The 55,019-nt window shown below is 68.3% G+C and carries 60 protein-coding genes and 1 riboswitch (1 of these 61 only partly in view); of the genes, 20 read left to right on the top strand and 40 right to left on the bottom strand.

Features of this window, described 5'->3' with window-relative positions; translation table 11 throughout:
• From ftsH to tolB, 6 genes are all read right to left on the bottom strand, one after another.
• Positions 1-952, bottom strand: partial view of an ATP-dependent zinc metalloprotease FtsH gene (ftsH, locus tag BSP_RS04940; RefSeq protein ID WP_054764722.1) — the beginning only. Its footprint begins 1,013 nt before the window's first position; 952 of the gene's 1,965 nt are visible here — the first part of the coding sequence; it begins with the start codon at positions 950-952; its stop codon lies off the left edge, out of view.
• Between the two features lie 49 nt (positions 953-1,001).
• A complete protein-coding gene (gene tilS, locus BSP_RS04935; protein ID WP_152949502.1) occupies positions 1,002-2,318 on the bottom strand; it encodes a tRNA lysidine(34) synthetase TilS in 1,317 nt (438 codons plus the stop codon).
• Positions 2,309-3,151, bottom strand: coding sequence for a tol-pal system protein (locus BSP_RS04930; protein ID WP_152949501.1), 843 nt, complete (start codon positions 3,149-3,151; stop codon positions 2,309-2,311). The genes tilS and BSP_RS04930 overlap by 10 nt, the downstream gene beginning before the upstream one ends.
• 42 nt (positions 3,152-3,193) lie before the next feature.
• Positions 3,194-4,303: a DUF3667 domain-containing protein gene (locus BSP_RS04925; protein WP_152949500.1), complete on the bottom strand. Its 1,110-nt coding sequence runs from the start codon at positions 4,301-4,303 to the stop codon at positions 3,194-3,196.
• A gap of 113 nt (positions 4,304-4,416) precedes the next feature.
• Positions 4,417-4,974 (bottom strand): peptidoglycan-associated lipoprotein Pal, encoded by a 558-nt coding sequence (pal, locus tag BSP_RS04920; RefSeq protein WP_152949499.1) that lies wholly within the window; start codon positions 4,972-4,974, stop codon positions 4,417-4,419.
• Between the two features lie 153 nt (positions 4,975-5,127).
• Positions 5,128-6,501: a Tol-Pal system beta propeller repeat protein TolB gene (gene tolB, locus BSP_RS04915; protein ID WP_152949498.1), complete on the bottom strand. Its 1,374-nt coding sequence runs from the start codon at positions 6,499-6,501 to the stop codon at positions 5,128-5,130.
• Positions 6,502-6,645: 144 nt separating this feature from the next.
• Here tolB and BSP_RS16175 point away from each other — a divergent pair, with 144 nt between their 5' ends.
• Positions 6,646-6,873 (top strand): hypothetical protein, encoded by a 228-nt coding sequence (locus BSP_RS16175; protein WP_054764717.1) that lies wholly within the window; start codon positions 6,646-6,648, stop codon positions 6,871-6,873.
• Positions 6,870-7,307 (top strand): TA system VapC family ribonuclease toxin, encoded by a 438-nt coding sequence (locus BSP_RS04910; RefSeq protein WP_054764716.1) that lies wholly within the window; start codon positions 6,870-6,872, stop codon positions 7,305-7,307. Before BSP_RS16175 ends, BSP_RS04910 begins: the two co-directional genes overlap by 4 nt.
• A gap of 3 nt (positions 7,308-7,310) precedes the next feature.
• On the opposite strand, the gene BSP_RS04905 is transcribed toward BSP_RS04910, so the two are convergent.
• The 18 genes from BSP_RS04905 to BSP_RS04820 all read right to left on the bottom strand — a co-directional run bounded on the left by BSP_RS04905 (position 7,311) and on the right by BSP_RS04820 (position 21,057).
• On the bottom strand, positions 7,311-8,141 hold the full coding sequence (locus BSP_RS04905) for a hypothetical protein (protein WP_152949497.1): 831 nt from the start codon (positions 8,139-8,141) through the stop codon (positions 7,311-7,313).
• Complete coding sequence (tolR, locus tag BSP_RS04900; protein WP_152949496.1) at positions 8,142-8,597, bottom strand: protein TolR; 456 nt, start codon at positions 8,595-8,597, stop codon at positions 8,142-8,144.
• Between the two features lie 3 nt (positions 8,598-8,600).
• Positions 8,601-9,356 (bottom strand): protein TolQ, encoded by a 756-nt coding sequence (gene tolQ, locus BSP_RS04895; RefSeq protein WP_152949495.1) that lies wholly within the window; start codon positions 9,354-9,356, stop codon positions 8,601-8,603.
• 126 nt (positions 9,357-9,482) lie between these two features.
• Entirely contained in the window at positions 9,483-10,196 is a 714-nt protein-coding gene (locus tag BSP_RS04890) for a CPBP family intramembrane glutamic endopeptidase (RefSeq protein ID WP_152949494.1), read from the bottom strand.
• A gap of 58 nt (positions 10,197-10,254) precedes the next feature.
• The gene (locus BSP_RS04885; protein ID WP_152949493.1) at positions 10,255-11,352 is read right to left on the bottom strand and encodes an AraC family transcriptional regulator; all 1,098 of its coding nucleotides are present in this window, start codon (positions 11,350-11,352) and stop codon (positions 10,255-10,257) included.
• A gap of 35 nt (positions 11,353-11,387) precedes the next feature.
• Positions 11,388-11,819: a hypothetical protein gene (locus BSP_RS04880; RefSeq protein WP_152949492.1), complete on the bottom strand. Its 432-nt coding sequence runs from the start codon at positions 11,817-11,819 to the stop codon at positions 11,388-11,390.
• Between the two features lie 156 nt (positions 11,820-11,975).
• Positions 11,976-12,437: a tol-pal system-associated acyl-CoA thioesterase gene (ybgC, locus tag BSP_RS04875; RefSeq protein WP_152949491.1), complete on the bottom strand. Its 462-nt coding sequence runs from the start codon at positions 12,435-12,437 to the stop codon at positions 11,976-11,978.
• Positions 12,434-12,823, bottom strand: a complete 390-nt coding sequence (locus BSP_RS16305) for a hypothetical protein (protein WP_227976043.1) — start codon at positions 12,821-12,823, stop codon at positions 12,434-12,436. Before BSP_RS16305 ends, ybgC begins: the two co-directional genes overlap by 4 nt.
• A 3-nt stretch (positions 12,824-12,826) precedes the next feature.
• Positions 12,827-14,302: an alpha/beta hydrolase gene (locus BSP_RS04865; RefSeq protein ID WP_152949490.1), complete on the bottom strand. Its 1,476-nt coding sequence runs from the start codon at positions 14,300-14,302 to the stop codon at positions 12,827-12,829.
• A 66-nt stretch (positions 14,303-14,368) separates the two neighbouring features.
• Positions 14,369-14,620: a BrnA antitoxin family protein gene (locus tag BSP_RS04860; protein WP_152949489.1), complete on the bottom strand. Its 252-nt coding sequence runs from the start codon at positions 14,618-14,620 to the stop codon at positions 14,369-14,371.
• Positions 14,598-14,873 carry a BrnT family toxin gene (locus tag BSP_RS04855; protein WP_152949488.1) on the bottom strand — a complete coding sequence of 92 codons (276 nt, stop codon included), beginning with the start codon at positions 14,871-14,873 and terminating at the stop codon, positions 14,598-14,600. The genes BSP_RS04860 and BSP_RS04855 overlap by 23 nt, the downstream gene beginning before the upstream one ends.
• Positions 14,870-15,901 carry a Holliday junction branch migration DNA helicase RuvB gene (gene ruvB, locus BSP_RS04850; RefSeq protein ID WP_152949487.1) on the bottom strand — a complete coding sequence of 344 codons (1,032 nt, stop codon included), beginning with the start codon at positions 15,899-15,901 and terminating at the stop codon, positions 14,870-14,872. Before ruvB ends, BSP_RS04855 begins: the two co-directional genes overlap by 4 nt.
• A 166-nt stretch (positions 15,902-16,067) precedes the next feature.
• Complete coding sequence (ruvA, locus tag BSP_RS04845; protein WP_152949486.1) at positions 16,068-16,697, bottom strand: Holliday junction branch migration protein RuvA; 630 nt, start codon at positions 16,695-16,697, stop codon at positions 16,068-16,070.
• 143 nt (positions 16,698-16,840) lie between these two features.
• A complete protein-coding gene (gene ruvC / locus BSP_RS04840) occupies positions 16,841-17,359 on the bottom strand; it encodes a crossover junction endodeoxyribonuclease RuvC (RefSeq protein ID WP_152949485.1) in 519 nt (172 codons plus the stop codon).
• An 80-nt stretch (positions 17,360-17,439) separates the two neighbouring features.
• Positions 17,440-17,970 (bottom strand): hemerythrin domain-containing protein, encoded by a 531-nt coding sequence (locus BSP_RS04835; protein WP_227976042.1) that lies wholly within the window; start codon positions 17,968-17,970, stop codon positions 17,440-17,442.
• 83 nt (positions 17,971-18,053) lie between these two features.
• A complete protein-coding gene (locus BSP_RS04830) occupies positions 18,054-18,737 on the bottom strand; it encodes an MgtC/SapB family protein (RefSeq protein WP_370513373.1) in 684 nt (227 codons plus the stop codon).
• A gap of 70 nt (positions 18,738-18,807) precedes the next feature.
• A complete protein-coding gene (locus BSP_RS04825; protein WP_152949482.1) occupies positions 18,808-20,160 on the bottom strand; it encodes a hypothetical protein in 1,353 nt (450 codons plus the stop codon).
• Between the two features lie 123 nt (positions 20,161-20,283).
• Positions 20,284-21,057 (bottom strand): YebC/PmpR family DNA-binding transcriptional regulator, encoded by a 774-nt coding sequence (locus tag BSP_RS04820; RefSeq protein WP_152949481.1) that lies wholly within the window; start codon positions 21,055-21,057, stop codon positions 20,284-20,286.
• Between the two features lie 147 nt (positions 21,058-21,204).
• Between BSP_RS04820 and BSP_RS04815 the strand changes: the two genes are divergently transcribed.
• Positions 21,205-21,402 carry a hypothetical protein gene (locus BSP_RS04815; RefSeq protein ID WP_152949480.1) on the top strand — a complete coding sequence of 66 codons (198 nt, stop codon included), beginning with the start codon at positions 21,205-21,207 and terminating at the stop codon, positions 21,400-21,402.
• 331 nt (positions 21,403-21,733) lie between these two features.
• On the opposite strand, the gene BSP_RS04810 is transcribed toward BSP_RS04815, so the two are convergent.
• Positions 21,734-23,488 carry a cellulase family glycosylhydrolase gene (locus BSP_RS04810; RefSeq protein WP_152949479.1) on the bottom strand — a complete coding sequence of 585 codons (1,755 nt, stop codon included), beginning with the start codon at positions 23,486-23,488 and terminating at the stop codon, positions 21,734-21,736.
• A 97-nt stretch (positions 23,489-23,585) separates the two neighbouring features.
• The gene (locus tag BSP_RS04805) at positions 23,586-23,909 is read right to left on the bottom strand and encodes a helix-turn-helix domain-containing protein (RefSeq protein ID WP_197273343.1); all 324 of its coding nucleotides are present in this window, start codon (positions 23,907-23,909) and stop codon (positions 23,586-23,588) included.
• Between the two features lie 139 nt (positions 23,910-24,048).
• Here BSP_RS04805 and BSP_RS04800 point away from each other — a divergent pair, with 139 nt between their 5' ends.
• Together BSP_RS04800 and BSP_RS04795 are read left to right on the top strand one after the other, a co-directional pair.
• Positions 24,049-24,669 carry an FMN-dependent NADH-azoreductase gene (locus BSP_RS04800; protein WP_054764696.1) on the top strand — a complete coding sequence of 207 codons (621 nt, stop codon included), beginning with the start codon at positions 24,049-24,051 and terminating at the stop codon, positions 24,667-24,669.
• Positions 24,670-24,695: 26 nt separating this feature from the next.
• Entirely contained in the window at positions 24,696-25,325 is a 630-nt protein-coding gene (locus BSP_RS04795; RefSeq protein ID WP_054764695.1) for a DsbA family oxidoreductase, read from the top strand.
• A 36-nt stretch (positions 25,326-25,361) separates the two neighbouring features.
• Here the strand turns inward: BSP_RS04795 and BSP_RS04790 are convergent, their stop codons facing one another.
• Positions 25,362-26,510, bottom strand: a complete 1,149-nt coding sequence (locus BSP_RS04790; protein ID WP_054764694.1) for a serine hydrolase — start codon at positions 26,508-26,510, stop codon at positions 25,362-25,364.
• A gap of 87 nt (positions 26,511-26,597) precedes the next feature.
• Positions 26,598-27,032, bottom strand: a complete 435-nt coding sequence (locus BSP_RS04785; RefSeq protein ID WP_152949478.1) for a thioesterase family protein — start codon at positions 27,030-27,032, stop codon at positions 26,598-26,600.
• A gap of 157 nt (positions 27,033-27,189) precedes the next feature.
• Here BSP_RS04785 and BSP_RS04780 point away from each other — a divergent pair, with 157 nt between their 5' ends.
• Complete coding sequence (locus tag BSP_RS04780; RefSeq protein WP_152949477.1) at positions 27,190-28,320, top strand: zinc-dependent alcohol dehydrogenase family protein; 1,131 nt, start codon at positions 27,190-27,192, stop codon at positions 28,318-28,320.
• Between the two features lie 78 nt (positions 28,321-28,398).
• Positions 28,399-29,019, top strand: coding sequence for a hypothetical protein (locus BSP_RS04775; protein WP_054764692.1), 621 nt, complete (start codon positions 28,399-28,401; stop codon positions 29,017-29,019).
• Between the two features lie 4 nt (positions 29,020-29,023).
• On the opposite strand, the gene BSP_RS04770 is transcribed toward BSP_RS04775, so the two are convergent.
• From BSP_RS04770 to BSP_RS04760, 3 genes are all read right to left on the bottom strand, one after another.
• Positions 29,024-31,486, bottom strand: a complete 2,463-nt coding sequence (locus BSP_RS04770) for a prolyl oligopeptidase family serine peptidase (RefSeq protein ID WP_152949476.1) — start codon at positions 31,484-31,486, stop codon at positions 29,024-29,026.
• Positions 31,487-31,613: 127 nt separating this feature from the next.
• Entirely contained in the window at positions 31,614-32,459 is an 846-nt protein-coding gene (locus BSP_RS04765) for a ribokinase (RefSeq protein WP_152949475.1), read from the bottom strand.
• Positions 32,456-33,421 carry a nucleoside hydrolase gene (locus BSP_RS04760; RefSeq protein ID WP_152949474.1) on the bottom strand — a complete coding sequence of 322 codons (966 nt, stop codon included), beginning with the start codon at positions 33,419-33,421 and terminating at the stop codon, positions 32,456-32,458. Before BSP_RS04760 ends, BSP_RS04765 begins: the two co-directional genes overlap by 4 nt.
• 126 nt (positions 33,422-33,547) lie before the next feature.
• Positions 33,548-33,657: riboswitch (TPP riboswitch) on the top strand.
• Positions 33,658-33,715: 58 nt separating this feature from the next.
• On the opposite strand from BSP_RS04760, the gene thiC reads away from it, so the two are divergent.
• The 10 genes from thiC to BSP_RS04710 all read left to right on the top strand — a co-directional run bounded on the left by thiC (position 33,716) and on the right by BSP_RS04710 (position 41,948).
• On the top strand, positions 33,716-35,734 hold the full coding sequence (thiC, locus tag BSP_RS04755) for a phosphomethylpyrimidine synthase ThiC (RefSeq protein WP_227976041.1): 2,019 nt from the start codon (positions 33,716-33,718) through the stop codon (positions 35,732-35,734).
• A gap of 127 nt (positions 35,735-35,861) precedes the next feature.
• The gene (locus tag BSP_RS04750) at positions 35,862-36,491 is read left to right on the top strand and encodes a TIR domain-containing protein (protein WP_227976040.1); all 630 of its coding nucleotides are present in this window, start codon (positions 35,862-35,864) and stop codon (positions 36,489-36,491) included.
• Between the two features lie 54 nt (positions 36,492-36,545).
• Entirely contained in the window at positions 36,546-37,046 is a 501-nt protein-coding gene (locus tag BSP_RS04745) for a Panacea domain-containing protein (protein WP_152949472.1), read from the top strand.
• Positions 37,047-37,053: 7 nt separating this feature from the next.
• On the top strand, positions 37,054-37,770 hold the full coding sequence (locus BSP_RS04740) for a hypothetical protein (protein ID WP_152949471.1): 717 nt from the start codon (positions 37,054-37,056) through the stop codon (positions 37,768-37,770).
• Positions 37,739-38,284, top strand: coding sequence for an AAA family ATPase (locus BSP_RS04735; protein WP_194167002.1), 546 nt, complete (start codon positions 37,739-37,741; stop codon positions 38,282-38,284). Before BSP_RS04740 ends, BSP_RS04735 begins: the two co-directional genes overlap by 32 nt.
• A complete protein-coding gene (locus BSP_RS04730; protein WP_152949469.1) occupies positions 38,281-38,457 on the top strand; it encodes a hypothetical protein in 177 nt (58 codons plus the stop codon). The genes BSP_RS04735 and BSP_RS04730 overlap by 4 nt, the downstream gene beginning before the upstream one ends.
• Positions 38,458-38,461: 4 nt before the next feature.
• Positions 38,462-38,971, top strand: a complete 510-nt coding sequence (locus tag BSP_RS04725) for a hypothetical protein (RefSeq protein ID WP_152949468.1) — start codon at positions 38,462-38,464, stop codon at positions 38,969-38,971.
• A 230-nt stretch (positions 38,972-39,201) separates the two neighbouring features.
• Complete coding sequence (locus BSP_RS04720; protein WP_152949467.1) at positions 39,202-40,095, top strand: hypothetical protein; 894 nt, start codon at positions 39,202-39,204, stop codon at positions 40,093-40,095.
• Between the two features lie 59 nt (positions 40,096-40,154).
• Positions 40,155-41,585 (top strand): metalloprotease TldD, encoded by a 1,431-nt coding sequence (gene tldD / locus BSP_RS04715; protein ID WP_152949466.1) that lies wholly within the window; start codon positions 40,155-40,157, stop codon positions 41,583-41,585.
• 60 nt (positions 41,586-41,645) lie between these two features.
• A complete protein-coding gene (locus tag BSP_RS04710; RefSeq protein WP_054764686.1) occupies positions 41,646-41,948 on the top strand; it encodes a hypothetical protein in 303 nt (100 codons plus the stop codon).
• A gap of 14 nt (positions 41,949-41,962) precedes the next feature.
• Here BSP_RS04710 and BSP_RS04705 read toward each other — a convergent pair whose 3' ends face one another.
• Positions 41,963-42,934 (bottom strand): TraB/GumN family protein, encoded by a 972-nt coding sequence (locus tag BSP_RS04705; protein WP_152949465.1) that lies wholly within the window; start codon positions 42,932-42,934, stop codon positions 41,963-41,965.
• A 144-nt stretch (positions 42,935-43,078) separates the two neighbouring features.
• Here BSP_RS04705 and BSP_RS04700 point away from each other — a divergent pair, with 144 nt between their 5' ends.
• Positions 43,079-45,151: a TonB-dependent siderophore receptor gene (locus BSP_RS04700; RefSeq protein ID WP_152949464.1), complete on the top strand. Its 2,073-nt coding sequence runs from the start codon at positions 43,079-43,081 to the stop codon at positions 45,149-45,151.
• 70 nt (positions 45,152-45,221) lie between these two features.
• Here BSP_RS04700 and BSP_RS04695 read toward each other — a convergent pair whose 3' ends face one another.
• The gene (locus tag BSP_RS04695) at positions 45,222-46,985 is read right to left on the bottom strand and encodes a peptide MFS transporter (protein WP_054764683.1); all 1,764 of its coding nucleotides are present in this window, start codon (positions 46,983-46,985) and stop codon (positions 45,222-45,224) included.
• A 271-nt stretch (positions 46,986-47,256) separates the two neighbouring features.
• Here BSP_RS04695 and BSP_RS04690 point away from each other — a divergent pair, with 271 nt between their 5' ends.
• Complete coding sequence (locus BSP_RS04690) at positions 47,257-48,393, top strand: N-acetyltransferase (RefSeq protein WP_152949463.1); 1,137 nt, start codon at positions 47,257-47,259, stop codon at positions 48,391-48,393.
• Positions 48,394-48,850: 457 nt separating this feature from the next.
• Here BSP_RS04690 and mscL read toward each other — a convergent pair whose 3' ends face one another.
• The 7 genes from mscL to aroA form a co-directional block, all read right to left on the bottom strand.
• Positions 48,851-49,267, bottom strand: coding sequence for a large-conductance mechanosensitive channel protein MscL (mscL, locus tag BSP_RS04685; RefSeq protein WP_152949462.1), 417 nt, complete (start codon positions 49,265-49,267; stop codon positions 48,851-48,853).
• 25 nt (positions 49,268-49,292) lie between these two features.
• Positions 49,293-49,583, bottom strand: coding sequence for an integration host factor subunit beta (locus tag BSP_RS04680; protein WP_152949461.1), 291 nt, complete (start codon positions 49,581-49,583; stop codon positions 49,293-49,295).
• A gap of 316 nt (positions 49,584-49,899) precedes the next feature.
• Entirely contained in the window at positions 49,900-51,603 is a 1,704-nt protein-coding gene (gene rpsA / locus BSP_RS04675) for a 30S ribosomal protein S1 (protein WP_152949460.1), read from the bottom strand.
• Between the two features lie 157 nt (positions 51,604-51,760).
• Positions 51,761-52,405 carry a (d)CMP kinase gene (gene cmk, locus BSP_RS04670; RefSeq protein WP_152949459.1) on the bottom strand — a complete coding sequence of 215 codons (645 nt, stop codon included), beginning with the start codon at positions 52,403-52,405 and terminating at the stop codon, positions 51,761-51,763.
• Positions 52,405-52,713, bottom strand: a complete 309-nt coding sequence (locus BSP_RS04665; protein WP_152949458.1) for an addiction module antidote protein — start codon at positions 52,711-52,713, stop codon at positions 52,405-52,407. The genes cmk and BSP_RS04665 overlap by 1 nt, the downstream gene beginning before the upstream one ends.
• Positions 52,706-53,029: a type II toxin-antitoxin system RelE/ParE family toxin gene (locus BSP_RS04660; protein WP_152949457.1), complete on the bottom strand. Its 324-nt coding sequence runs from the start codon at positions 53,027-53,029 to the stop codon at positions 52,706-52,708. Before BSP_RS04660 ends, BSP_RS04665 begins: the two co-directional genes overlap by 8 nt.
• 4 nt (positions 53,030-53,033) lie before the next feature.
• The gene (aroA, locus tag BSP_RS04655; RefSeq protein ID WP_152949456.1) at positions 53,034-54,344 is read right to left on the bottom strand and encodes a 3-phosphoshikimate 1-carboxyvinyltransferase; all 1,311 of its coding nucleotides are present in this window, start codon (positions 54,342-54,344) and stop codon (positions 53,034-53,036) included.
• A 124-nt stretch (positions 54,345-54,468) separates the two neighbouring features.
• Between aroA and BSP_RS04650 the strand changes: the two genes are divergently transcribed.
• Positions 54,469-54,930, top strand: coding sequence for a TIGR02300 family protein (locus BSP_RS04650; RefSeq protein WP_054766821.1), 462 nt, complete (start codon positions 54,469-54,471; stop codon positions 54,928-54,930).
• Positions 54,931-55,019 lie beyond the last annotated feature (89 nt).

The raw sequence follows: 55,019 nt of genomic DNA, 5'->3' as shown, positions 1-55,019 counted from the left end.
CCGGGTCCAACACGTCGGGACGGTTGGTGGCGGCGATCAGGATGATGTTCTCGGAGGCTTCAAAGCCGTCCATCTCGACCAGCAGCTGGTTCAGCGTCTGTTCGCGCTCGTCATTGCCGCCGCCCAGGCCGGCGCCGCGATGGCGACCGACGGCGTCGATCTCATCGATGAAGATGATGCAGGGGGCGTTCTTCTTGGCCTGTTCGAACATGTCGCGGACCCGCGACGCGCCGACGCCGACGAACATCTCGACGAAGTCGGAGCCCGAGATGGAGAAGAAGGGCACGCCCGCCTCGCCCGCGACCGCGCGGGCCAACAGCGTCTTGCCGGTGCCGGGAGGGCCGACCAGCAGGGCGCCCTTGGGGATCTTGCCGCCCAGGCGCTGGAACTTGCCCGGATCCTTCAGGAATTCGACCACCTCGGTCAGTTCTTCCTTGGCCTCGTCCACGCCGGCGACGTCGTCGAAGGTCTTGCGGCCCTTGTGCTCGGTCAGCAGCTTGGCCTTGGACTTGCCGAAGCCCATGGCGCCGCGCGCCCCGCCCTGCATCTGGCGCATGAAGAAGATCCAAACCCCGACCAGCAGGGCGATGGGCAGAATCCCCATCAGCAGGCTCATCCAGATCGACTGGCGCGTGGTCTTGGCGTCGACGTTGACGCCGTTGGCCAGCATGGAGTTGACCAGCTGCTCGTTCGGATAGGGGGTGGTGGCGGAGAAGCGGCCGTCGTTCTTATAGACGCCGGTCACCTGGTCGCCGCGCACGGTGGCTTCCTTGATGTCGCCGGCCTCGACCCGCTGCACCAGCTGGGAATAGGTGATGGTCTCGGGCCGGCCGGCGCCGGGGCCGCCCTGGGCCGCCATGCCGGTCATGGCGCCGCCCTGCGACACCGCCGCATAGACCGCCAGCAGGGCCAGGATGATGACGCCCGTGATCGCCAGATTACGCAGGTTCATTGAGGTCCTCGGTCGTCCGCCGGCGCCCTCTGGCCCGACGGCTGGATTGTCAGTCTCGGAAAATAGGCGCTTCCGCCGCGTTACGCCATGGCGGCGCGATCAGATCGTCCTCATGCGTCGTTTCGCCCAGCGCCAGTCTGAGCCGTTCGGGCGCCAGATCGCGCCACCGCACGGCCGGGCTTGCAAGAACCGGGGCGCCTTCATCGTCCCGGATCAGCACGGGCTCGGCGCCCCGCGCCGCCGACGGCAGCCGCCCCAGGGCCGCGCGGTCCGACGGGGCCAACTGGGCCAGACGGCCTCGCGCCGCGCCGACGCGCCAGCCCGCTTCGTCGGCTTCAAACACGAACCGGCCGTCCCAGACCGTCTCCACCCCAGGGATCAGGTCCAGATCGGGCCGCGCCGCCCGGGCCAGCTCTCCGGCTTCCCGCATCATCAGGACCGCCTGCCCCTCGGCCTCGATCCGCGCCCCGCACAGGACGACGGCGAAATCCTCGCCCGCGCGCAATCGCCTGATCAGCCGCGCCAGCCGCTCGCCCCGCGGCGGGGTCGATCCGCCCCCGATACAGACCAGGGCCGTGGCCAGGACGCGAGGCTCGATGTCGCGCGAGGTCTGGATCAAGCCCTCCGAAGAAAAACGCACAGGCTGGACGGCGCCGGACTTTCTGGGAGCTGTGGCCGGGGGGGCTTCGGCAGGGAGGTCCGCTGCGGCCCGATCGGCCAAGGCTTGCCGCGCCCGGCTGCGGCCGAAACGCGGGTCGGCGTTGGCGGGGTCTTCGATCCAGTCGGCGCCCTGATCTCTCAGCCAGGCCCGAAGGGTCTCGCGCCGTTCGCCCAGCAGGGGCCGCAGCAGCATCAGCCCCCGCCCCTCGGGCCAGGCCGGCGAGGGCGCCCATTCGCGCACCCGCCCCAGGGTCGAACCCTCGGCCCGCATCAGATCGGCCTCGGCTGCGTCGTCGGCGGTGTGGGCCATCAGCACGACCCGCGCCCCGGCGGCCCGCGCGGCCTCGGCGATCAGCCGGTGCCGGGCGCCCCGCGCCGCCGCCGTCAGGCCCGCAACAGGCTTGTCCCCGGTCCAGACCAGACCCCGCCAGGCGCAGCCCGCAGCCTGGGCCGCCTCGCCCGCGAACCGGGTCCAGGCGGGGCTGTCGGGGTTCAGTCCGTGATCCACCGTCAGGGCCAGAACCGGCCGGCCCCGCTTCTGGGCCCAGGCCGCCGTCATCCGCATCAGGGCGATGGAATCCCCGCCCCCGGACAGGGCCAGGGCGACGGGTCGGTCGTCATCGACCGTCAGCCGATCGTCCAGCCGCGCGAACAGCCGGGACTGGAGCCCCCCAGTCCGGCCGCCCGGCGCGACCGTCAGCTGCACCCGCCGGCGGTCTTCATCTGGGCGGCGCGGGCCTTCTGCGGGTCAGAGGCCGAGGGGGCGTAGCGGCGTGTGAACTCCGCCAGGGCCGCGCAGCCTTGCGTCTTGCGGTCGGTGGCGAACAGGGCGTCGGCCAGTTTCAGCGTCGTATCGGCCGCCCAGCCGATGCGCGGCCAGTCCTTCAGGGCCGCCGCGTAGAAGGCCACGGCCCCCGCCTTGTCATTGGCCGAGACGCGGATGTCGCCCAGGCGGGAGTTGGCCTCGCGCGCCTGGGGGGTGTCGGGCCAGGTCACGACCACCGTCTCCAGCGCCCGCGCGCCGCGCGCCCGGTCCTCGCCCATCAGCCGCACGGCCGCCGCCAGGTCCTGCCCGGCGTCGCCGGTCGGGGAATTGGCCTCGATCGGGGCGTTCAGCTCGGCCGCCCGCTCCAGCTTCTCGATCCGGCCCTCGGCGTCCAGGATGCGGGTTCTCAGCGCCGCATTGTCGCGCTGGGCCTCGTCCAGCTGGAAGGTCAGCCGTTCGTTGTCGCCGTTGATCCGGCGCACCGTGGCCTCCAGGTCCTCCAGCCTCTGGCTCAACAGGCCGAACTGGCCCTGGAGGGTGACCACCTCGGGGTCGGGCTCGACCAGCACCGGCTGACCGGCGGCGTTCCTCTGGGTCAGGGCGCGTTCCAGCCGACGCACATTGCGGTCCAGCTGGTCCAGCCGGCGTTTGTCCCATTCGATGGGCTGCATGATGTTGGGCGCGGCCTGCTGGGCGACGGCGACGCCGCCCCCGGCCAGAACCAGGCCGACGGCCGTCAGGGCCAGGAGACGGGGGAAGGACAGCTTGATCATGGCTTCTAGCTTTCACCGATTTGGGGCCGCCGCAAGGCGGACCTAATGACCCAGACCCAGATAGACGATGGCCGTGACGAACAGGCCGATGACGATGTTGCAGAAGAACAGCAGGGCCGCCGTCCGCCACAGGGCCGAAAAGATCGACAGACCATAGGCGCCCTTCAACTGGGCGAACATATGCGCCGGTATGACCGCCAGCCCGATCAGGCCGACGAAGCCGCCCAGGACGCCGTTGATCGTCCCGGCCAGGACCATGACCATCAGCAGCAGGGCCATGAAGGTCAGGGAATACAGGATGAAGACGCCGTGGTCGTACAGGGTGAAGCCCCGTTTCCACAGGAACAGCAGGGCCACGAACGGCAGGGAGAAGGGCACCAGCAGGAAGGCGAACTTATAGAGGGTCTGCTGCAGCTTATAGAGGGCCAGGTCCGGGTTCTGGAGCTTCTTCAGCAGCACGGCGCCCAGGCCGTGGCCCTTGACCTTGCCGTCGGCGGCCAAGTCCTTGACCTGGGCCTGCCAGGTGCCGGGGGCCAGGCCGTCGGACCGGCCGTCGCGCAGCTCGGTCTCCAGCCGGTTCAGCGACTGGCGGCGGTTCTCCACCACCCCCTCGGCGGTCTTCAGGGTCTGGGCGGCGATCGGACTGTCGTTCACTTCGGGGTCGGCGCGCAGTTCGGCGACGGTCTTTTCCGCCTCGACCAGACCCAGCCGCTGTTCGGCGACCTCGGCCTGGAGACGGGCGGTGCGTTCCGCCTCACCCTCATGCGCCCCCGGCTGGGGCATGAAGCTGAGGGCGAAGAACATGATGAAGAGGGTGCACAGAAAGATCGCCAGGGGCGAGACATAGCGGGTGCGTTTGCCCTGAACCCATTCGCGCGTGAGACGGCCGGGGTTCAAGGCCAACAGCGGCAGGGTGCGCCAGACCCGGGCGTCGAAATGCATGACTCCGTGCAGCAGCTCCTCGCCCAGATGCAGCAAGGTGCGGTGGACATGGGTCGGCTGGCCGCAGTGGGCGCAGAAGTTTCCGCTGGTCTCGGCCCCGCAGTCCGAACAGACGCCGTGGCCGGCCTCGCCCGCCTGGCCCGCCGGTTTCTCGATCGCCCCCGCGATCAGCCCGCCGGTGATGGCCCCGCCGGCTCCTTCGATATCCACGCCCTTGATCCCCCGTCGTCTTGCGAAGGCCACCTTGCGGAGGGCGGGCGGAAAAGAAAAGAGGCGCCGGCCTTCGCCGACGCCTCTCCGGTCTCGATTTCGGCTCTCGCCCCTTAGCGCGCGGCGCCCGAGACGATGGCGGTGTGGGCGTTGCGGTTGCGGGCCCAGGCCTCTTCGTTCGAGCCTTCGGCGATCGGGCGCTCCTTGCCGAAGCTGATGGTGTCGATCCGGCCGGCGGGCACGCCGCGATTGATCAGATAGGTGCGGACGGCCTCGGCGCGGCGGGCGCCCAGGGCCAGGTTGTATTCGCGGGTGCCGCGTTCGTCGGCGTTGCCCTCGATCCGCACCGTGACCGACGGATAGCGTTGCAGCCACTGGGCCTGGGCGTCCAGGCGCGGCATGGCCTCGGGCCGGACCTCATAGGAATCCAGGTCGAAATAGATCCGGTCGCCGACATTGACGACGAAGTCCTGTTCCGTGCCGGGGGCGGCGGCGCCCATATTGCCGCCGGACACCGGGCCGGTCGGGGCGGTCGGATAGGCCGGGCCGGTCGGGGCGGTGGTCGCGGGTTCGGTCGGCACGACGCCCTCGACCGGCTTGCGGGCGCAGGCGGCCATGGCGGCGACGGCGCAGCCGACCATGGCCACGGTCATGATGCGGGATTTTTTCATCGGGTCGTCTCCTGAAGGATTATGAGGACGGCGGCCTCAAGCTTGGCCTTAAGTTCTGCCCTTGGCGGATTTTGGGCGCCAGGGGCGATAACGCAGTGTTGAGCCGAATGGCTCCGTCTGACGGCGAACAGCGTCACGCGACGGCGCCCGACCTCAGGCTGGGCAGCTGTCGGGGCCCTGGCCGAAGCCCAGGTTCGACGGCGGCGCGTCCAGCAGCGGCGACCAGGCCGGGTCGGTGCCGCGGCCGTTGTAGCCCGCCTGGGCCACCACCCGGCCCGACAGGTCCACCGTCCACAACCGGGTGTCCCCGCCCCGCGTCTGGCGGGCGAACATCACATAGCGGCCGTTGGGCGCCCAGTTGGGGCCTTCTTCGAAATAGCTGGACGACAGGATGCGCTCGCCCGAGCCGTCAGAATTCATCACCCCGGTGGAGAACCGGCCGCCCGACTGTTTGGTGAAGGCGATCAGGTCGCCGGTGGGGCTCCAGGACGGCGCCGTATAGACGCCGCCGCCGCGCGAGATCGGCCGCTGGCCCGAGCCGTCGGCCCGCATGACATAGAGGCGCGCCGTCCCCGACCGGTCCGAGTTGAACACGATCTGGCTGCCGTCCGGGCTGAAGGAGGGCGAGGTGTCGATGCCGGGGTCCGACGTCAGCCGCGACAGCTGGCGGCTGCGCAGGTCCATCACATAGATGTCGGTATTGCCGCCCCGGATGATCGAAAAGGCGATCTTGTTGCCGTCGTTGGAGAAGCGCGGCGCCAGCACCTGGCCGTCGAACTGACCCAGGCTTTCGCGCCGGCCCGTGGTCAGATTGTACAGATAGATCCGGCTGTAATCCTTGCCCAGCGCCACATAGGTGATCTCGTCCGGCTGGGAGGCCGAAAAGCGCGGCGACATGATCACCTCGTCGCCCTGGGTCAGATAGACGGGGTTGAACCCGTCCTGGTCGGCGATGGTCAGGCGGTTGATCCGGTTCAGCTGCGTCCCCTCTTCGGAGACGAAGATGACGCGGGAATCGAAGAAGCCGGCCTCGCCGGTCATCCGCTGATAGATGACGTCGGAAATCTTGTGCGCGATCCGGCGCCACTGCTCGGCCGTGGCGGTGAACTGATAGCTGACCAGCTGGCACTGACGGTACGGATCATAGAGGCGGAAGCCCACGTCCACCCGATTGTCGGCCCGCGGCGTCACCGCCCCGTACAGCACCGCCTGGGCGCCGATCTGGGTCCACTGGGGGAAGTTGGGCGCATTGGCCAGGGTCAGGCCGGTCTCGATGAAGCCGGCCGGGTTCAGCGGTTCGAAGAAGCCCGACCGTTTCAGATTGCCGCTGATCACGCTGGAGATGTCGGCCCCATGATCGCCGCTGAAGGGCACTATGGCGATCTGGAGCGGGCGCAGCACCCCCTGGTCGATCTCGACCTCGACCGGCTGGCTCTGCTGGGGCGCGGCTGCGACGTTCTGGGCCTGGGCGGAAGAGACGGTCGTCGCCACGGCGGCGACCGAGGCCAGAAGGAGGTTCAGACGCATCAAATGCTCCCGTAAATCTCGAAAGATCGCCGACCTTATCGCCGGTTCGTATGACAATCGCCAGCTTCTCACGGCGAATGGGGCGACTTTGAGGAGGCGCGCCTCACATTGATGCGTGATGCGTGATGCATTATCTTCGGCGGCATGCGCACCACCCTCGCCATAGACGACGACGTGCTGAATGCGGCTCGCGCCCTTGCCGCCCACCAGGACCGCACGGTGGGTGAGGTGATGTCTGAACTCGCTCGTCAGGCGCTGCAAAAGCGTGAGAGCACAGTGCGCTTCCGCAACGGGGTTCCTCTTCTGCCAGATCGGCCTGGGCCCATGGTCACGCTGGAAGACGTCAACGCCCTGCGTGACGAGCTGCCTTGACCTATCTGTTGGACGTGAACGTGCTGATCGCTCTCGTCGATCCCCGCCACGTCTTTCACCATCCTGCCAATACCTGGTTCCAACGCGAAGCCGCTCCGTCCTGGGCCACCTGTCCGATAACCGAGAACGGTTTGGTCCGCATCGTCGGCAGCAGCCGCTATCGCAATCCGGTCGGCCCGCCTTCCGATGTCGTTCGGATTCTCGCTCTGCTGCGAGACATGGCTGGTCACGTCTTTTGGCCGGATGCCGTCAGCCTGGCCGACGAACGCCTGTTCGAGCCCTCGGCCCTGACCAAGCCGGAACAGATCACCGACGCCTATCTCCTGGCTCTGGCGGTCTCGAACGGGGGCCGGCTTGCGACCTTCGATCGCCGACTGTCCCCAGACGCCGTCAAAGGCGGACGATCGGCCCTTCACCTGATCACGGACACCTGAGCCTCACCGGTTCCGGCAGGCCCGTTCGGTGTTGAAGGTCGGGCGATAGGCGCCGCCGGGAAAGCCCTGGGGCACGTCGAAGGGGGCGGTCTGGCGCAGGGCCCGCAGCGCCCCGTCCGCCGCCGCCCGATAGACCGAGGACGACTGCGGATTGACCAGGGTCGGGCCGCGCGTGATCCGCCCGTCGGCCGACAGGGTCAGTTCGACCTGAATGCGCAGCTGGTCCGCGCCGGGGATGTCGCAGGGCAGAATCCAGTTTGGATAGACCTGGTTGAAGATGGCCGTGACCTGCGGCCCCGTGGCCTGGGAGGCGGTTCCCGACCCTTGCTGGCCGGTCGCCGGGCGGCCGCGATTGTTGGTCGGGCGCGTCGGTCCCGCCAGGGCGTCCAGGTCCAGGCTCGGCTCGTCGCGTTTCGGCGCCGGGCGGGTCGGGGTCGGCGGGGTCGGACGCGGCGGCGTGGGCCGGGCCTTTTCCGGCGTCGGGGGCGCAGGCCGCGGCGGGGTCGGCCGGGGCGTCGGGGTCGGCGTGGGCTTGGGCGCGGGCCTCAACGCGGGCGCAGGCGTCGGCGGCGGCGGGGTCGGTTCAGGGACCGGCGGCGTCGGCTCTTCCGGGGCGCTGACCGGGGCGGTCGCGGCGTCGTCGGGCGAGGACTCGGGCTGCGGATTGTCGGCGGCGGCCGCCGCAATCACCGTCTCGGACACGATCGACACCGGCACCGAATTCACCAGCGGCGGCGCCTCCTCGGCCTTCTGCGAAAACGACACGAAGGCGAGCGCGACCACCCCCGCGTGCAGGGCGATGGAGCCGAGGATCGCGGGGCTCGGACGGCGCAATCAGGCCTCCGGGGCCGTGTCGGTGATCAGGTTCAGCTTGGTGAAGCCCGAGGCGCTCAGCCGCGCCATCACCCGCGCCACCGCCTGATAGGGCGCCCGGCCGTCGGCCCGCACGAAGACCGGCCGCTCGGACGCCTTGTCCGACCCGCCCGCCTCGGTCAGCAGCCGCACCGCCAGATCGTCGAACGCCGTCTCGTTCTCGCCGATGAAGATCGCCCCCTGCTGGTCGATGCTGACCGACAGGGGTTCGTTATTGGTCTCGACCGCGCTGGCCTCGGTCTTGGGCAGCTCGACCGGCACGCCCACCGTCAGAAGCGGCGCCGAGATCATGAAGATGATCAGCAGCACCAGCATCACGTCCACCAGGGGCGTGACGTTGATCTCGGTCAGGGGGCCTTTGCGCCCCCGCCGCCCGCGACGCGACCCGCCGCCGCTCGAACCGCCTCCCAAGGCCATGGCTCAGACGCCCCGCTTCAGGTTCAGGCCCGAGGCGGGCTCGACCGGAGGGGGCGGCGGGGCGGACGGAGCCCCCAGACGCCGCGCCACCGCCGCCTGAAGATCGTCGGCGAAGGCTTCCAGCCGGCCGGTGAACTTGCCCGCGTCGATTGAGAACTTGTTGTAGGCGATATAGGCCGGAATGGCCGCGCCCAGGCCGATGGCCGTGGCGAACAGGGCCTCGGCGATGGCCGGCACCACCGTGGTCAGATTGGTGTTGCCCGCCGCCGCGATGCGGCCGAAGGCGTTCATAATGCCCCAGACCGTGCCGAACAGGCCGATGAAGGGCGAGGCCGTCGCCACGACCGACAGCACGCCCAGGCCGTTTTCGATCCTCTGGCCCTCGCGCTGGATCAGGCTGTTCATGGCCCGGTCGATCCGCGTCATCAGCAGGTCGCCCTGGTGTTCGTTCAACGCCCCCTTCTGACGCGCCTCGCGCCAGTCGGACAAGGCGATCACCAGCATGCGCGGCAGGGCGTGTTCCGGCTGCGGTCCCGCCTGGGCCGCCACATCCTCCAGCGACCGGCCCGACTGCACCGCCTTGTCGAAGTCGTCGGCCTGGCGGTTCAGGGCGGTGAAGCGGAAGGCTTTGTCGATGATGATGGTCCAGGACCAGATCGAGGCCGCCGCCAGCCCCACCATCACCGACTTCACCACCCAGTCGGCGGTCATGAACAGCTCGACGGGGTTCATCATCGAGGCGTCGACGGGCGTAGTCATTCAGGCGCTCCGGGCGAGATCAGGATCGGTCACGTCCCCTCTTCGACCGAGCGGGCGTGACCATTGTGTGGCGTCTCGCCCGTTTAGCCGCCCCGCGCGCCGCCGTCACCAGAAAGGCGCGCCCCGTCAGAGGAACAGGGACACGGCGTTTCCGAAATTGTGCAGCAGGACAGGCGCCAGCAGGCTTCCGGTGCGCAGACGCAGCCAGACGGCGATGAAGGCGGGCAGGGCGGTCATCGCCATCGTCAGCGGATCGAAGGAAAAGCTCCCCTTCGAAAAGCCGAAGGCGTGCGCCAGGCCGAACAACAGGCACGACAGAACCGCCCCCCAGCTCCAATCCACGCCCAGGACGCGCTTGGTCCCGGTGAAGGCCTGGCAAAGCGCCAGCAACAGCACGCCGCGATAGAAGGGCTCCTCCTCCAGGCCCGGCATCGTCAGCTGGAAGGCGATCTCTTCGCCCGTGGCCCTCTCCCCCGAAAAGGCCAGGGCCAGGACCAGGAAGAAGGCGCAATAGAGCAGGCCGACCGGCACGGCCGCTTTCAGACTGCCCGGCGCCTGGACCAGGGTCAGGCCGCTGCGGCGCCGGCCGAAGCCGGGGCAGGCCGCGATCGCCAGGGTAGCGGCCAGGGCCAATATCTTGCCCTGCCAGTTCCACGACCCGCCGATCACATCGGGCAAGAGGCCGTAGAGATTGGTGAGCAGGGCGTCGTTCACCGCCACCAGCCCGGCCGCGATCAGCAGCCACCGAAACGAAAAGCCGCGCCGGTCCATCAAGCCGATCGCGGTCCCCAGCCCCAGCAGAAGCGCCAGAACCCCCGCCAAACCGATCAATCCGTTCACTTTAGTCCCCTTGTGTCAGACCCGCCCGCACTAGGGCCCCAGGGACGGCGCCGTCTCCTCAGAACCCGGCTTTCGGCTCCTCAGAACCTGCCTTTGTCGAGAAGGCGGCGCGGGCGGTCGCCCTGTAGCGGCTCGGAGCGCAGCCCTCGACCGCGCGGAAGACCCGGTTGAAACTGGCCAGGGAGGCGAAGCCGCTGTCCAGGGCGACGGCGATCAGCTTGTCTTCGGCGTGCGACGGCGCGCTCAGCCGCCGCCGCGCCTCGGCCACCCGATAATGGTTCAGGAAGCTGCGGAAATGGTCATGGCCCAGTTCGTGGTTGATCAGGGTCCGCACGGCCCGCTCCGACGCCCCCATGCGGGCCACAAAGGCGGCGAAGGTCAGTGCGGGATCCAGAAAGACCCGTTCGCCCTCCATCAGATCGGTCAGACGGCGATGAAGGGCCGCATCCCTCACCCCCGGGTCGGGCGCTTCGGCCGGCGCCCGCTCGGCGTTCGTCACGCCGAAGGTCAGGGCCTCGGGCCGCACGGTCAGCAGCCGCCCGGCCAGCCAAAGGCCGAAGATCAGGATCATAAGATTTTGGCTCAGGGCGAAGGCCAGCGGCCGCCAGTCGAAGCCGAACAGCAGGTCGGCCGACAGATCGACGAACAACATCCCGCCCAGCCCGACTGCGGTCAGGACGCGGGCGTCGTGCCGCTGCTGGATCAGGTCGTCCTCCCGTTCGGCCAGAAGCCGCCAGACCAGATGGCCGACGATGGCGAACCCCAGCGGCAACAGCAGCCGCGACCATTCCCACTGTCCCAGGGCCGCACCGAACAGGCCCCGATCCAGGGCGGCGATCAGCCCCCAGATCAAGCCGACCACAAGGACCGGCCCCCGCACCCGGAACCGCCGGTCGAAACATGACAGACAGAACCACCACAGGAAGATGACCGTAAAGCCGCTCAGCACCCGAGCTGCGGCGCCGACCGGTCCGTCGGGTTTGAGCGTCAGGGGCGTATTGCCCAGGACGAAGCCCGTCAGACACAGGGCCAGGGGCGCCAACAGCAGGGCGGGCAGCCCGATCCGCCGCCATTGCCGCAGCAGCAGGGCGGCGGGCAAAAGCAGGGTCGACGCCGCCGCGGCCCGGACGGCGACGTCCAACTGGTCGATGATCACGGCCTCGCCTAGGGCCGATCGCTCGCCTCAGACCCTCACTCGGCGCTCGGCCGCCGGTTCGGATCGACAGCGACCGACACGGGGGCGCCGACGCTGATGATGACGCCCTCATGGCCTTCCTTGGCGATGGAATAGGTGGCGGCGTCCTTCAGCAGCTGTTCCTCGCACTGGCGGTCGCCCGGACGGCCCAGGGCCTCGCAGCCGCGCTTGGCCGCATCGGTCCAGCCCAGGACCCGGCGCGTCGCCGCCTCGGCCCGTTTGATCGCCGCCTCGTCTTCTGCGGCGGCCTGGGCGATCAGGGCCTGACGCGCCCCCTGCTGATATTGCAGCTCGGCCTGGCCCGCCATCTTGCGCTCCCAGACCTTGTAATAGGGACAGCCGACCAGACCGCCGCCGACCAGCAGCGCCGCCAGCAGCAGCACGGTGAGCGTAGCCCCCGTCGTAATCTTGTAGGTTTCCCCGGCCATCCTGCACCCGATCTCTATCCGCTCATCCCGGCGGAAAGCCGGGACCCCGATCTTTGGGCGCAAATCGCCTGAAATCAAAGCCCGGCCGTCATCCCATACGCTGTCGATGCGAAAGCCCTGGGTCCCGCCTTTCGCCGGGATGAGCGGAGGGATGGGTCAGCTTCCTTTCGCCAGCCACGGCGTCACCTTCTCGATCAGCCCCTTCGACGGCCGCCGCGGCCGGCCGTCCAGATGGATGCAGACCGCCGTCACATCAGCCCGGCACAGCACCTCGCCCCCGCGCTCCACCGTCTGGCGGATGATCAGCCGCACCCCCTTCACCTGCTCATAGACGGTCCGCACCACCAGGGCGTCGTCGATCCGTGCGGGCTTCAGATAACGGATGTTCAGCTCGGCCACGACGAAGGCCATCGGCTGGTCCTGCTCCAGCAGGTCGGCGTGCCCCACCCCGATGGCCCGCAGAAAGTCGGACCGGCCCCGCTCGAAATAGCGGACATAGTTGGCGTGATAGACCAGGCCGGTGAAATCGGTGTCCTCATAATAGACCCGCACCGGCAGCAGGTGGTCGCGCCCGTCGAAACGGCCCGCCGTCGGAAGATCGCTTGGAAGATCGGTCATGTCCCCAGCCTAACGCTGGGCGGCGGCGTCAGGAAGCCGGGGCAATAGCGTTCGCGCATCTCGCGGAACTCGGTCGGCAGGGGATCGTCGCTGAACAGGATGCGGTTGGGCACGGAGATGAAGCCCACCGCCGCCCCGCCCCTGGACCGGCCCACATAGCCGCAGACGGCCCGCTTCTCGCCCGCCTCGGCGTAGCGCAGCTCGGCGCCGGGGCCCAGCTGTTCGCCGATCTGGCGCACGACCCGATGCGACGGCGTCTCGGGCGGGGCGATCCGCGCCCGGTGGCTCATCGTCCACAGTCCCGCCCCGGCCGCCGCCAGCGCCGCCGCAACGAACAGGGCGGCGACCGCGCGGGGAGCGGATGGAAAGACCCAGGCCCGTCTCATGCCTCAGCCCGCCGTCGCGGCCTCGATGAAGTTCAGCGGCGTGTCCGCAGGCGGCAGGCAGCTGCGATCCACCGGCGCCGACGGATCGCGCAGGAAGTCGCGCGCCATCTTGCGGGTGCAGGGGCTGGCGTTGATGACGCCGTGGGTCGCATTGGTCACGATCACCACCTGGCTGTTGGAGTAGCCCTTGGCGGCGGCCTCGGTCAGGGGCGGCGGGCAGCCCGGATCGATCTCGGCGGCGACGAACAGGGTCGGGACGTCGGTCTGGACCGGCAGGTTCTCGATCGGCAGCGCGGGCCGTTCCCTTACCGCCGCGCAGACGTCGAACAGCCGCGACAGCGAGGGGACCAGCACCTCAGCGACGGGATCGCCCGCCGCGCCCGCCGCCAGCCGCGCCTTGGATTCGAACGGCAGTTCTTCCTTGCACAGATGGGCCATGTGCTGGCCCTCGAAATAATAGGTCCGGTCCTCGGCGATCTCGGCGACGGGGCTCAGGTCTCCGGCGATGATCTTCTCCAGATCGGCCGGCAGGCTGCGCACGCCCCGCGCGCTGTAGGTGGTGTCCATCAGAAAGGCCGACAGGTCGTCGACGGTAAACGTGCGCCCGTCCTTGCCCGTCACGGGGCCGGCCAGCCATTTGCGCGCCTCGGCCTCGAACCGCGTTTGCAGGCCCGGATGACGCGCCGCGCAGTCCGCCTGGGCCTGGCATTTGCCCAGGATGATCTTGACCGCCGTCGATACCTGTTCCGGGGTTCCAACCGCCCAGTTGCCCTCGGGCGGCCAGGGGCTGTCCATCACGGCGGCGCGGACGATCTGGGGCTGGTGGGTGATGACCGCCGCCTCGATGCGCGGGCCGTAGGAGCCGCCCCACAGGTCGATCTTCGACAGGCCCAGGGCCTGGACCATATCCTTCACATCGGCGGCGGTGGCGGCGGCGTTGTACTGGTTCAGGTCGATCCCTTGGGCCTGATAGCCCTTCAGACAGGCGATCAGCCCGTCGCGATCCGCATCCGACGGCGGCCCCGCATCGGTCAGCTGCACCCCTGGACAGTCCATCGACGGGGCGCCGGCGCCGCCGCCGCGCTGATCGAACAGGATCACGTCCTGATCCACCGCAAAGGCTTCCGGATTGCGACGCAGGGCCGTCAGCATCCGCCCGGCCCCGCCGACCATGGCCCCGCCCGGCCCGCCGTGGAACATGACCACCGTCGGCAGGGCCTGACCCGAGGCGTCCTTATAGGGGGCGGCGGCCTTGATGATGACCAGGGCCAGGTCGATGCGCCGGTCGCTGACCGTCCCGTCGCGCGCCTCGTCCACAGTCAGGGTTCCGCACCGCACCTGGCGCACCTCGGTCGGCCATTCGGCCGGACAGGCCTTTTCGGTGAAGACGGGCTCGGCCGCCTGGGCGGGCGGGGCGGCGGGCGACAGGATCGTCAGGCCGCAGACGGCGGCGACGACGGCCGAGAAACGCAGGATCATGGGGCGGGGCTCCGGTTCGCCCGCAGCAAACGCCGGACCGCTCCGCTTGGCAACCGTCTTCGCCGGTCAGGCCGCGTGCTTTTTGCGCGCCGCCTCCGTCAGGGTCTCGACCATCCGCTCCTTCCAGTCCTCGCCCTCCTCGGCGAAGGCCCGGATGGTTTCGGCAGGCAGTTTCAGGCCGACTTCGCTGAGGGCGGTCAGGCGCGCATAGGCGTTCGGCGACAAAACCTCATGCGCCGGTCGCATACGGGCGATGTCGGCGTCCGTCAGTTCAGGATTGTCTTCATCGACAGGGTCAACGGATGCGGAGCGCGTCATACTTCCTGACCTCTCGGGGATTGGCCCGCCTTAAACTGATCATCCAGGTCACGTCTTCCCTTTCGGTATAGACGGCGACGTGAACCCGACCCTCGATCGGGAGATAAGCATACCACCGAAACTCGCCATAGTCGCGACGGTCGTCCAAGGCGATGAAGGCGGCGGCCCAATCGCCTCGGCTGGCGTCGGCCAAAGACAGGCCATGCTTGTCGCGATTGATCGCATCCTTGCCCGGATCGAAGGCGATCGTCATTCAAACAGGTCGCCCGGCACGGGTCCGACGGCGGGTTGCGCCGGCGGGGTCAGCCCCAGATGCGCATAGGCCTTGGCGCAGGCCATGCGGCCGCGCGGGGTGCGCATGATGAAGCCCTGTTGCAGCAGATAGGGTTCGATCACGTCCTCGACCGCGTCGCGCGCCTCGGCGATGGCCGCCGCCAGAGTGTCCATCCCCACCGGGCCGCCGCCGTAGTTTTCGATCAGGGCCTTCAGGAACCGCCGGTCCAGACTGTCCAGCCCGGCCTCGTCCACCTCCAGCCGCGCCAGGGCCCGCGCCGCCACCAGTTTCGAGATCGTCTCCGCCCCTTCCGCCGAGGCGAAGTCGCGCACCCGGCGCAGCAGCCGCCCGGCGATCCGGGGCGTGCCCCGCGCGCGAGAGGCGATCTCGCGCGCCCCGCCCTCGTCGATCCCGGCGCCCATCTTGCGCGCCGTGCCGCGCACCACCGCCGTCAGTTCGTCGGGGGTATAGAACTCAAGCCTCAGGGGGATGCCGAACCGGTCCCTCAGCGGCGTGGCCAGGAGGCCCGCCCGGGTCGTGGCCCCCACCAGGGTGAAGGGCGCCAGGTCGATCCGCACCGACCGCGCCGACGGCCCCTCGCCGATGATCAGGTCCAGCACATGGTCCTCCATGGCCGGATACAGGATCTCCTCGACCTGAGGGCTTAAGCGGTGGATTTCGTCGATGAACAGGACGTCGCGCGGCTCCAGATTGGTCAGGATCGCCGCCAGGTCGCCCGCCTTGGCCAGGATCGGTCCGGACGTGGCCCGAAAGCCCACCCCCAGCTCGCGCGCCACGATCTGCGCCAAAGTCGTCTTGCCCAGACCGGGCGGGCCGAACAGCAGCACATGATCCAGGGCCTCGGCCCGGCCGCGCGCGGCGTCGATGAAGACCTTCAGATTGCCCTTGGCCTGAGACTGACCGACGAACTCCGCCAAGGTCTGGGGCCGCAGGGCGCGGTCGAAGGCTTCGCCCGTTTCGGCCTCGGGGGAGATGATGCGGGTCATGGTCGACCTGGGTGGCGAGTGGCTGCCGAGTGGCGAGTGGCGAGTGGCGAGTGGCGAGAAAGCCGCCCCGCTTTCGGCCCATCATCGGCAAAAGCGGCGTACAGTCCGGTGAGGCCACACGACAGCGCTCGCCACTCGCCACTCGCCACTCGCCACCCCCTTCCAATCACCGCCCCAGCTCCTGCAGGGCCGCGCGAATCACCGCCGACAGTTCGGCCTCTTCGCCCAAACGGATCAACGCCTGATCCACGGCGCGGCGCGCATTGACCTCGGCGACGCCCAGCCCGAGCAGGGCCGACACGGCCTCGCCGGTGATGGACGGAACCGGCGGTGCGATCTCGACGTGCATGCCGGGTGCGGCCGGCGCAAAGCTGACGTCACCCACTATACTGCTTAGGGGCTTGCCCTTCAGCTCGGTGACGATCCGCAGCGCCAGTTTCGGCCCCACGCCGTTGGCCCGCGCCACCGCCGCCTTGTCTTCGCGCGCCACAGCCGACGCCAGTTCGCCGGGCGGCAACACGTCCAGCACCGCCAGGGCCGCCTTGGGCCCCACGCCCTGAATGGCCAGCAGGGTCGTGAAGGCCCGCCGCTCGTCGCGGGTCAGGAATCCGTACAGGCGCGGGCCCGCGTCCTCGCTCCACTGCGAATGGACATGCAGGGTCGTCTCGTCCCCCGGCGCCGGCAGCCGGCCCAGGGTCCGCGCCCCGCACCACACTACATAGCCCACCCCGCCGCAGTCGATCAGGCAGTCCGCCTCCCCGACCTCGGCCAGCACGCCTCTCAACCGCCCGATCACGACCAATCCTCCCCCGTTGGGGGAGGGGGGACCGCGAAGCGGTGGAGGGGGCTTGCCCCAGACACCCTGTTCGCGGCAGGCCCCTCCACCACCCTTCGGAGCGGTCCCCCTCCCCCAAGGGGGGAGGATTTCAATGTCGCGCCTCACGCCGCCCCCCGGTGCATGGCTTCCAGCAAGGACCGTTTCCTCAGTTGCGCATGGGTGATCGCCACGGCCAGGGCGTCGGCGGCGTCCGCCTTCACATCCCCGGCGGTCGGCAGCAGTCGTTTGATCATGAAGGCGATCTGGCTCTTGTCGGCGTGACCGGCCCCGACCACCGCCTTCTTGATCAGGTTCGGCGAATATTCCGCGACCCTCAAGCCCCTTTGGGCCGGCGCCAGCATCACCGCCGCCCGGGCATGGCCCAGCTTCAGGGTCGAGGACGGGTTCACATTGACGAACACCTCTTCCACCGCCGCCTCCTCGCAGCCGTGGTCGGCGCAGATCGTCCCCAGGGCCTCGAACAGGAACAGCAGCCGTTCGGAAAAGGGCGCGGCCTCGGGCGGGGCCACCACCCCGTGCGCGACCCAGCGCAGGCGCGCGCCGTCGGCTGTGATCACGCCCCAGCCGGTGCGTCGCAGACCGGGGTCCAGGCCGATGATTCTGACTGTTTCGTTCGCCATCCGTTCCCCTCATGCCGCAAAGAGGGTTAGCGGGCAATGAACAGCTTGATCTGCGGGTCAGAAACCCGGCCCCATCGACCTCAGCCGTGGGCCTCCACATAGGTTTCCGGGTCCTTGTTGACCGGCTTCACCCCGGTGATGTGTTCGGCCTCAAAGGCGGCGAACCTGACCGCCAGGTCGTGGCGGAGGTCAAGGTCGGCGTTCAGGCGGAAGTCGGTCAGCCCCTGCCGCTCCTCCTCGCCCATATGTTTGGAGTTGACCACATTGGCCCGGCCCACCGCCGCGAACCAGGCCGGGCTGCCGACCGGATGCTGTTCCACCGCCTTGACCGCATCGCGCAGCTTGTTGTGGTCCTCGATGGCGTCTTCGGTCTCGCCCTCCACCGTCCCGTCGTCGGCGTCATTGGCGCCTTCGCCCAGCTTGATCAGGTCGGGATAGAAGAACCGCTCCTCGGCCTCGGCATGGACGTCCAGAAAGGCCGACAGCCTCAGCCAGACCGCGCTCAGGGCGTCCACGTCCTTCGGGTCGATCTGTTCGATGATCGAGAACAGGCGGCGCTGTTCGGCGTGGTCGTCCAAGATCAGCTGGGTGATGTCCATCGGGGTCTGCATCCTTCGACCGGACCGGCGCCGGGCATGGCGGGTCTGACGGTCCCCCCGCTAATCCGCGCGGCCCGCGACGGTTCCCGCCCCGCTCAGCCGTCGCGCGGATTCAACCGATAGGCGGCGACGCCCGGCGCGGCGCACAACAGGCCGGCCAGCCGCTCCAGCTCATCGTCCGTCGACGCCTTCAGCCGCCAGGATCGCCGGATTCTGCGCCCGTCGTGGATCAGCTCCAGCCGCCCGGAATGGGCTTGGGGGTCGATGGCGCGAATGGCCGCCTGGACCTGATCCTCCGGCGACGGGGCCGCCCGGTCCCAGACCACGACCACATCCACCACCTTGCGGTCGGGCAGGCGCAGGTCGATCAGCCGCAGTCCCCCCAGGATCAGGGCCGTCACCCCAGTCCCCAAGGCGCCCAGGCCGTAAAGCCCCGCCCCGAACAGCAGCCCTATGGCCGAGGTGATCCACAGGGAGGCGGCCGTGGTCAGGCCGTGCACGGAAAATCCGGTGCGGAAGATCACTCCGGCGCACAGAAAGCCGATGCCGGTCAGCACCCCATGGGCCATCCGCGTCGGATCGGTGACGATGTTCTCATCCGGCAGGGCGCGGAACGCCCAGTCGGCCTGGCGCATGGCCGCCAGCATCAGAAGGGCCGAGGCCAGACTGACCAGGATGTGGGTTCTGAACCCGGCCGCGCGGCCGCGCCATTCGCGCTCCAGCCCGATCGTCCCGCCGGCGACGACCGCCCCGAGGATCGGCCAGAGCGCGCCGTTCAACAGGTCGCTCATCATGCCGATCAAGCGACGGGAGCGCCCGAATGTTCCGGGCGCGTCCTATTTCGGACGATCAGCCGACGATGGCCTGAAGCTGGGCGGCGGCGTCGGCGATGCTGGGACGGCCGCCCCGGCCCCGACGGGCGGCGTCCAGGGCGGCGGCCGACATGGCGGCCTCGGCCCGCACGCTTTCCAGATCTTCGCGCAGGGCGCTGATCTGCTGGTTCAGGGTCTGGACGCGCTTCTCATGCTCGTCCTGCGCCGCGCTCAGCTTGGCCTGCAGCTTGACCATCCGGTCCTCGGCGCGGGCGATGGCCTTGTCGTGGCCGGCGGCCGCCTTGGCCAGGGCGTCGGCGCGGTCCACGGCCGCCACGCGGGCGACCTCCATGGCGGCCTGACGCTGACGCGCCTCCTCGATCTCGCTCTCCAGGGCGCGCACCCGCTCGACGGCGCGGTCCAGATTGATCTGCAGCGTGTCCGCCCGGCGCTCGGCCGCATGGCCCCCGGTCTGAAGCTCGCCCAGGCGCGAGGTCAGTTCGCTGTTCAGCACCTCCAGGCCGTTGGCCCGGGCCGTGGCCGTGTCCAGGCGCGCGGTCAGGGAGGCGGCCTCGGCGCGGGCGGCCTCGACCTGGCTTTCCAGAGTGCGGATGGCGCGGGCGGCCTCGGCCTGTTCGGAGGCGGCGCGGGCGCGTTCGGTCGCCAGCTGGCCCTCGCCGGTCGCCGCGGCCCGCGCCAGGGCGGCCACCTCGGTCCCCACCTCGTCCACGCGGCGGCGCAGCACGGTGTTCTCTTCCAGCACCAGGGCATGGTCGCGCTGGATCTGGGCGCGGGCGGCCTCCAGCTCGGACCGCGCCGTCTCGGCCTGGGTCAGCTGGAGACGCAGCGATTCCTGGTCCTGCTCCAGTTCGCGGATGCGCTGGACGGCGGCGCGATCGACCGCTTCGAAGCCTTCGATCCGGGTGGCGGACTGGGCCAGGTCGGCGCGCAGCCGGCCGATCTCGACCCGGGCCTCCTGCAGATTGGCCGCGCTCTCGGCGCCGCGCGCCTCCAGATCGTCCACCTTGGCCTCGGCCTCCGCCAGGGCCTCGGACAGGCGGCGGACCTCGGCGTTGGCCAGACCCAGCTGCCGGGCCGCCTCGTCATGGGCGTTGCGCAGATTGACCAGTTCGACGTGGTTGTCGCGCCGCGACCGGAACTCGGCCTCCAGCGGATCGCGCAGCTGACCCAGCAGGGTCTCGAAGGTCCCGAACCGCTGGGCCATTTCGGCCAGCTGATCCAGACTGTCCTGGATGGTTTCGAACCGTTCGCCGATCAGGCCGGCGACGTCCTGCTCCTCCGCCCGGGAAACCGGGGCGGCGGCCGGGGCCTCATTGCTCTGGGCCTTGCCGCCGCGGGACAGAACCCGGTCTATTCTGGTCAACTTCATGATCGCGCCCCTCCGTCTTCGCTCCGGCCAGCCGGCTCGACCCCAGGTCGAATCAGCCGCGCCCCAAGCGTTGACGAAAGGTTAAGCGCGAGGCGCACCCAAGTCGAGACCCGCGTTCGCCGATCAGCCGGCGTATTTCGCCGCATCCTCGTCGGAAATATCCTCGTTGGAATAGACGGCCGAGACGTCGTCTTCGGCGTCCAGGGCGTCCAGCAGTTTGAACAGGGTTCCGACCGCCTCGCCCGTCACCGTCACCTCCGACTGGGGCTTCCAGACGATGGCGGTGGACTTGGGGTCGCCCAGCACCTTGGACATGGCCTCGGCCACCTCGTTCAGGTCCTCGAAGGCGGTCCAGATGGTGTGGCCCGGCGCGTCCTCATAGATGTCCGGCTTGACCAGATCGCTCTCGACGTCCTGGGCGCCGGCCTCGATGGCGGCCTCCATCACGGCGTCCTCGCTGCCGGCCTCGGCCGGATAGACGATCTTGCCCACCTTGTCCCACATGAAGGCGACCGAGTTCATCTCGCCCAGGGCGCCGCCGTTCTTCTTGAAGGCCGTGCCGATGTTCGACGCCGCGCGGTTGCGGTTGTCGGTCAGGGCTTCCACGATGATGCCGACGCCGCCGGGGCCCCGGCCCTCGTAGCGGACCTCTTCCATCGTATCGACGTCGCCGCCCGAGGCCTTGTTGATCGCCCGCTGGATCACGTCCTTGGGCAGGCTTTCGGCCTTGGCGTTGTTGATGGCCAGGCGCAGGCGCGGATTGGCCGCCGGGTCCGGCAGGCCCGACTTGGCCGCCACGGTGATGTCGCGCGACAATTTGGAGAACAGCTTGGAGCGCTGCGCGTCGGCGCGCCCCTTGCGGTGCATGATGTTCTTGAATTTCGAGTGGCCGGCCATGGGGATCGTCTTCGACAGTCTGAAACCTGAGCCGCGCCTCCTAGCCGATGCGCGGCAGGCTGTCACGATGCGGCGGCGGACGAAGAAGCGCAGTGGAACCTCAACCATTTGGGGGTATTGATCCCTCAAGCCGATAAGGAACCCCCGATGAACGCGACCGACATCTATGAAGCCGAGGGCCGCGCCGACGACGACCTGCACGAGGCCGACATCGTCGAATGGTACGAGACCCGCCCCGTCACCGTCCCCGCCGCCGTCGCCGCCGGCTCCATCATCGCCGCCTTCACCCTGGGCGCCCTGACCGCCGTCGGCGTTCTGTTCCTGACGGGACAGCTGGACGACTGAAGTCACCCTCCAGCCCCTCGCCTGCGGGGAAGAAGCAGGCCGTGGCGCGCAGCGACGCCCGAACCATAAGGGTCTTCGCCGTTTAACCTTGAAGCGACGACGCCTCGCCCCATCTGCCCTTCAGCACAGCCGAGGGGGGCGCCGATGTTCAGCCTGTTCTTTCATCCGAGGCGTTCCGACGACGGCCGGCCTGTCGCCGTCCGCGTCGTCGCCGGCGCCAAGAGCTCGGCCACGAGGGATGCGCCGAGTCCGGTCCTGGTGGAGCGCGTCTCTCACGACGAGGAGCCTCCGGCGCCGAGCCGGCCCAGGCCCCCGTCCTGAGGTCCGCCGTTCAAGGCTCCACGCGCAACGCCCTCACCCGGCAGGCCGCGCAATCCTCCGCCCGCACGATCAGGGTGTTGGTCCCTTCCAGGAAGGGCAGGGCCGGCGTCGTCGCCTGGCCCCAGCCGTCGCCCGCCGGAAGATCAATCGCCGTCGCCTTCCCTCCGTTCAGCGACACCGACACCCGGCCGCCGGTTCCGACCACCGTAAGCGCCCGCGTCCCGGCCGTCTCGGCCGTCACCGTATAGCGCAACCACTCCCCTGTCTCGAACTCGGCCACCACCGGCTCGCCCTCGACCAGGGCGATGTCCACCCCGTCGTTCCTGAAGGTCCGGCCGGTGTTCCACCAGGGCACGCGCTCACCCGGCCCGTCGATGTCGGAATCATAGACATCCGACCAGGCCGCGCCCGCCCGGCCCAGGTCATAGTCCGCCGCCCGGATCGTCGCCCCCGACGTCCCGATGCGGTGATCGGCAAAGGGGACCGCCGCGTCCGAATGGGGCCGGCGCAGCAGGGCGTCGACCACGTCGCGATGTTTGACGGTGTTCTCGAACCGGACGTCCTGGGTCGCCAGCTGCATCAGGGTCGCCTCCGCCTCCGCCGCCGACGGCCGCTCTCCCTTGCCGGTCCAATAGGCGACCAGCCGCGCCCAGCCGGGATTGGGTTTGATCTCCAGCGGCTGGTTGAAGCCGATCTTCTTCAGCGGCCAGAAGGCCCAGCCGATCCCCTCGCCCTCGACCAGGGCCACGGTCTGCGTGAACCAGGTGTTGGAGTTCTCGCCGGATTCGCCCAGCCACAGCGGCGCGCCGGTCTCCTCCCTCAACCGCAGCATCTCGGCGATCGAGGCCCGGTCAGTCGCGTTCCAATATTTGTGGAAGCTGATGACCGTATTGTCGTCCCACAGAGGCGTGACGCCGCGATAGTTGTTGCCCCAGCAGTTCCCCTCGATGACGATCATGTGCCGCTGATCGACCTCGCGGATCGCCGCCGTGATCTCCATCATCAGCGACCGCAGCGGGGCGTTGGTCGTCTCCTCGCAGCCGTGGCCGCCGCCGGGCTTTTCGAAATCCCAGTTCGGTTCGTTGATCAGGTCATAGGCGCCGATGGCCGGCTCGTCCGCATAGCGTTCGGCCAGCCGCCGCCACAGGGCCACGGTCTTCCTGCGGTTCTCCGCGCTGTCCCACAGCGACGGCTTTGCCGGATCCCGGTCCGATATGGCCAGGTCGCTCCCCTGCCCGCCCGGCGCGGCGTGCAGGTCCAGGATCAGGTACATCCCATTGGCCTTGACCCAGGCCAGCAGGGCGTCGATCTCGGCGAAGCCCTCCTCCTTCCAGGTGTCCCGCCCCGGAACCGGCTCCTGATCCACCGGCAGGGTCAGCCGGTCGTAATGCATCGGCAGCCGCACCGAGTTGAATCCCCAGCGCCCCATGGCGTCGATGTCGGCCTTGGTCGTATGGTTGGCGCGCCAGGCGGCGTAGAAGGCTTCGGTCTTCTCCTCGCCGATCAGATCGGCGATCCGCCCCCGGATCACATGCTGCTGACCCAGGGCGCCGAGCTGAAGCATATAGCCTTCCTGCAGCACCCAGCCGCCCAGACCCATGCCGCGCAGAACAACGGGCCGCCCCGTCTCATCGACGATCCGCGCCCCCTCCGCCCGCAGGAAACCGCCCGTCTGGGCCGCCGTCTGGGCCGCCGTCTGGGCCGCCGCGCCGCCGGCGCAAAGCACCGCGCTCGCGGCCAAGGCCGCGATCCATCCCGTCCTCATGGCGTTCCTCCACGCGCTTTTGTGGGAACGTTCTCACGCGCAGAGCGGATTGGCTAGGGCGGCGACGCCTGTCCCGGCCGGGAATATCCCAGATCTCCTAGCCGGCGTCGTATCGGAGGCGGGCGCCCTTGATGCTGTCCTGATTTTGATCCGCCCACGTCACGAGCTCCATCACGGGCGCGAGCAGCGTCCGCCCGACATCCGTCAGCTCGTAATCGACGCGCGGCGGAATGGTGGGAAACAAGGTCCGCTTCACCAGCCCGTCACGTTCCAGGCCGCGCAGGTTAATCGTCAGCATCCGTTGTGAAATGCCGTCGATGCGACGCCGCAGTTCATTGAACCGCACAGGGCCGTCCTTGAGCGTCGCGATGATGTACAGGGTCCATTTGTCGCCGATGAGATCGAGGATTTCACGAACCATCCGACAGTCGCTCCCTTCCCCGGGGGTGGGAAAATCAATGTCACTAAGGGTCATCGGAGTGCCTTCTTGCGGGCGACGGAGGGGGTCACTTTAATAGTGTTGGTAACAAGATTTCACTACTCTTTCCATCGGAGCCATCATGACCCGCATCCTCCTCGTGACGTCCAGCCCTCGGGGCGCAGAAAGCCTCTCCACCCGTTTCGCGACCGAGATCGCCGAAGGCCTGAAGGCCCGCTCGGGCGGCGCCCTTCTGACGCGGGATCTCACCGCCAACCCGCCGCCCCATATTACTCAGGCCTATATCCACGGCCGCGTCACGCCCCCAGAGGCGCGCACGCCCGAACAGGCTGCAGCGGTCGCCCTCGCCCATGAACTCGTCGATGAGGTGAAGGCCGCCGACGTGATCGTCTTGGGTTCGGGCATGATCAATTTCGGCCCCTCCTCGCAGCTCAAGGCCTGGTTCGATCACATCACCTGGCCCGGCGTGACCTTCGGCTACGGCGAAGACGGCCGGCCGTGGGGCTTCCTGACCGGCAAGAAGGTCTATCTCGTCACCGCCACAGGCGGCGTCTTCTCTGAAGGCGACTGGGCGCCCTTTGATTTCCAGACCGGCAATCTGCGCCATCTCCTGGGCTTCATCGGCCTGACCGACGTCGAACTCATCCGTGTGGAAGGCACCGTCTTCGGGCCCGAGGCGGCCAAGGCCGCCGTCGCCGCGACGGAAGCCCAGGTTCGCTCGGTCCTGGAACGGGCCGCCTGACGACGCCTGGCGGAAGGGACCCCAAAATGTTGCAGATCGACCTTTACGCCGAGATCACCTGTCCCTGGTGCATCGTCGGACATCACCGCCTCGACAAGGTTCTGGAGGAGTGTTTTCCTGATCTGGACGTCGATATCCGCCAGCATCCGGTGCTTCTGCTCCCCGATGCGCCGGCGGAAGGCCTCTACATTCCCGATCTTCTGCTGTCCCGCTACGGCGTGACGGATCCGAAGGCGTCATTCGCTCGGCCCGAGGCGGAGGCGAGGGCCTCGGGGCTCGACCTCGATCTGAGCCGCCAGCTCTGGACCTACAGGACGCAGCCGGCGCACGGGCTGATCCTGGCGGCGCGAGCCCGAGGCGCGCAGCACCGGCTGGCGGTCGCGATCACCGACGCTCACTTCCTGGGGGCGATGAACATTTCGGACCCCGATGTCCTGGCGGATATCGCCGTGAACCATGGGTTCGAACGCGAAGAAGCCCGCGCGATCGCGCTCGATCCCGAGCAGCATCGACACGTCGAACAGGAGGCGGCGCGCTCAATGGCGGCCGGGGTGAGGTCCGTTCCCCACTTCGTCTTCGGCGGGCGCATCGCCATCAACGGCGGACGCAGCGAAGACGAGATCGCCTCGGCCATCCGCGCCGCCGCATCCGCCTGAGATTGGCCTGTCCTGGCGCCGTCCTGATCGCCCCCCTTACCGCCCCGGCTCGCCCGCCGCCGCTCGAACGCGGTCGGCAATGGCGTTGGCCCTTTCGTTCAGCGCGCCTTGGGCGCCCTCAGCCACCGTTGGCGAGATCAGAAAGACGGCCAGGCCCTGGCGCGGATAAAGCGAGATCCAGGACGAGGTGTTGAAGGTGCCGCCGCCATGGTACAGCTGCCCCTCGGTTTCGGGTCTGTAGGTGTTCCAGAAATAGGCGCGGCCGAAGTCGCCGTCCTGGAACAGGGGCGTCGTAGCCTGGGCAGGGATCGGGTCCCGCCGGTCGAAATAGAGGGCGAGATATCGCCCCATGTCGGCGGTCGTGGCGACCAGGCCGCCGGCCCCGTCGCAGGTTTCGGCGGCCCGGTCGCGCACCGCCAGACGCGCGGGATCCTCGACCGCAGCGCCGCATCGAACGTCGATCGCTCCGTCGCGGGCCTGAAGGAACCGCCGCACCAGTTCGGGATAGGGGGCGCCGTAGATCCGTTCCAGAATCAGACCGATCAGCCGGGCGCCGGCGTTGCTGTACAGATAGGTTTCACCGGGATCGGACCGCAGCTCGACCGCGTTCAGCCGCCTCAGAAAATCCCGATCGTCATGGGCCGCCAGACAGGCGATGCGGGCCGGATCGGCTGCCTGGTCTTCGCACGCCAGCAGCATCGGCAGGCCCGACATGTGGGTGGCGAGATGACGGACGGTGACGGGCTTGCCGTTGCGGGTCAGCCGCGAGGGATCGACCTGCGGCAGATAGAGGGCGGCCGGCGCGTCCAACGCGACCTTGCCGTCCCGCACCGCCTGGGCCAGCAGCAGGCCGGTGAAGGTCTTGGTCAGGGAGCCGATCTCATAAAGGGTTTGGTCGTCCGGCGCCCGCCCGGACGGCGATCGGCCGTAGTGGAAGGTATGGACCCGCCCCTGATAGACCACGGCGCCCGACACGGATTGATAGCGCCCATCCGCCATCAGCGGCGTCACCTCCGCGGCGGCCGCCGCCAGGATCGCCGCTTCGCCCAAGATCGCCGTCCCCTGTGAGGGCTCCGTCGCCGCGCTCTGGACAGGCTGGGCCGAACAGGCGGCGAGCGGCGTCCAGACGGCGACGCAGGCCAGCGCAAGGGCGGCGGCCGAACCGACAGGAAGGCGAAACGTCATGCGAGCTGCTCCGATAGGCCCCCAGTCCACCACGCCGCCCCGCACGGGGCCAATGAAGCTTCGGTAATACGACCTGTCAGCGCGGCCTCACCCCGCCTTCAGATTCTCCACCACCGCCCTCAGCTTGGCGGGCAGGGGCTTGGGCCGGCGGGTTTCGGCGTCGACATAGACGTGGACGAAATGGCCGACGGCGGCGGGGATGTCGACGCTGCGCTTGAACACCGCAAAGCCGTAGGTGACGCTGGAGGTGCCGATCCGGTCGACCTTGATCCCGACCTCGATCACATCGGGAAACTTCAGGGCCGAGGTGTATCGGCAGCCGCTGTCCACCACCAGGCCGATGGACTCGTTCAGGGCGTCGGCGATCAGCAGATGGGCGTTCACCGCCGAGTCCACGAACTCGTAGAATTTGGCGTTGTTGATATGGCCGTACTGGTCGTTGTCGGCCCAGCGGGTCGAGACCATGTGAAAGGCGCGATAGGTCGCGCGTTCGGCCAGGGCGCCCAGTTCCGTCTTCGGCATCGTCATCATCCTCCCCGGCGATCGTCCGTGTCGCCGTCCAGGTGACGCTCGGGCTTGGACGACGTTGCGTCAAGCGCCTATCGGTAGGCGGACGATCACAAGCGCTCAGGCGGCTGACGACCGCGTCCTCGGCGATAGCGCAAGGAGAAGCTTGACTATGAGCATCACGACCCGCGCGGCCGTTTTGTCGAGGAGCGACGCCGCCCTTCCCTACGCCGACAGCCGCCCCCTGTCGCTCGAGACGGTGACGCTCGACCCGCCCGGCCCCGGCGAGGTGCGGGTCGCCGTCAAGGCCGCCGGCCTGTGCCACTCGGACCTCAGCGTCATCAACGGCGACCGTCCCCGCCCCCTGCCCATGGCCCTGGGGCATGAGGCCGCAGGCGTGGTCGAGGCCCTGGGCGACGGCGTCACGGACCTGGCTGTCGGCGATCACGTCGTCATGGTCTTCATGCCCTCCTGCGGCCATTGCGACCCGTGCGCCGGCGGCCGTCCCGCCCTGTGCGAGCCCGGCGCCGCCGCCAACGGCCGGGGCGAGCTTCTGTCCGGCGCCCGCCGCCTCTTTCGCGAAGGCGAGCCGGTCAACCACCACCTGGGCTGCTCCGCCTTCGCCGAACGGGCCGTGGTCTCGCGCCGGTCCCTGGTGAAGATCGACCCGGAGCTGTCGTTCGAAGAGGCGGCCCTGTTCGGCTGCGCCGTCCTGACCGGGGTCGGCGCCGTGGTGAACACCGCCGGGGTCAAGGCGGGCCAGAGCGTCGTGGTCGTCGGCCTGGGCGGCGTGGGCCTGGCCAGCGTCCTGGGCGCCCTGGCCTGCGGCGCCTCGCCCGTGATCGCCGTCGATCTGTCCGAGGACAAGCTGGCCCTGGCGCGCAGCCTGGGTCCGGTCCAGACCGTCAACGCCGCCGATCCCGATGCGGTGGATCAGGTCCGCGCCCTGACCGACGGCGGCGCCGACTTCGCCTTCGAAATGGCCGGCTCGGCCCGCGCCCTGGAGAACGCCTGGAAGATGACCCGGCGCGGCGGAACCACCGTCACCGCCGGCCTGCCCCCGCCCGAGGCGGCGCTCGCCGTCAACATTGTCTCCCTGGTCGGGGAGGAACGCACCCTGAAGGGCTCCTACATCGGAACCTGCGTCCCCAGCCGCGACATCCCCCGCTACGTCGCCCTGTACCGCCAGGGCCGCCTGCCGGTGGACCGTCTGATGAGCGGCGTCATCCCCCTGGACGAGATCAACGCCGGCTTCGACCGGCTTCACGCCGGGGAGGTGGTGCGGCTGATCGTTCGCCCGTGAAGAGACGGTAATTCCGGCGCCCGTTTTCCGCCGCAAAGCCGAGCGCCAATCCCGGCCCAAGCTTCAGCGGAGATTACCATGCGCCTGTCCCGCCCGTCCTTGGCCGCCGCCATGTCGGCCGTCGTCCTCGCCTTCGCCGCCCCGGCCTTCGCCCAGGACGCCCCATCCGACAACGCCCGGGGGCAGGACAATGCCGAAATGGCGGCCATCTTCGCCGCCGACCAGGCCGTCCGCCAGAACATCGACCCCCAGAAGTTTCGCGACCGCGCCTTCGTCGAGCAGATGCACGCCGCCGACGCCGCCCGGCGCGTTCAGACCCGCGCCCTGCTGGACGCCGGGGCGCTGAAGACCGGCGCCGACTATCGCGCCGCCGCCTTCGTCTTCCAGCACGGCTCGACGCCCGAGGACTATCTGCTGGCCCACAGCCTGGCCGTCGCAGCGGTGGCCAAGGGCGATGCGGACGCCGCCTGGATCGCCGCCGCCACCCTGGACCGCTATCTGCAGATGACGGACAAGCCCCAGATCTACGGCACCCAGACCCGCAAGACCCGCGACGCCCCGGCCACCCTGGAACCTTACGATCGCGCCCTGGTCCCCGACAGCTTGCGGGCCGTCTTCGGCGTCCCGCCCCAGGCGGAACAGGACGCTCGCCTCGCCGCCGTCAACGCCGCAGCCGAAGCTGCGGCGTCCAGGCCCTGATCGCTCAGTTCGCCGCCGGTTTCGGCGGCGCGTTCTTCACGTACAGGTCCAGCCAACGGGTCATCTCCCACAGGGTGTGGCCCACCGATTCCCGCGCGCGGTATCCGTGCGCCTCCAGCGGCAGGGTGACGTAACGCGCCGTCGCCCCCAGCCCCTTCAGCGCCGCATAGAAACGCTCGGACTGGACCGGGAAGGTGCCGGAGTTGTCGTCGGCCTCGCCGTGGATCAGCAGGATCGGCTCATTCATCCGGTCGGCGTAGGTGAAGGGCGACATCTCCGTATAGACCTCGGTCGCCTCCCAATAGTTGCGCTGTTCCGACTGGAAGCCGAACGGGGTCAGGGTGCGGTTATAGGCGCCCGACCGCGCGATCCCGGTCCTGAACAGGTCGCTGTGAACCAGCAGGTTCGCCGTCATGAAGGCGCCGTAGCTGTGGCCCCCGACGGCGATCCGGTCGCGGTCCGCCACCCCCATGCCGACCACCGCATCGACCGCGGCCTGGGCGTCGGCGACCAGCTGCTGCACATAGGTGTCGTTCGGCTCGGCCCCGTCCTTGCCGATGATGGGCATGGAAGGATTGTCGAAGATCGCATAGCCCTGGGTCAGCAGGAACAGATGGCTGGACCCGCCCGGCCGCACGAACCGGTTCTGCACATCCACCGTCTGGCCCGCCACCGCCGCATCGGTGAACTCGGCCGGATAGGCCCACATCAGCATGGGCAAGGGCCCCTCGCGATCCTTGTCGTAGCCGGCCGGCAGATACAGGGTTCCCGACAGCTTGACCCCGTCGGCCCGCTCATAGGTCACCAGCTGGCGCGTCGCCCCGGCCAGCTGCGGCGCCGGATCGGGGAAGTTGGTCAGGGCCGTGGTCTGGCCCGTCGTCAGGTCGCGGATCTGCAGGTTCGGCGGGTCCAGCCGCGTCTCGCGCTGGGTCACCACCCGCCTGCCGTCCGCGTCCAGGAAGCCGACCACAAATTCGTAATCGCCCTGGGCCGAGGTCCATAGGCGTTCGCTGCGCCCCGTCGCCGGGTCCAAGGCGGCCAGGAAGGGGAATTCGCCCTGGGGCGTGGCGCCGGCCCCCTGCATCAGGATCTTGCCGTCGGGGGTGAAGCGGATCACCGGACGTCCCGCCGCATTGGGCTGGGTCACCGGCTGGCCCGGATTGTCGTAGCGGGCCTGATAGTTCCGCTCCAGCAGCAGCCGGCCCGCGCCGGGATTGGACGGATCGACCAGGAAGCGGCTCTCATGCCGGGTGTTGAACCAGCGGCTGTTGACCACAGCCAAGTCATCCTTGCCCCAGACGATCCCGGCGTACCGCTCCTTCAGGTCGATCAGCTTGACCGGCTCGGCCGTGAAGGGGGCGGCCTGCATGAAGACCCGGTCGCGGAACTCGGCCTCGCGGCGGATGTCCCCGCCGTCCAGGGCCTCGACCCAGGTCAGGGTCGCCGGCGCATCGGCCCGCCAGCCCACGGAACGCGGCCCCGGCGCCACGGCGTCGAAGGCGGTCGGCACATCGTCCCTCAGCGGCAGGTCGGCGACGGTCCGCACCACCCGACCGGCCATGTCCGTCACCACGATCTCGGTCGGGAACAGGCCCGCCGGCACCGCATAGGAATAGGGCCGCTTGGCGATCTCATGCAGGATGTATCGGCCGTCCGGCGACACGGCGCTGTCCAGATAGACGGCCGGGGCGCCGATCGTCCGTGCACGGCCGTTCAGCGGAACCAGGGTCAGCTGGCTGGTGAAATAGTGGTCGAACAGGGCCTCGTCGCCCGGATTGGACAAGAGGTCCTGATAGGTCCGGACCGGCGCCGCGCGCCCGGCCGTCTCCTCGATGTTCGGCCCGGTCGGCGCCGCCGTCACGTCCGGCGCAGCCCCCCGCCCGGCCGGGACCGCCTCGACCAGCAGGCCCGAACTGTCCGGCAGCCAGTCATAGCCGGCCCCGCCCGTCATATTGACCACCGGCTCGGTCAGCTTGCGCGCCTGCGCGCTCGCCACGTCCACGACCCACAGCTCCAGCCCCGTCGGCCGGTCCATGACGAAGGCCAGGTGTTTCGCATCGGGCGAGAAGCGGGCCCCCGTGAACCGCGCCCCCGCCGGCAGGGCCACGACCCGGGGCTGGCCCCCGTCCACGGCCTGAAGCGTCAGCCCCGTCAGCCACGAGACCCGGCTCTCGGCCGGCCCGTTGTTGCGGGGATTGATCCGCGACCCCGCCAGCCGCAGCATCGGCTCGGCCAGGGCCTGGATGCTGGGCAGGTTCGACCGGTCCATCAGGACCAGGGTCTTGCGGTCCGGGCTCAGCATCGACGACGGCGTCGGCTTGGCGTCCAGAATGTCGGCGATGGGGGACGGCGGCTGCTGATAGGTCGTCTGGCCGGGCGCCGCGGACTGGGCCAGGGCCCCGCTCGCCGTCGTGGCCAGCAACACCGCCGCCAGCGCAAGGCCGGAACCGCGAACACGCATCATCATCGTCTGAAGTCCCCACTGATTTAAGTGTCAGACTAACGACAGCCGCAACACCGCGGCAACCCCAATCCTCCCCCCTTGGGGGAGGTGGCTCTGAGCGCAGCGAAGAGACGGAGGGGGCCCGCCCCCCTCACCCTCCCAGCAGCGCCTCGACCTGATCCCGTTCCGGCGCCGACGGCTGGGCCCCCGGCCGCGTCGCCGCAAAGGCCCCGGCCGCGCAGGCGAAGCGCAGCGCCTGCGCGGGCTCCATCCCCTCCAGCAGGGCCACGGTGATGGCGGCGACGAAGGCGTCGCCCGCGCCCGTCGCATCCACCGCCTGGACGGCGGGCGGCTCGGCCCAGGCCGTCTGAACGCCGCGCTGATACATCACCGCCCCGCGAGCGCCCTGGGTCACCACCACCCGGCCGCCGCCCCGGTGCAGGGCCTCCCCATAGAAGGCGGCCTCGGGCTCATTGACCACGATCAGATCGGCGCGGCGCAGCAGGGCCTCCGACACCGGGGCGGCCGGCGCCAGATTGGCGCAGACGAAGCCGGTCGCCCGCCCGACCGCCGCCTCCACCGTCTCGATCGGCAGCTCCAGCTGCACGATCAGGGCGCCCTCGATCCGCTGGGGCAGCTGTTCGGGCGTGACCAGATGATTGGCCCCGGCCGCCACCACGATCTGGTTCTCGCCGGCCGGATCGACGGCGATCAGGGCGACGCCCGTGGGCGCCGCCACATCGACCTCCACCCCCGCCAGATCGACCCCCAGGTCCGACATCAGGGCCAGGGCCTCGCCCGCCATGGCGTCGTTTCCGACCCGGCCGATCAGGCTGACCTCGGCGCCCAGTTTCTCGGCCGCATAGGCCTGGTTGGCGCCCTTGCCGCCGGGATAGCGGGCGAGCGTCGCCCCCGTCACCGTCTCGCCCGGCGCCGGCAGGCGCGGCGCCGTCGCCACCAGGTCCAGATTGATCGAGCCGACGACGGTGATCCTCATCCCCCACGCCCTCCTTGGGCGCCCTTCAGGGTCTCAACCATCAGGTCGAACACCCCTTGAGCGTCCGCCGCGACCGCCCAGCGATGCCGGGCCGTCTCCGGATCGACCCGGAACTCCACCGCCGTATGGCCGCGCGTCAGGTCCGATCCGGTCTCGACCTCGATCCGGCAGGGCTTCAGGCTGAACAGGTCGGGCTTCATCAGCCAGGCGATCGGACAGGGGTCGTGCAGGGGGGCGCCCCAGTCCGGGCTGGGCCAGCCGACCAGGGTCCGTTCGGTCCTCTGGGAAAAGCGCAGCAGGGCGGCGGTGGTGCGGGCCGGTTCAGTGCGGATCGTCTCTATGGCGCGGATGCGGGCCTCGGTCGCCCGCACCTGATGCGTCGCGTCCAGGCCGAAGGCGATCACCTGACAGCCCGAGCCGAAGACCACGGCCGCCGCATCCGGGTCGGCCCAGATGTTGAACTCGGCGGAAGCCGTGATGTTGCCGCCCTCCGACCGCGCCCCGCCCATGACCACGACCGGCCCCAGGTGTTCGGCCAGCCGCCGTTCGCGCTTCATCGCCAGGGCCAGATTGGTCATCGGCCCCAGGACGGCGATCGCCACCGATCCGGCGGGCCGTTTCATCACCAGGTCGACGATGGCGTTGGCGGCCGGGCCGTCGCCGATGATGCCGTGAGGCTCGAACGGCTCCAGGTCGCCCAGCCCTTCCGGCCCGTGGAACTCGCCGGCGCCGGCGGGCGGGCGTTTCAGCGGCCGTTCGGCCCCGCCGAAGACGGGCACGTCCTCTCGGCCGGCGATCTGGCGCAGCATGCGCGCATTGCGCTGGGTCAGATGGGCGGGGACGTTGCCGCCGACGGTGGTGACGGCCAGCAGCTCCAGCTCGGGGGCGGCGAAGGCCAGGAAGAGCGCTGCGGCGTCATCCACGCCGGGGTCGCAGTCGATGATCAGGGATTGGACAGTCACCCCCGTGGTTTGGCCGTCCCGACGCCGGGGGGCAAGTCCGTTTCATGGCTAAGCCTGTGGGAAGGGGCGCCTTTTTCCGGCGCGGCCCGCCCGGCTTGACGTCCGCCTCCCCCGGCGTCACCCTGAGGCCGTTCTCCGGGGTGTCGCAATCGAGCGGCTGAGATAGAGGTTCCTCCTCTGACCCGTCGAACCTGATCCGGGTCATGCCGGCGAAGGGATGAGTACGCTTTAGGTCCATGCGCCACAGGACCCTCGCGCCCGACGTCGGCGGACCTCAAACCGTTTGAGGCCGCCATGAACATCCAAGTCACCCCGCCCGCCCTGCCCGAAGAGCCCAATGTGGATCTGGCCCTGGCCGAGGCGCGCAAGGCGGTCGAGGCTGAGACCGGCCGTATCCCGACCGGCGAACGGGCCGGGTCGAAGAAGGTCTATGTCCAGGGCGTCCTCTATCCGGATATCCGCGTCCCCTTCCGCGAGATCGCCCTGCACCCGTCGGCGAACGAGCCGCCGGTCACCGTCTATGACTCCTCGGGCCCCTATACCGACCCGAACGTCACGATCGACATCAAGAAGGGCCTGCCGCATGTGAAGACCAGCTGGCAGCTGGACCGCGGCGACATCGCCCCCGTCCTGAACCCGCGCGAGGTCAAGCCCGAGGACAACGGCCATGCCTCGGGCCGCCACCTGGCCCCCCGCTTCGACACCTCCAACCACCGCGTCTTCAAGGGCGTGCCCGGCCGCCCCGTCACCCAGTACGAATACGCCAAGGCCGGGATCATCACGCCCGAGATGGAATATGTGGCGATCCGGGAGAACCTGCGGCGGGAGGCAGTGGCGAGTGGCGAGCGGCGAGTGGCGAGTGACGTCGCCTCCACCATCACCCTAGCCGATGGCACGACGGTCCCTGTCCCCTCTTCCTCCTCGCCACTCGCCACTCGCCACTCGCCACTGGAGCGCGACGGCGAATCCTTCGGCGCCAGCATCCCCGACTATGTGACGCCCGAGTTCGTGCGCTCCGAGATCGCCCGCGGCCGCGCCATCATCCCGCACAACATCAACCACCCCGAGGTCGAGCCGATGATCATCGGCCGGAACTTCCTGGTGAAGATCAACGCCAACATCGGCAACAGCGCGGTGCTGTCGTCGGTGGACGACGAGGTCGACAAGCTGGTCTGGGCCACCCGCTGGGGCGCGGACAACGTCATGGACCTGTCGACGGGCAGGAACATCCACAACATCCGCGACTGGATCATCAGGAACTCGTCCGTCCCGATCGGCACCGTCCCCATCTATCAGGCGCTGGAGAAGGTGGGCGGCATAGCCGAGGATCTGACCTGGGAGGTGTTCCGCGACACATTGATCGAACAGGCGGAACAGGGCGTCGACTATTTCACCATCCACGCCGGGGTGCGCCTGCCCTTCGTGCCGATGACGGCGAAACGCGTCACCGGCATCGTCTCGCGCGGCGGCTCCATCATGGCCAAATGGTGCCTGGCCCACCACAGGGAGAGCTTCCTGTATGAGCATTTCGAAGACATCTGCGACATCATGCGGGCCTATGACGTCTCGTTCAGCCTGGGCGACGGCCTGCGCCCCGGCTCGATCGCCGACGCCAATGACGAGGCCCAGTTCGCCGAGCTGCGGACCCTGGGCGAACTGACCCAGATCGCCTGGGCCAAGGGCTGCCAGGTCATGATCGAAGGCCCCGGCCATGTGCCGATGCACAAGATCAAACAGAATATGGACGAGCAGCTGAAGCACTGCCACGAGGCGCCCTTCTATACGCTGGGGCCGCTGACCACCGACATCGCCCCGGGCTACGACCATATCACCAGCGCCATCGGCGCGGCCATGATCGGCTGGTTCGGCACGGCCATGCTCTGCTACGTCACGCCCAAGGAGCATCTGGGCCTGCCGGACCGTCAGGACGTCAAGGACGGGGTCATCACCTATAAGATCGCCGCCCACGCCGCCGACCTGGCCAAGGGCCACCCCGCCGCCCGCCTGCACGACGACGCCCTGAGCCGCGCTCGGTTCGAGTTCCGCTGGGAGGACCAGTTCAACCTCGGCCTGGACCCCGAAACCGCCCGCCAATACCACGACGAGACCCTGCCCAAGGAAGCCCACAAGACCGCCCACTTCTGCTCCATGTGCGGCCCCAAATTCTGCAGCATGAAGATCAGCCAGGACATCCGCGACGCGGCGGCGGCGCAGAACGACGCGGGCGGTTCGCTGGCGGAGGCCGAGGCCGGGATGGCGGAGATGAGCGCGAGGTTCAGGGCTGGGGGCGGTGTGGTGGAGGTGAAGGTCTAGGCGCTCCGGTCAATCGCGCTATACGAGAACACCGTGCGATCAGGAGGTGCTACCAATGTCATGGACTCGAGACTCCGTTCGGGAGCTTCTACAAAACAACGCAATAGATCTTCTCAACGAAGAAAGAATGGCCAACGACACGGGTTGGCGGTTCGACGGCGGAAGCGGTGAAGTCATCTGCGTTTACGACAGCGGGAAGGTGGTATGCCAAGGCAAACGCCAACAGGAGATGCGGGCGCTGTTTGGGCAGGCACCAGCCGCGATTGCGGCCTCGCCAGCGACAACTCCTCAGAAGCCGGCTGCCAATAGGAACGTATTTGTCGTCTACGGCCATGATCCCAAGGCCAGAACCGAACTCGAGGCGATGCTACGCCGCTGGGGATTAAATCCCCTGATTCTGGACCAACTAACGTCAGGCGGTCAAACAATCATTGAGAAACTAGAGAGCGTTCGACGAGACGCGGGCTTTGCTGTGGTCCTGGCAACCCCAGATGACCAAGGTCATCGGTCGGATCACCCCGAAGAAGTCGCCTACCGAGCTCGGCAGAATGTCGTCCTCGAGCTAGGGATGATGCTTTCGGTATTAGGCCGAGACAAGGTTGCTATACTCATGAAAGACCAAGTGAGTATGGAGAGACCTTCCGATATCCAAGGCCTAATCTACATCCCGTTCAAGGAGGACGTTAAGGAGGTGGCTCTGGCGCTAGCAAAAGAGATCAATGCCAGAGGCATCTTTATCGATCTTCAGAAGGTCTAGCCGCCGCATGGTTGCAAAACGGCACGCTCGTCATTAGAACGTAGAGGGAACACCATGCTCTACGATGGCCGACAAGTTGCAAACTTTGTTCTCGATGTCTGCGGCGACATCGAACGCCCGATCTCGAATTTATCTCTGCAAAAGATCGTCTATTTTTGCCATGTATGGAGCCTCATTGAGCTCCATAGGCCGTTGATAAAACACTCTTTTGAAGCGTGGGAATACGGCCCCGTTCTCCCGTACCTGTACCGAGAGTTTAAAGTTTTTGACAGCGCGCCGATTACTTCTCGCGCGAGGTCGATAGACCCCATTTCCGGTTCTTTGCGAATCGTGAATTATGATTTTGACTCAGAAACTCGCGCGCTTCTGGAGAAGGTTGTTTCCTTTTACAGCCAACTACGACCGAGCGATCTAGTACGGCTGAGTCACGCCGAGGGGGGGCCTTGGGACGAAACATGGAACCACAAAGGCGTGGTCAATCCAGGAATGAAGATCAAGGAAGACAGTATAGTACGCTTTTATTCGCACGCGTTTGTCCCCTTCTCACTGCAGTGACAAAACCATGGCCAAGCTAAAAGTCCCATCCGCTCAGCACCTAGCTCGTAATTGGCAAGAAACGCCCGCAAAGGTGCAGAGGGAATTGGTGAGTCTTGCACGAAACCCACCTACTTTTAGCTACCAAATTTTGTTCGGCTTTGTTCGAGACATGCTGTTACTCGGAGTTCCGAAGGAGCAAATTGAGTTTGCGATCCGAACAAAGGTCAAAAGAGAAACAGTTCGGGGTTATTACCTCGAACTCCTCCCTCTCATCGCTGAACATTTCCTGGATGAGTCTCCAAAGTACGTGATGAGTGTAGACCGTCGCTATTACGCGGCTGGTCGGGGATTGATGGTTCCATTCGACCCGCCCATAATCTACGGGGGGACCAGCGGCCTCATTTTTCCATGGTTCAGTTTCTGGAAATCTAATCCGTTGTCGGGAGACCGACTGTCTCTCTTCGTGACAATGGTCAAAGAGATACTCGCAGAAGATCCAGACCTTGAGGCAGCTGATTTTCAGATTTTGGATTTCAGTGCTCCAAAGGGCTCCGGAGAGCGGCAGTTAGAAATTATCCACGCAAGCGACGTCCCCCTGCTTTCGGACGCACGGAAAACAGAAATGTTGGAAATATTTGCAGAAGGGTACTTTGCCGCAGCGGAAGAACTTCGGACCACGCCTGATGAAATAGTCGAGCAAGATGCGCCGGGTGATCCCGATCAACAAGGCCTGTTCGACTAGGACACATGCCACCCTCGTCCTCCTCGCCGGACCGAACGGCGTCGGCAAGACCACCTTCATCAACCGCTTCCTGCGCCAACGGGCGGAGGCGTTTCGGTTCGTGAATCCGGACGAGGTGGCGCGCGATCTGGAGGGCGACGGCGCTTCGCGCGATCTGGCGGCGGGGCGACTGGTGCTGGAGCGGCTGGAGGCCCTGTTTGCGGAACGGGCCGATGTTGTTCTGGAGACCACCTTGGCGACCCGATCTCACGCCGGGCGCATCCGTCGCTGGCGGGCCGCCGGATACCGGGTCGAACTGGTCTATCTGCGCCCGCCCTCGGCCGACTTCTCGGTCATGCGGGTGGCGCGGCGGGTCGCCCAGGGCGGACACGGCATTCCCGAAGACACGCTGCGCCGCCGCTTTCAGCTCAGTCTCGACTATCTGGAGACGGTCTATAAGCCGCTGGTGGACCAGTGGGAGGTCTATGGGGTTAGCGACGGCGAGCCCGATCTGTTAGATTGGGGACCGAAATGAGCAGCATCTTCGACCGCGAAACCACCCTGAAGGCCCTGCGCGACGCCGCCCGGATCGCGCGCGAAGGCACGCGCGAGGAGAAGTCCGGCAAGTTCCTGCCGCCGCCCGGCTGGAAGGGGCGTCTGGTCACGGCCGCAGACGTTCCGGCCGCGCCGAAGAAGAAGCGGGCCTGACCCCGTGATATCGCTCGCTCTCGCCTTCGCGCTCGCCGCAGTCGCCCCACAGCAACCCGCCGACCCACTGGGTCCGGCGCGCGAGGGCCGGCTGCAGTGCCATTCGCCAGATGCGGCGCGAAAGACCTGCGGCGCCATCGCGACTTACAGCTTTGCGGCGGACGGGACGATTTCGAACCAAGCCGAGGTGATGCTGAATCCCTCGCCGCTCATCGTCATGCGGGACCAAACCCCCGTTGTCGTCCGCGACGGCGCAGTCTGCGGGCCGTTAACCGGCCTTGAGGGCGCCGTCTTCACAATCGACGGCCAGCCGGCCGACCCCCAGACGGCAGAGATGCTCCGGGGTCAGCTGAGCGCCGCCTTCGCCCAGCTGGGGACGGAAGTCTGCACCCGCTATACGCCCCAGGGCGAGGGCTGGCTGGCCGAGGCCTTCATCGACGGCCGCCCCCGCCCCGACCTGAATCAGCCGGTGATGTGGGTCTCCCCCACGGACGGCTATTCCGTCCGGCCATAGGTTCAGGGGTTCGCGGCCCATGCCCACGTTGGGGGTCCCCCGGTTCCGCTGCGCGGCCCGGAGGATGACGAAAGGAGGGTGCGAAGCCCCCTGCCCCCACCCCTTCCCCCACACCGCCCTCTGATTCCCCACGGCTTTTCGGCGCTTCCCGACAATCGACCCATCACCCCTTTCCCCCGACCTCATACTGAGGCGGCTCCGCATCGGGGCGGATCGGTCGGGAGGGACGGATGGACGCGACGGCAGGCGGCTGGAACGAGGACGGGGACGGGGATTGGGGCGCGGAGGGGATGGCGGAGCCGGGCGCCGAGCGGGCCTGGGACGATGAACCCCTGAACGACCGGCCCCTGTATGACGGGCGGCGGGTGCGCGATCCCTATCAGAGGGGCGGGGGTTACAGCCGGATATCGGAGGACCGGTGGGATGCGATCCAGCGGGCCTATGCGGCGGGCGAGCCGGGGGCCTCGGTCTGTCGGCGGTTCGGCCTGGCGCGCTCGACCCTTTACGCCCGCGCCCGCGACGAGGGGTGGCTGCGCCAGGATCAGGATCAGTATCAGGATCAGGCCGAACCCCTGGACCATGGGTTCGAGGCGGACGGGGCGGACGCGCCCGTGGACCTGGAGGCCGAGACGGCGGCGGGCCTGTGCGACTACGGCCTGTTGGCGGGTCACGCCCGGGTGCGGATGCAGCGGGCGATCCTGGCGGGCCGAGGGGTGGAGGCCGGGCGCTGGATGCGGCTGCACGCCCAGTTGACGGCCATGGCCCAGGCGGAAGAGGCGATGAAGGCGGAGACTGAGGCCCAGACCCTGAGTCCGCCGCCGGCCGAGGCCGCCCCCGCCCCCGCGCCTGCGGCCCAACCGCCCGCGCCCAAGCGCCGCTCCGGCCCCAAACCCCTGTCGGACTGCGATCGGTTTGAGGTGCTGGAACGCCAGATGAAGGCCCTGACGGACCTGGAGCGGTCCTTCGCCGGCCTGGACCTGAGCAATCCCGTCTATCGCCGCCTGCTGGAAAAGGCGGTGAAGGCGGTCGTCCTGATGGGGCCCGATCCGGTCGATCCAGCGCCGGACACATCGGACACATCGGACACATCGGACAGTGTTTTTTCCACGCCCGTCCCCTCCTGACGGTTCCGATCCGGTCCTGAACAGGTGACGAGGGGCGCTTCAGCCCCTACCTAGGCGTCATGACCCTTCATGCCGCCCCGCCGCCCCTCCTCGACGCCGCCGGCGTTTCGACCGACGACGCCCTGTCGATCCTGAAGTCCGCCCTGGCTGGGGCGGACGACGGGGAGCTGTTTCTGGAACGCTCCGAGAGCGAGAGCCTGGTGTTCGACGACGGGCGGCTGAAATCGGCCGCCTATGACGCCACCGAGGGGTTCGGCCTGCGCGTCGTGGCGGGCGAGACCGCCGGCTACGCCCACGCCAATGAGATTTCGGCCGCCGCCCTGGGCCGCGCCGCCGACAGCGCCGCCCTGGCCAAGGCGGGGCATGAGGCCCGCGTCGCCGAGGGGCCGCGCGCCACCAATCAGAAACTGTATGCCGAGGTCGATCCCCTGGCCTCGCCCGCCTTCTCCGACAAGATCGCCCTCTTGGCCGAGATCGACGCCTGGGCCCGGGCCCGCGATCCGCGCGTGGTCCAGGTCTCGGCCTCCCTGGTCGGCGAGCGGCGCGCGATCGAGATCCTGAGGGCCGACGACCGGGCGGTGCGCGACGTGCGGCCCCTGGTGCGGCTGAACGTCTCGGTGACGGTCGAGCAGAACGGCCGGCGCGAGAGCGCCTCCTCCGGCGCCGGGGGCCGGGCGGGCTTCGAGGCCTGGGTGGCGCCCGAACGCTGGCAGGCCCAGGTGGACGAGGCCCTGCGCCAGGCCCTGGTCAATCTGGAGGCCGTCGATTGTCCGGCGGGCGAGATGGACGTGGTCCTGGGGGCCGGCTGGCCCGGCGTCCTGCTGCACGAGGCCATCGGCCACGGCTTCGAGGGCGACTTTCACAGGAAGGGCTCATCCGTCTTCAACGGCATGATGGGCAAGCGGGTGGCGGCGCCGGGCGTGACCGTGGTCGACGACGGCTCCATCGCCGGGCGGCGCGGCTCCCTGTCGGTGGACGACGAGGGCACGCCCACGGGCCGCACCGTCCTGATCGAGGACGGGATCATGGTCGGGCTGATGCACGACCGGCTGTCGGCGCGTCAGCTGGGGGTCGCCGCCACCGGCAACGGCCGTCGCCAGTCCTTCGCCCACATGCCCATGCCGCGCATGACCAACACCTTCATGGAGGGGGGGCGGGATTCCAAGGCCGACATGATCGCCAATACGAAGCGCGGCCTCTACGCCGCCAACTTCTCGGGCGGTCAGGTCGACATCACCAACGGCAAGTTCGTCTTCCAGTGCAATGAGGCCTATCTGATCGAGGACGGGGTGATCACCGCGCCGGTGCGCGGCGCGACCCTGATCGGCGACGGGGCGACGGCCCTGACCAAGATCCAGATGATCGGCGACGACTTCGCCTTCGACCCCGGCGTCGGGGTCTGCGGCAAGGCCGGACAGGGCGTGCCCGTCGGCATCGGCCAGCCCAGCCTCAAGATCGGCGGCCTGACCGTCGGCGGAACGGCGGTCTAGGGGGCGGAACCGGATCGCGCGACCGTGAGTTTCCCCGCCACACAGGAGAGGAGACTTACCGTGGCAACCGAACGCACCATCAAACACCCCGACGGCCGGGTCGAGCGCGTCAGCGAAAACTCGACCGGCCCGACCATCGTCGAGCAGCGCCGCAGCGGCGGCGGAATGGGCGGGGTCATCGCCCTGATCGTCGGCCTGGCCCTGGTCCTGATCATCGGCTGGTTCCTGATGAACATGAACCGCAATGAGGCGATAGAGTCCAACGCCGTAGCCGGCGCGGCCGAAAGCGTCGGCAACGCCGCCGACACCGTCGGCGAGGCCGCCCGCGACGCCGTGCCCGATCGCGCGACGCCTGCCAATTAACCCATTGATAATAATTACGAAATAGGCGGGCCGCCGGGGACCTCGGCCGGCGGCTGCGGCCGCCAGTCGGGGCCCAGAGGCTCCAGCCGCTGGGCCTCCAGCCGGTCCAGCAGGCCGCCCGGCTGGGCCAGCAGGCGAAGCGGGGCGATGGCGACCGTCGTCCCGCCCTCGGCCAGGGCCTGGTCCACCGCCTGGCCCCACAGGGCCTCCAGCGCCGGCCCCTGGCCCATCACCACCCAGTAGGAGCAGGCGCTGACGGCCTGATCCAGGGGCGAGGCGAGCACCTCGGCGACGCGGCGCCGGCGCCAGGCCTCGGCCCGCCGCTCGCCCTCCGCCTCGCCCAGCTCGGCCGCCGTCACCGCCCGCGTCATACAGTCGAGATAGCGCTCGGGCGGGGTCGTCAGCACCCGATCGATGATCTCGTCCCCCCGCAGGGTGCCGACCGGCTCGGCCGGCTTGCGGTTGGTCCGCGCCGCCCGCCGCACCACGTCCGAGACCGGCCGCTCGCGCCGGGCGTAGCCGCCCCGCTCCATCAGCTCGGCTGACAGCAGCAGCAGGCTGGTGCGGCTGGGCCCCTCGCCCGTGACCCGCTCCAGCCGCGCCTCCAGCTCCGGCGGCAGATAGTCGGCCGTGGTCCGGCCCTCGGGCAGGCGGGTCAGGGTCCGCGCCCGCCAGATGACTCGCCCCAGATCGGCCAGGGACGCCCGCCCCTGCACCGGGAACAGCACCCGATCCGCCCGCTCCACCGCCGTCGTCAGGGCCTCGGTCCGCCAATCCATGTCGCGCGACAGGCCGTCGATCGACCCGACCAGGATCAGGGTCGCGTCCCCGCGCCGGATCTCCCACATCGGCCCCTCGATCCGACGGGCGGTGACGACGATGTCCTCCACCGCATCGGCCGGCGGGTCCGCCTCCTGGGCTGTCGCCCGCCAGCCTGCGCTTGCGGCAAGCAGAATAGAACAGAGAAGAGCGGGGATACGGTTCATGACTTCACTGTATTCGCGCGCCTTTCGGTTTCGTAATGAAATGTCTGTAATGATGGCGGCGATTTAATCCACCTTTCCGCCTTGTAACTGGAGATGAACGTCCGCTGACGGCACATCCCTCGACAACATTCGAGGGGAAGACCGATGACGAAGACCTTGCTGCTGGCCAGCACCGCCCTGTTCCTGTCGGCCGCATCGGCCTTCGCGGGGGACGAACCCCAGGTGGCCCAGGCGCCGGTTCCGACCGGCCCGGCGGGCCAGGCGCCCCTGGCCGACGCGACCCAGCGCGGCGTTCTGGTCTTCACGCCCGACTTCTTCGCGGCCCAGCGCCCCAATACGGCGCTCGACATGGTCAATCGCGTGCCGGGCTTCGAGGTCGACGACGGTTCCGGGGCGCGCGGCTTTGAAGGGGCGGTCGGCAATGTGCTGATCAACAACGCCCGTCCGGCCTCCAAGAACGACGGCGGCTCCAATGTGCTGAGCCGCACCCCGGCGCGTCAGGTGGAACGGATCGAGCTGATCCGCGGCGGCGCGCCCGGCATCGACATGCAGGGCTTCTCGGTGGTGGTGAACGTCATCCTGAAGACTGAGGCCAGCCGCCAGTCGATCCTGACGTGGAACACGACCCAGTTCGAAGGCGCGGGCCAGGATCTCTACGGCGGCAGCTATCAGTTCACCGCCCGAGACGGCGACCGCAGCTGGGGCGTGACCCTGTCCGACGGCATCAGCATGAGCGATTCGAACGGCCCCGGCCGGACGATCCGCCGTGACGTGGCAGGCAATGTGCTGCGCGACGAGGTTACCGACACCGACGGCTACGGCGGCGGCAATTCGATCCGCGGGACCTATGCGGGTCCGATCGCCGGCGGCAAGGTCGACCTGACCGCCCGCTATGGGATCAACGACTGGAACGGCTACTACAACAGCCGGTCGGCGACCGCCTTCCGCGAAAGCCTCGACCAGGAGGACAACAAGAGCGGCGAGTTCGGCGTCACCTGGGAGCGGCCGCTGAACGACCGGTTCAAGCTGGAAACCCGGCTGATGCATGAGTTCGGCAGCTGGGACGGGGTCTCGACCTACAACGTCCTCAGCAACGGTCTGGACGCCCCGGAAGAGCGGTTCGTCTATTCGGGCAAACGGTCCGAGACCATCCTGCGCGCCCTGATCCGTCACGAGCGGTCGCCCAAGCTGACGATCGAGACCGGCGGCGAGGTGGCCTACAACATGCGCCAGACCGATCAGGCCTATAGCGTGGGCGGCGCCCCGGTGGCCCTGCCCAGCGCCTCGGTCAAGGTGGAGGAGACGCGGGGCGAGGCCTTCTCCAAGGGCACCTGGCGGCTGCACCCGGACCTGACGCTGGAGGCGGGGCTGCGCCTGGAGGCCTCGACCATCAGCCAGTCGGGCGACGCCGATCAGGAGAAGAGCTTCTTCTTCGCCAAGCCCCGCTTCATGGCCACCTGGACGCCGATGCCGAACAACCAGCTGCGCTTCCGCTTCGAGCGCGAACTGGGCCAGCTCGACTTCTCCGACTTCGCCGCCTCGGCCGACCTGGAGGAACAGAACGTCTACGGCGGCAACGTCGATCTGGAGCCCGAGCAGCGCTGGATCTCCGAGCTGACCTATGAGCGCCGCTTCTGGGGCGAGGGCGTGGTCTCCATCGGCTATCGCCACGACGAGATCATCGACGCCATCGACCGCATCCCCCTGGCCGGCGGCCTGTCGGCGGTGGGCAATATCGGCGAGGGGACGCTGGACCGGCTGTCGCTGAACGTGACCGTGCCGCTGGACAAGCTGGGCGTCACGGGCGCCCGCTTCACCTTCAGGAACGACTGGAACAAGACCGAGGTCACCGATCCGACCACGGGCGAGAAGCGGCCGATCTCCGGCGTTCGTCCGACCCAGGCCAATGTCGGCCTCGAACAGGACATCACGCGCCTGAAGCTGCAATGGGGGGTGAACTGGCTGCCCTATCTGGGCCAGCCCAGCTATTCGCCCGATCAGGTCTCGCGCTGGCGCGGAACCGACTATTTCGAGCTGTTCGCCGAATACAAGCCCAGCCCGACCCTGGCGATCCGGGCCCAGCTGAACCTGTGGGACGACTTCACCCAAAGCCGCACCGTCTTCGCCGACCGCGACACCCGTGCGGTGGCCTTCGTCGAGGACAGCGTCGTGGATCCGCGCACCTTCGCCTCTATCCGGGTCCGCAAGACCTTCTGAGGCGGCTGAGGCCAACGAAAAGCCCCGGCGGATCGCTCCGCCGGGGCTTCTTGCGTCGAACAGGCGGGCTTTAGTGGATCCCGGCCATGCCCTTCTTGAGCAGGGGCGACATCAGCAGCAGGAAGACGCCGACGCCGACGCCCGTCCAGCCGATGGTGCCGAAGATCGACCCATAGGTCTGAAGCGCCAGCTCGGGGCTGGTGACGACGCCGGCGACGGTGTCGGTCGCCGTCGCCTTGGCGATGATGCCGGCGACGATATGGGCGACAGAGCTGGACAGGAACCAGACGCCCATCATCATCCCGACCACCCGCGCCACCGACAATTTGGTGATCATCGACAGGCCGACCGGCGACAGGCACAGCTCGCCGATCGTGTGGAAGAAGTAGGTCAGGAACAGGAAGATCAGCGGCACCCGGAAGGCGTCGTTGGCCTGGGTCGCGGCAGCCCAGGTCAGCACCAGGAAGCCCAGACCGACGAAGACCAGGCCGAAGGAGAATTTGACCGGGGTCGAAGGCTCCAGCTTGCGCTTGGCCAGCCAGACCCAGAGGGCGGCGATGATCGGCCCGCCCAGCACGATGATGCCGGGGTTGAAGGTCTGGGTCATGGCGGCGTTGAACCATGACGGCATCTGGGTGGACTGGTCTGCGAACAGGGTCAGGGACGACCCTGCCTGTTCGAACAGGGCCCAGAACAGGACCGAGAAGAAGATCAGCACCTGGGCGACCAGCATGCGCGACCGCTCGGCGCCCTTGAGCCGGAAGACCGTGAAGCCCACCACGGCGGCGAAGATGACGCCCGCGATCCACGGCAGGGCCGTCTCGATGATCTCGTGGCGCTGCATCAGCAGCCAGGTCGGGATGACGGCGACGATGCCGGCGATCCAGAAGAAAGGCACCAGCGGCACGCCCAGGATGGAACGGCCCTGAACGGGGACCGGCGGCGCGCCGCGGCCTTCGAGCCAGGACTGGCCCAGGACGAAGGTCAGCAGACCGAACAGCATGCCGATGCCGGCCAGGCCGAAGCCGTAGGCCCAGCCGTATTTGATGCCCAGATAGGAGCAGGCGATGGTCGCCAGGAAGGAACCGAGGTTGATCCCCACGTAGAAGATGGTGAAGCCGCCGTCGCGCCGGGGGTCGTTCTCTTCATAGAGAGCGCCGACGACGGTTGAGATGTTGGCCTTCAGGAAGCCGACGCCCACGATGATCAGGGACAGGGCCAGGAAAAGAACCGGCTCGCCGAGCGCCAGATCCCGCGTGGTCTCCAGCGTATAGGCGCCGGTCGCGGTGAAGGCGGGGAAGCCGGCCTTGGCGGCGGCCTCGGGCGCGGCTGCGGTCGCCGGATCCAGCGCTCCGGTCGGCTGGGCGTTGATCGCTGCTCCCGTGGCGACGGCCGCCACATCGGAGGCGTTGGCGGCGGAGGGCTCGGCGCCGACGGCGGAGACGCCTTCGGGCGATATGGCGACCTGGACCCGTTCATCGCCGTTGACGGCGAAGATGCGGCGGTTCTGGTCGCGGCCCTCGACCTGCAGCTCATAGGTGGTGTCACCGATGGTCAGGCGCTCGCGACCGCCCGTGCCTTCGAAGGCCATGGTGAAGTGACCCAGGACCAGCAGAACGGCGCCGATGATGACGGCCTTGCGCGATCCGAGATAGCGGTCGGCGATCAGGCCGCCGAGGACCGGCATCAGATAAACGAGGGCGGCGTAGGCGGCGTAGATGCCTTGAGCCTCGGCCGGGCCGAACAGGAAGTGCTGGGTCAGATAAAGGACCAGCAGGGCCCGCATGCCGTAGTAGGAAAAACGCTCCCACATTTCCGTGAAGAACAGGATCACCAGCCCCCGCGGGTGCCCCAGGAAAGTCTTACGAGGCGCGAGCGCCCCCCCATCCGTCACTGTCAACGGCTCACTCCCAACTGCCGCGCCTCAACGGGGCGCGCGAAAGGCGCATACCCAGCACAGGGAGCAAACCCGAACAAGAGTTAAGGTTATGCGCCCCCTCGCCGCACCCGGCGATGCGCCGAACTGGCGCCCGATATGCAGAGGTTCCCGCATCCCGCCGCCGGGGCGCCAATATGGCCCGGTCGAGGACGGGAGGGAGTGTTGAATGGCTGTGCGGCCGATCCGCCGATCCGACTATGCGGCGCTGAACGCCCTGCACCGCCAGGTCGGCTGGCCCGAGCGGTCCGAGGCGGGGTGGCGGTGGCTGGAGGCCAATCCGGCGCGACGGGACCTGGACGCCCCGACCGGCTGGGTCGTCGTCGATGAGGCCGATGCGCCCCAGGCCATGCTGGGCAATCTGGTCCAGAGGTTTCGGCGCGGCCCCGAGGTTCTTTACGCCGCCACCGGTTTTTCCATCATCGTTCCGCCCGAACGACGGGGCGCCAGCCGGCCCCTGATCAAGGCCATATTGGCCCAGTCGGGCCTGTTCGCCTGCTACACCCTGAACGCCAACGCCCGGTCGGCGCCGCTCTATCCCCTGTTCGGCTTCAAGCCGGCGCCGGCCCAGACCCACGCCCTGAAGCTGGCCTGGAGGGTCGATCCCCTGACCTGTGCGAAGGGCCGGCTGCTGCGCGGACTGCTGGGCGGAGTGTCGGCGGAGACGGCCCGGCGGTTGGGCGACCGGCTGATGAACCGCCGCCTGTTCAAACCCCGCCGCCTGAAGCTGCCGGACGGGGTCCGGGTGCTGACCGACCTGGGCGAGGGTTCGCCCTATGTCGACTTCTGGCGGGCCCTGGTCGCCGAGGGCCGGCTGATCGCCGACCGCAGCCCCGAGATCATGGCCTGGCGCATGAGCGACCCCGACATGACCCTGGCGCCTGTGGTTCTGGGCCTTTTTCACCGGGACCGGCTGCAAGGCGTCGCCCTGGCCCACATGAACAAGACCCGTCTGATCGATCCGCCCTGTCTGGACATCCTGGATCTGGCGGCGCTGGACGGGGCGGACGACGCGATCGAGATCCTGGCCCGGACCCTGATCGACAATGCGCGGGGCCTGGGCGCGGCCAAGGTCAGGCTGCAGGTGACGACGCCCCTGATGCTGGAGCGTCTGGGGCCGCTGGCCGCAAAGGCCCGGCGCGAGGGCGGATGGGGCCACGGCCACGCCGTCTTCCGCGATCCCGTCTCCGCCGAGGAATGGAGCCCCACCCCGTTCGACGGGGACTACGCCGTCTGCCTGCGCCCCGTGCCGGCGCCCCGCCGGTCGTCGATCAGGCGCGAAGTCGAGCGAGACGCCGCCGTCTGAGCCGACCGGTCTTGCTCCGGGGCGGGCCGGCGATCGGACACGAAAAAAGGTGTCCGATGTGTCCGATCTGTCCGACGCCCTTTGATTTTGCTGAAGAATAGTCCGCCGTGGACCGGACAGTCCGTCGGCGAACGGTCGCGCCGTCCTTTGCGATGTCGAATACCGAAACGCCAGTCTAGGCGCTGCGGAAGGACCGACGGCCGATTGGGCGGCTCGATCCGCAAGGCGTTGAAAAATCGATCTCTTTACGCCCTGACCTATAGGGACGTCGGCGCGAAGGCGAGGCGCGGACCGGGTCGCGGCGTCGTTCAGCGATCAGGCTCTAGAGCATGATCGTTTCGGACGGAACCGCTTCGCGGTTCCGACAGAAGCGTGAATCATGCTCTCGCTTTAATCTGGAGCCTGATTCACGGCTTCAGTGGAATCGCGAAGCGATTCCACTTCAACCGATCAGGCTCTAGGGCCGGGCCTTCAGCGTGTCGCGGATCTCGGTCAGCAGGGCCTCGGTCGGGGTCGGGGCCGAAGGCGCCGGGTCCGGTTTGGCGGCTTCCTGGCGGCGCAGGCTGTTGATCCCCTTGACCAGCAGGAAGACGACGAAGGCCACGATCAGGAACTGGATCACGGTGTTGGCGAAGGCGCCGTACTGGATCGCCACCTTCTCGACCTCTTCGGTCGCCGGATTTTCGGGCCGCAGCACCCATTCCAGTTCGGAAAAATCGACCCCGCCGGTCAGAAGGCCGATCGGGGGCATCACCACCTGATCCACCAGGCTTTTGACGATGCCGTTGAAGGCGGCGCCGATGATCACGCCGACGGCCAGATCGACGACGTTCCCCTTGATCGCGAATTCGCGGAACTCGGACAGAAGGCTCATGCGGGGATCTCTCGGTCGTTGATCTTCAGGCGTCGCCAGAAGCGTTCAGACGCTCGCGCAGTTCCTTGCCGCTCTTGAAGAAGGGCACGGCCTTGGCGGGAACCTCGACCGTCTCGCCGGTGCGCGGATTGCGGCCGACGCGGGCCGGTCGCGAGCGGACGGAAAAGGCCCCGAAACCGCGCAGTTCGACCCGGCCGCCGTCGGCCAGGGCGCCGGTCATTTCGCCCAGGATGACGTTGACCAGCCGCTCCACCTCCGCATGGGTCAGGTGGGTGTTTTCCGCCGCAAGCTTCTCGATCAGTTCGGATTTGATCATCAGGGCCCCTGCCAGCTCATGATCGGCAGGCCGCGCCCGCCGATGATCCACTGGACGGCACCCTAACCGGCGCCCGGCGCTCTAAAAAGCCCCTATCGGGCCGAGAGCCCTCGGATTCGCATGAATTATGTCCGGTTCCGGTCACTTGCGGCCGCCGGACGTAAAAAAGGCGGCGGGATCGCTCCCGCCGCCTTGGTCTTTTTTGGTCGCTATCGCGAAGCGCGCGGCGCTCCGCTGCTTGAGCGAGGTCCGCTATCGCGAAGCGCGCGGCGCTTCGCTGCTTGAGCGAAGCGCCTGACGCCTTGCGGCGAGCGCCTTACTCCTTGGAGCCGGCGTTCTTCAGCGCGGCGCCCAGGATGTCGCCCAGGGAAGCGCCCGAGTCGGACGAGCCGAACTGTTCGATGGCTTCCTGTTCGTCCTTCATTTCCAGCGCCTTGATCGAGACCGAGATGCGGCGCGAGGCCTTGTCCACGGCGGTGATCATGGCGTCGGCGCGGTCGCCGACGGCGAAGCGTTCCGGACGTTGCTCGTTGCGGTCGCGCGACAGGTCCGACTTGCGGATGAAGGCGGTGACCGGGGCGTCGTCTTCACCGAACTTGACCTCGATGCCGCCCGACTCGATCGCCGTCACGGTGACGGTGATCTGCTGGCCGCGACGGTACGCATCGCCCTCGCCGATCGGATCGCCGCCGAGCTGCTTGATGCCCAGCGAGACGCGTTCCTTCTCGACGTCGACGTCCAGGACCTTGGCCTTGACCATCTCGCCCTTGCGGTAACGCTGGATGGCTTCTTCACCCGAGACCGACCAGTCGAGGTCGGACAGGTGGACCATGCCGTCGATGTCGTTGTCCAGGCCGATGAACAGGCCGAATTCGGTGGCGTTCTTGACCTCGCCCTCGACGGTCGAACCGATCGGGTGAGCGGCGACGAAGGCGTCCCAAGGATTGTCCTGGGCCTGCTTCAGGCCCAGCGAGATGCGGCGCTTGGAGGCGTCGACGTCCAGGACGACCACGTCCACTTCCTGAGAGGTGGAGACGATCTTGCCCGGATGGACGTTCTTCTTGGTCCAGGACATTTCCGAGACGTGCACCAGGCCCTCGACCCCGGCTTCCAGCTCCACGAAGGCGCCGTAGTCGGTGATGTTGGTGATGCGGCCCGTGTATTTGGCGCCGACCGGATATTTGGCTTCCACGCCGTCCCAGGGGTCCGACTGCAGCTGCTTCATGCCCAGCGAGATACGTTGGGTGTCCGGGTTGATCTTGACGATCTGGACCTTGACGGTGTCGCCGACGGCGAGAACCTGCGACGGGTGCGAGACGCGCTTCCACGACATGTCGGTGACGTGCAGCAGGCCGTCGATGCCGCCCAGGTCCACGAAGGCGCCGTAGTCGGTGATGTTCTTGACGACGCCGTCGCGGACTTCGCCCTCTTGCAGCTGGCCGACCAGCTCGGTGCGCTGTTCGGCGCGGGCCTCTTCCAGGATGGCGCGACGCGAGACGACGATATTGCCGCGCGGGCGGTCCATCTTCAGGATCTGGAACGGCTGTTCCTTGCCCATCAGCGGGCCGACGTCGCGGACCGGACGGATGTCGACCTGCGAGCCCGGCAGGAAGGCCGAGGCGCCGCCCAGGTCGACGGTGAAGCCGCCCTTGACGCGGCCGACGATGGCGCCGTTGACCGGATGACCTTCGGCGAACACGGCTTCCAGACGGGTCCAGGCTTCTTCGCGGCGGGCCTTGTCGCGGCTGATGACCGCCTCGCCCAGGGCGTTTTCGACGCGCTCCAGATAGACTTCGACATTGTCGCCGACCTTGGGCAGGGCGCCGTCTTCGCCCTGGCCGAATTCGCGCATGGCGATGCGGCCTTCGGTCTTCAGACCGACGTCGATGATGACGATGTCTTTTTCGATGCCGACGACGCGGCCGTGAACGACCTGGCCTTCGCCGAAGTCGCGGCCCGACAGTTGTTCGTCGAGCAGGGCGGCGAAATCGTCGCGGGTGGGGGTGAGGGTGTCAGTCATGGAGCTGAAAAGCGTTCCGTAGGGGCTGTGGCGCGCGGCCGAACGGCCCCGCGCGAGGTGGACGTCAAAAAGGATAGGCAGGTCGTCAGGATGCGAGGCCGGATCGGTCAGAACGCCCGCGGAAGCCGAGGACGAAGCGTTGGATTTGCAAAACCGGTCAGAGACCGTGTTTCGCGCGCGCCGTCTCGACGATACGGCGGGCCGCATCGAAGGCGGCCTCTATATCCATATCGGTCGTGTCCAGCAAGACCGCGTCTTCGGCCTGGACCATGGGGGCCGCGCCCCGGCCGGCGTCGCGCGCGTCCCGACGCTGGATATCGGCCAGCATCTCTTCGAAGCCGATGTCGAAGCCGCGCGCCGTCAACTGTTTCCAGCGGCGCGTGGCGCGCACCTGCGGCGTCGCGGTGACGAACAGTTTGGCGGGGGCGTCGGGCGCGATGACCGTGCCGATGTCGCGCCCGTCCAGAACCGCCCCGCCCGCCTGGGCCGCAAAGGCCTGCTGCAGATCCAACAGGGCGGCGCGGACGCCGGGATGGCCCGCCACGCGGCTGGCCGCCTCGCCCGCCTCGCCGGTCGTCAGGCGGGGATCGTCGGACAGGCCGGCGACATCCAGGGACCGCGCAGCCTCGGTCGCGGCCGCCTCGTCATCGAGAGACCGGCCGGCCTCCAGCAGTTTCACGCCCACGGCGCGGTACAGCAGGCCCGTGTCCAGATGCGGCAGGCCATAGGTCCGCGCCAGACGCGCGGCGATGGTGCCCTTGCCCGAGGCGGCCGGGCCGTCGACGGCGATGATCAGGGACATCAGGCGGCGGAGTCCACGCGAACCGGGGCGAGGCGAAGACCCAGGGCCTGCATCACCTTGAAGATGGTCGAAAGCTCGGGCCGTCCTTCTTCGCTGAGGGCGCGATAGAGGGCGGTGCGCGACAGTTCGGCGTCGCGCGCCATCTGGGTCATGCCCTTGGCCCGAGCCACGACCCCCAGGGCGTTGGTGATGATGCGCGGGTCGCCGAGTTCGGCGGCTTCTTCGAACGAGGAGACCAGATACTCTTCCACCGCCTCAGGCGTGTTCAAATAACGGGCGGGATCGAATTCGATCAGGGGCTCAGTCATTTCGATACTCCTCAGCCAGCCGTTTCGCCTCGGCGATGTCGCGGTCCTGGCTCGACTTGTCGCCTCCCGCCAGCAGAATGACCCAGGCCTCGTTCTTCTTCATCGCATACAGACGATAGCCGGGTCCGTAGGCGATCCTCAGTTCGCTGACGCCCTCGCCGACAGGCTTTACATCGCCCCACTGACCGCGGGAAAGACGTTGTAGACGGGTCGTGATCCGAGCGACGGCCCTTTGATCTCGCAGCCTCAGCAGCCATCGATCAAACACCGGCGTGAACGTCAATCTTGTCGCCACATTGTCGTCTATAGGCGACATTTCGTCAAGCGATCCGCCCGCCCAGCCCGTTCATCATCTCGACAAAGCCCGGGAAGCTGGTGGCGATCATGCCCGGTTCGTCGACCGACACCGGCTGGTCGGCGGCCAGGCCCAGGACCAGATGGCTCATGGCGATGCGGTGGTCGTGGGCGGTGTGCACGGTCGCGCCGCCCGGGACCGACGGAGCGCCCGTGACGATGAAGCCCTCCGGCTCCTCCTCCACCTGGACGCCGCAGGCGCGCAGGCCCTCGACCATCAGCGAGATCCGGTCGCTTTCCTTGACCCGCATTTCGCCCACCCCGCGCATCACGGTGACGCCTTCCGCAAAGGCGGCCGTGGCGGCCAGGATCGGATATTCGTCGATCATGGAGGCGGCGCGGTCTTCGGGCACGACCACGCCCTTGAGCGCCGAATGCCGGGCGGTGACGTCGCCGACCGCTTCCCCGCCGGCCTCGCGCCGGTTCGATATCGTCAGGTCGGCGCCCATGTCGCGCCAGGCAGCGAACAGGCCGGTGCGGAGGGGATTCAGCATGACCCCCTCGACCGTCACCGCCGAACCCGGAACGATCAGGCCGGCGGCCAGGGGGAAGGCGGCGGACGACGGATCGCCCGGCACGGCGACGAAGGTTCCGGTCAGGGGTTGTCCCCCCTTCAAAGAGACGACCCAGCCCTGGCCCATCTCTTCGACACCTACCTCGGCGCCGAAGGCGCGCAGCATCCGCTCGGTGTGGTCGCGGCTCTTTTCCGGCTCGGTCACCGAGGTGACGCCCTGGGCGTTCAGTCCGGCCAGCAGTATGGCCGACTTGATCTGGGCCGAGGCCACGGTCTGCACATAGTCGATCGCCGTCAGCGTCCCGCCGGTCAGGGCGACCGGCAGCCGATCCTCGGCGGCCCGCCAGTCGAACCGGGCGCCCATGTCGGCCAGCGGGCCGGTGACGCGCTTCATCGGCCGCCTTCTCAGGGAGGCGTCGCCGTCGAAGGTCGCCGTCAGCGGATAGCCCGCCGCCGCCCCCATCAGCAGGCGAACACCGGTGCCGGCGTTGCCGCAGTCGATCACCGAGGCGGGCGTCTTGAAGCCCCCCGCCCCTTCGATCCGCCAGCGCCCCTCGCCGATCCGTTCGACCTCGGCGCCGAAGGCCTGGACCGCCCGGGCGGTGGCCAGGACGTCGTCGCCCTCCAAAAGGCCCTCGACCTCGGTCACGCCCGAGGCCATGCCGCCCAGGATCATCGAACGGTGGGACATGGACTTGTCGCCCGGCGCCCGCACCGTTCCGGCGAGGGCGTTCGAACGGCTGGCGGTCAGTTGGGACGGCATTTTCACCCGCTTCAGGCTGGCTTGTCGAAAGGGCCGCGCGGGCGGCGCGAAAGACAGCTTTTGACAGCGGCTCCGAGGGGTGGCAAGGGACCGCCCCGAATTCAACCCGTTGAAGGTTCCAAACGTGGCCAATCCCGAACTGGGCGCCAAACAGGTTTGCCCGAACTGCCAGGCTAAGTTCTACGACCTGAACCGCCGCCCCGCCCACTGCCCCAAATGCGGCACGGACTTCGATCCCGAAGAAGCCCTGAAGCTGCGCAGCCGCCGCGCCCGTCCCGGCTATCCGACCGACGACGAGGACGCCGAAGATCAGGTCAAGGACAAGGCGGCCGACGGCGAAGAGGACGAGGACGAAGAGATCCGCGCCCCGGAAATCGACGAGGAAGGCCACGAGCCGATCCTGACGCCTGACGACGACGACGATTCCCCCGCCGACGCCGCAGACGAGCCGGGCATGGGTTCGACCGACGGCGACGATGACGACCTGGGCGACGATGACGACGACTCGGTGCCCTTCATCGAGGACGAAGACGACGACGACCTGGACGACGAAATCGCCAAGCCGTCGCGCGACGACGACGACTGATCTTTTTTGTTGCGCCCGCCGTATTTCCCTTTAGGGAGACGCGGCGGGCGGACAGGCTTTCGGACCCTTGCGGTTTGAAATCTCTGCCC

This window comes from Brevundimonas sp. Bb-A, from assembly GCF_009394735.1.
Taxonomy (GTDB): Bacteria; Pseudomonadota; Alphaproteobacteria; order Caulobacterales; family Caulobacteraceae; genus Brevundimonas; species Brevundimonas aurantiaca.
This window is presented reverse-complemented; position numbering and strand designations above follow the sequence as displayed.

Excerpts from the sequence above, each read along its gene's own strand:
- cmk (WP_152949459.1), bottom strand. The coding sequence starts at position 52,405 with ATGTCCCTGATCATCGCCGTCGACGGCCCGGCCGCCTCGGGCAAGGGC.
- BSP_RS16175 (WP_054764717.1), top strand. The coding sequence starts at position 6,646 with ATGCGCACCACCCTCGCCATAGACGACGACGTGCTGAATGCGGCTCGC.
- BSP_RS04780 (WP_152949477.1), top strand. The coding sequence starts at position 27,190 with ATGAGCATCACGACCCGCGCGGCCGTTTTGTCGAGGAGCGACGCCGCC.
- BSP_RS04865 (WP_152949490.1), bottom strand. The coding sequence starts at position 14,302 with ATGATCCTGCGTTTCTCGGCCGTCGTCGCCGCCGTCTGCGGCCTGACG.
- BSP_RS04660 (WP_152949457.1), bottom strand. The coding sequence starts at position 53,029 with ATGTCGCCTATAGACGACAATGTGGCGACAAGATTGACGTTCACGCCG.
- thiC (WP_227976041.1), top strand. The coding sequence starts at position 33,716 with ATGAACATCCAAGTCACCCCGCCCGCCCTGCCCGAAGAGCCCAATGTG.
- BSP_RS04750 (WP_227976040.1), top strand. The coding sequence starts at position 35,862 with ATGGCCAACGACACGGGTTGGCGGTTCGACGGCGGAAGCGGTGAAGTC.
- tolQ (WP_152949495.1), bottom strand. The coding sequence starts at position 9,356 with ATGACTACGCCCGTCGACGCCTCGATGATGAACCCCGTCGAGCTGTTC.
- BSP_RS04785 (WP_152949478.1), bottom strand. The coding sequence starts at position 27,032 with ATGCCGAAGACGGAACTGGGCGCCCTGGCCGAACGCGCGACCTATCGC.
- BSP_RS04740 (WP_152949471.1), top strand. The coding sequence starts at position 37,054 with ATGGCCAAGCTAAAAGTCCCATCCGCTCAGCACCTAGCTCGTAATTGG.
- BSP_RS04720 (WP_152949467.1), top strand. The coding sequence starts at position 39,202 with ATGGACGCGACGGCAGGCGGCTGGAACGAGGACGGGGACGGGGATTGG.
- BSP_RS04690 (WP_152949463.1), top strand. The coding sequence starts at position 47,257 with ATGGCTGTGCGGCCGATCCGCCGATCCGACTATGCGGCGCTGAACGCC.
- pal (WP_152949499.1), bottom strand. The coding sequence starts at position 4,974 with ATGAAAAAATCCCGCATCATGACCGTGGCCATGGTCGGCTGCGCCGTC.
- BSP_RS04795 (WP_054764695.1), top strand. The coding sequence starts at position 24,696 with ATGTTGCAGATCGACCTTTACGCCGAGATCACCTGTCCCTGGTGCATC.
- BSP_RS04800 (WP_054764696.1), top strand. The coding sequence starts at position 24,049 with ATGACCCGCATCCTCCTCGTGACGTCCAGCCCTCGGGGCGCAGAAAGC.
- ruvC (WP_152949485.1), bottom strand. The coding sequence starts at position 17,359 with ATGGCGAACGAAACAGTCAGAATCATCGGCCTGGACCCCGGTCTGCGA.
- BSP_RS04770 (WP_152949476.1), bottom strand. The coding sequence starts at position 31,486 with ATGATGATGCGTGTTCGCGGTTCCGGCCTTGCGCTGGCGGCGGTGTTG.
- BSP_RS04775 (WP_054764692.1), top strand. The coding sequence starts at position 28,399 with ATGCGCCTGTCCCGCCCGTCCTTGGCCGCCGCCATGTCGGCCGTCGTC.
- BSP_RS04835 (WP_227976042.1), bottom strand. The coding sequence starts at position 17,970 with ATGCAGACCCCGATGGACATCACCCAGCTGATCTTGGACGACCACGCC.
- BSP_RS04880 (WP_152949492.1), bottom strand. The coding sequence starts at position 11,819 with ATGGCCGGGGAAACCTACAAGATTACGACGGGGGCTACGCTCACCGTG.
- BSP_RS04790 (WP_054764694.1), bottom strand. The coding sequence starts at position 26,510 with ATGACGTTTCGCCTTCCTGTCGGTTCGGCCGCCGCCCTTGCGCTGGCC.
- ruvB (WP_152949487.1), bottom strand. The coding sequence starts at position 15,901 with ATGACCCGCATCATCTCCCCCGAGGCCGAAACGGGCGAAGCCTTCGAC.
- tldD (WP_152949466.1), top strand. The coding sequence starts at position 40,155 with ATGACCCTTCATGCCGCCCCGCCGCCCCTCCTCGACGCCGCCGGCGTT.
- BSP_RS16305 (WP_227976043.1), bottom strand. The coding sequence starts at position 12,823 with ATGAGACGGGCCTGGGTCTTTCCATCCGCTCCCCGCGCGGTCGCCGCC.
- ybgC (WP_152949491.1), bottom strand. The coding sequence starts at position 12,437 with ATGACCGATCTTCCAAGCGATCTTCCGACGGCGGGCCGTTTCGACGGG.
- mscL (WP_152949462.1), bottom strand. The coding sequence starts at position 49,267 with ATGAGCCTTCTGTCCGAGTTCCGCGAATTCGCGATCAAGGGGAACGTC.
- BSP_RS04805 (WP_197273343.1), bottom strand. The coding sequence starts at position 23,909 with ATGGTTCGTGAAATCCTCGATCTCATCGGCGACAAATGGACCCTGTAC.
- aroA (WP_152949456.1), bottom strand. The coding sequence starts at position 54,344 with ATGCCGTCCCAACTGACCGCCAGCCGTTCGAACGCCCTCGCCGGAACG.
- BSP_RS04825 (WP_152949482.1), bottom strand. The coding sequence starts at position 20,160 with ATGAAGTTGACCAGAATAGACCGGGTTCTGTCCCGCGGCGGCAAGGCC.
- BSP_RS04745 (WP_152949472.1), top strand. The coding sequence starts at position 36,546 with ATGCTCTACGATGGCCGACAAGTTGCAAACTTTGTTCTCGATGTCTGC.
- rpsA (WP_152949460.1), bottom strand. The coding sequence starts at position 51,603 with ATGACTGACACCCTCACCCCCACCCGCGACGATTTCGCCGCCCTGCTC.
- BSP_RS04820 (WP_152949481.1), bottom strand. The coding sequence starts at position 21,057 with ATGGCCGGCCACTCGAAATTCAAGAACATCATGCACCGCAAGGGGCGC.
- BSP_RS04855 (WP_152949488.1), bottom strand. The coding sequence starts at position 14,873 with ATGACGATCGCCTTCGATCCGGGCAAGGATGCGATCAATCGCGACAAG.
- BSP_RS04665 (WP_152949458.1), bottom strand. The coding sequence starts at position 52,713 with ATGACTGAGCCCCTGATCGAATTCGATCCCGCCCGTTATTTGAACACG.
- BSP_RS04810 (WP_152949479.1), bottom strand. The coding sequence starts at position 23,488 with ATGAGGACGGGATGGATCGCGGCCTTGGCCGCGAGCGCGGTGCTTTGC.
- BSP_RS04730 (WP_152949469.1), top strand. The coding sequence starts at position 38,281 with ATGAGCAGCATCTTCGACCGCGAAACCACCCTGAAGGCCCTGCGCGAC.
- BSP_RS04700 (WP_152949464.1), top strand. The coding sequence starts at position 43,079 with ATGACGAAGACCTTGCTGCTGGCCAGCACCGCCCTGTTCCTGTCGGCC.
- BSP_RS04765 (WP_152949475.1), bottom strand. The coding sequence starts at position 32,459 with ATGAGGATCACCGTCGTCGGCTCGATCAATCTGGACCTGGTGGCGACG.
- tolR (WP_152949496.1), bottom strand. The coding sequence starts at position 8,597 with ATGGCCTTGGGAGGCGGTTCGAGCGGCGGCGGGTCGCGTCGCGGGCGG.
- BSP_RS04680 (WP_152949461.1), bottom strand. The coding sequence starts at position 49,583 with ATGATCAAATCCGAACTGATCGAGAAGCTTGCGGCGGAAAACACCCAC.
- BSP_RS04860 (WP_152949489.1), bottom strand. The coding sequence starts at position 14,620 with ATGACGCGCTCCGCATCCGTTGACCCTGTCGATGAAGACAATCCTGAA.
- BSP_RS04930 (WP_152949501.1), bottom strand. The coding sequence starts at position 3,151 with ATGATCAAGCTGTCCTTCCCCCGTCTCCTGGCCCTGACGGCCGTCGGC.
- tolB (WP_152949498.1), bottom strand. The coding sequence starts at position 6,501 with ATGCGTCTGAACCTCCTTCTGGCCTCGGTCGCCGCCGTGGCGACGACC.
- BSP_RS04705 (WP_152949465.1), bottom strand. The coding sequence starts at position 42,934 with ATGAACCGTATCCCCGCTCTTCTCTGTTCTATTCTGCTTGCCGCAAGC.
- BSP_RS04815 (WP_152949480.1), top strand. The coding sequence starts at position 21,205 with ATGAACGCGACCGACATCTATGAAGCCGAGGGCCGCGCCGACGACGAC.